The sequence below is a fragment of the Curvibacter cyanobacteriorum genome, from assembly GCF_028649475.1.
GTDB lineage: Bacteria > Pseudomonadota > Gammaproteobacteria > Burkholderiales > Burkholderiaceae_C > Curvibacter > Curvibacter cyanobacteriorum.
In genome coordinates this window covers 1-55,383 of the sequence record NZ_JAQSIP010000015.1, presented here as the reverse complement: position 1 = coordinate 55,383, position 55,383 = coordinate 1, and the positions used below count along the sequence as shown (strand labels likewise).

Genomic DNA, 55,383 nt, shown 5'->3' with positions numbered 1-55,383 from the left:
TCCCGGCGGACAGGTCCTGGTTGCGAGCGCGCTGGCTGTTGAGTTTGATCTGCAGGCGCAGGTCGTTGAGGGAGTCAGCGTTGCGCAGGGCGTCCTCGTAGGTGATGACGTTGCCTTCGTAGAGGTCGAACAGTGACTGGTCAAAGGTCTGCATGCCCAGGTTGCGACTCTTCTTCATGATCTCCTTGATTTCGGAGACTTCGCCCTTGAAGATCAGGTCCGAGATCAGGGGGGTGTTCAGCATCACTTCCACGGCCGCAGCCCGGCCCTTGCCGTCCTGCTTGGGGATCAGGCGCTGCGAGATCATGCCGCGCAGGTTCAGCGACAGGTCCATCAGCAACTGCGCGCGCCGCTCTTCTGGGAAGAAGTTCACGATGCGGTCCAGCGCCTGGTTGGCGCTGTTGGCGTGCAGGGTGGCCAGGCACAGGTGGCCGGTCTCGGCGAAGACCACCGCGTGTTCCATGGTTTCACGGTCGCGGATCTCGCCCATCAGGATCACATCCGGGGCTTGGCGCAGCGTGTTCTTCAGGGCCGCTTCCCAGCTGTCGGTGTCGAGGCCGACTTCGCGGTGGGTCACGACGCAATTCTTGTGTGCGTGCACAAACTCGACCGGGTCTTCGACGGTGATGATGTGGCCGTAGGAATTCTCGTTGCGCCAGTCCACCATCGAGGCCAGGGTGGTTGATTTGCCCGAGCCCGTGGCCCCCACCATGATGCACAGGCCGCGCTTGGTCATCGCCACTTCCTTGAGCACCTGAGGCAGGCCCAGGCCGTCAATCGTGGGCAGCGTCATCGGGATCACGCGCAGCACCATGCCCACCTTGCCTTGTTGCAGGAACGCATTGACGCGGAAGCGGCCAATGCCCGCGGGCGAGATGGCGAAGTTGCATTCCTTGGTGCGCTCAAACTCAGCCGCCTGCTTGTCGTTCATGATGGAACGGGCCAGGGCGATGGTGTGGGTGCCCGCCAGCGGTTGCGGGGAGACCTTGGTGATGCGGCCGTCCACCTTGATGGCGGGCGGAAAGTCGGCGGTGATGAAAAGGTCACTGCCGTTGCGGCTGACCATCAGCTTGAGCAGGTCGTTGATGAACTTGCTGGCCTGATCACGTTCCATGTGCAGATGTCCTGTTTACTTGCTGTGGTCGCTGAGGCGGGCGCTGACCACCCGCAATCGCAGCGACAGCTTGCGGGCCAGCAAGGCGACCAGGCTGGCCGCCAATTGCGGGTCTTGCGTCATCATGTCGTCCAGCGCCTCGGCGCTGAGCACGGCCACCTCGCAGTCGGTCAAGGTGGTGCAGGCCGAAAAGCGGATGCCGCTGTCCAGCAGCGACATCTCACCCAGGATGTCGCCCGGCCGGGTCTCGGCCAATCGCAGGTGTTCGCCCCACGGCTGCACCCGGTCCACGGCGATGGTGCCCGTGAGCAGCACCACCATGAAGTTGCCGTATTCGTCTTGTAGGATCAGGTCGCGGTTGGCGGGCACGCTGGCAAAGACAAAAAAGCGCTCCATGCGCTCCACGCCGTTGGCCTGCAACAGCGCCATGTACTTGTCCTTGGCCCACAGGTTCTGCAGCAGCTTGCTGCCACGCGAGGAGGCCAGGCGCTTGGCGCCCACCTCCACGGCCCGCGCCTCCCAGGGCACCAGCATGGACTGGTCCACCCCCTGGCCGGCAAAGGCGGTCGAGAACAAAATCGAGTCTTGCGACTCGTCCGGCCTTGGCGCTGCCTTTTGCTTGAGCAGGCCCAGAATGCCTTTCATGACGAACTCCCTTCTTGTTGTTGGATCCGGCCCGGCGCTTGCCTGGGCCTCAGCCCGGGAAGTTCTCCGGCACCTTGGCCTTGCCCCGCGCCTCGGCCGGGCTGATCACGTTGCGCCGCACCAGGTCTGTGAGGCACTGGTCCAGCGTCTGCATGCCGACGCTGTTGCCCGTCTGGATGGCCGAATACATTTGCGCCACCTTGGCCTCGCGGATCAGGTTACGAATGGCACTGGTGCCCACCATGATCTCGTGCGCCGCGACACGGCCCTGGCCGTCCTTGGTCTTGCACAGGGTCTGTGAGATCACCGCCTGCAGCGACTCGGACAACATCGCGCGGACCATGTCCTTTTCTTCGGCCGGGAACACGTCGATGATCCGGTCAATGGTCTTGGCCGCGCTCGAGGTGTGCAGGGTGCCGAACACCAAGTGGCCGGTTTCCGCCGCGGTCATGGCCAGGCGGATGGTTTCAAGGTCGCGCATTTCGCCCACCAGGATGGCGTCCGGGTCTTCGCGCAGCGCCGACTTCAGCGCCGCGTTGAAGCTCAGGGTGTGTGGCCCCACCTCGCGTTGGTTGATCAGGCACTTCTTGGATTCGTGCACGAACTCGATCGGGTCCTCGACCGTCAGGATGTGGCCGTACTCGTTTTCGTTGAGGTAGTTGACCATCGCGGCCAGCGTGGTCGACTTGCCCGAACCGGTGGGGCCCGTGACCAGCACCAGGCCGCGCGGCTTCATCGACAGTTCGGCAAAGATCTTGGGCGCGTTGAGTTGTTCCAGCGTCAGGATCTTGGACGGAATGGTCCGGAACACCGCGCCAGAGCCGCGCTGGTGGTTGAAGGCATTGACGCGGAAGCGGGCCAGGCCTTCAATCTCAAAAGAAAAGTCGACTTCCAGGAACTCTTCGTAAGCCTTGCGCTGCGAGTCGTTCATGATGTCGTACACCATGGCGTGCACGGTCTTGTGGTCGAGCGCGTCGACGTTGATGCGGCGCACATCGCCATGCACCCGGATCATGGGCGGGAGTCCAGCCGAGAGGTGGAGGTCAGACGCCTTGTTTTTGACGCTGAATGCCAGTAACTGGGTGATGTCCACGGATTCCCTCTCGGTTGTTTGCTACGCTCTTGGGTAATTATGACGATGATTGGTAACAAGCTCCAAGAGGTGCGGGAGCGCATCCGGCAAGCCTGCCTCGACGCGGGGCGTGATCCCGAGTCCGTGCGCCTGCTGGCCGTGTCCAAGACCTTTGGCCCCGAGGCCGTGCGCGACGCCGCCGCCGCGGGCCAGAGCGCATTTGGCGAGAACTACCTGCAAGAAGGCGTGGACAAGATCGCCGCGCTCAGCGCCCCGCCCGAGCCCCTGGTGCCGCGGCCTGAATGGCACTGCATCGGCCCGGTGCAGTCCAACAAGACCAAGCTGGTGGCGGCGCATTTCGACTGGTTGCACACGCTGGACCGGCTCAAGATCGCTCAGCGCCTGAGCGAGCAGCGTGGCGCTGACCAGGCGCCGCTGCAGGTCTGTCTGCAGGTCAACATCGACGGCGGTGCCAACAAATCCGGCTTGGCGCCCGAGGCGGTGTTGCCGCTGGCCCGCGCGGTGGGCGCGCTGCCGCACCTGCGTTTGCGCGGCCTGATGACCATTCCCGAGCCGCAGCCTGATTTCGAGTCGCAAAAGCGAGTCCACCTGCAAGCCCACGCCCTGTTCGAGCAGGTGCGCGCCGCCTTGCAGGCCGAGCAGCCGGCCTGTGCGGCGCATTTCGACACCTTGTCCATGGGCATGACGGGTGACCTCGAAGCCGCCATCCACGCGGGCAGCACGATGGTGCGGGTGGGCTCCGCCATCTTCGGCGGGCGCAGTGTCCCGCCCGCGGCTTGAGCACCCGCTCCGACTGACGGCGCCCCCGCCCGTTGCCCGTTTCAGGGCGCGCGCCGGGTGCCGCCGAAGCCGCTGATCCCGCTGATCCCAAGGCCCCCGCGTTGGCCGGCCGCCTGGCTTCGAGCGCACCGTCGCCCTGGCACGGGCCCCGCGTCCCGGGGCCGCCGGGCTCACAGCAGGCGCAGGTGGGTGGAGTTTTTCACCTCTTCCATCACCGCGTAGGTGCGGGTTTCGCGCACCCCCGGCAGCTGCCACAGCACCGTGCCCGCGAACGCGCGGTACGAGGCCATGTCCGCCATGCGGGTCTTGAGCAGGTAATCGAAGCCGCCCGCCACCATGTGGCATTCCATGATCTCGGGGCGCACCTGCACGGCGGCCTGGAACTCGTCAAACACATTGGGGGTGGTGCGGTCCAGCAGCACCTCGACAAACACCATCATCGCCGCGCCCAGCTTGAGCGGGTTCAGCCGCGCTTCGTAGCCGAGGATGTAGCCCTCGCGCGTCAGCCGCTGCACCCGGGCCAGCACCGCGGTGGGCGACAGGCTCACGCTCTCGGCCAGCTTGAGGTTGGACAGGCGGCCATCCTGTTGCAGGGCCTGCAGGATCTTCAGGTCGATGCGGTCGAGTTCGGGAAAAGCGGTGCTCATGGTGATGGATGATGGATTTGGGCTGAATTATGGTGAAAACAACCCTTGAAAAGGCCATGGCTGCGAGACATCTTCGGGGGGGGCGTTCTGTCGCCACCCTGCCACCCTGCCACCCCGCCGCCGGGCTTCGTGCGCCGCGCGAGTCGGGTCGCCGGGGACGCGTCCCTGGGCCCTGACCCGGCACCCTCGGACCGGTCCTGCGCGGGGCGCGGCCCCGCGGCGGGCGTTGGCTCCTCGGTGACTGTGTCGCCCGGGGCGCTGCGGCACACTGCGCCCGAGCGGGCCACGCGCCGGGCGCCAACACCTCAGCGCCTGCGGGCCCATGGATCCACCCGGGGAGATCGGTCAGCACGATGGCCTCCCCCATGCGGCCCCCGGCCGCCGGAAGCCGCCTGTGTCCAAGCCCTTGTTTGCCAAAGTCCTCGTCGCCAACCGCGGTGAAGTGGCGCTGCGCATCGTGCGCGCCCTGCACGACCTGGGCTTGCCCAGCCTCGCGGTGTACGCGCAGGACGATGCGCACGCCCCCCATGTCCGCGCGGCCACCGAGGCGGTGGCCTTGGCAGGCACCGGTCCGGCCGCCTACCTGGACGTCACCGCCCTGCTGGCCGTGGCCCGCGCCCGGGGGTGCGACGCGGTGCACCCCGGCTATGGCTTTCTGAGCGAGCGCGCCGACTTTGCCGACGCCTGCGCCCAGGCCGGCTTGCGCTTCATTGGCCCGACCGTGGAACAGCTCAGCGTGCTGGGCGACAAGGCCCGCGCGCGGGCCCTGGCGCAGCGCCTGGGGCTGCCACTGTTGCCGGGCAGCGCCGGGGCGGTCACGCTGGAGGCCGCTCAGGCCTTCATGGCGGCCCAGCAAGGCGCAGGCGTGATGGTCAAGGCCGTGGGGGGCGGCGGCGGGCGTGGCATGCGCGCGGTGCGCCAGCCCGAGGCGCTGCCCGAGGCCTGGGACCGTTGCCGCTCCGAGGCCCTGGCGGCCTTTGGCGTCGAGGGCGTGTACGTCGAGCGCCTGATGGACGGGGCGCGGCACATCGAGGTCCAGGTGATCGGCGACGGCGAGCAGGTGATGGGCCTGGGCGAGCGCGAATGCACGGTGCAGCGGCGCTTTCAAAAGCTGGTCGAGATCGCGCCCAGCCCCTCGCTGCCGCCGGCGCTGCGCCAGTCCCTGACCGAGGCGGCCCTGCGCCTGGCGCGCGAGCTGCGCTACCAGGGCCTGGGCACCTTCGAGTTCCTGGTCGACCTGGCCAGCGACACGCTGCCCTTTGTCTTCATCGAGGCCAATGCGCGGCTGCAGGTCGAGCACACCGTGACCGAAGAGGTCACCGGCCTGGACCTGGTGCAGCTGCAGATCGCGCTGGCCGCAGGGCGCCGCTTGGCCGAGCTGGGCCTGGATTCGCTGCGCCCGCCCCAGCCCCAGGGCTACGCGCTGCAGTGGCGCATCAATGCCGAGACGCTGGACGCCGAGGGCCAGGCCACGCCCGGCCACGGGCGCCTCAGTCGCTTTGACCTGCCCACCGGCCCGGGCATCCGCGTCGACACCCATGGCGTGGCCGGTGCCAGCCCCTCGCCGCATTACGACACCTTGCTGGCCAAGCTCATCGTCAGCAGCCGCAGCCCGGCCTTTGCCGACGCGCTGCGGCGCTCGCAGCGCGCGCTGGCCGAGTGCCGCATCGAGGGCCCGGCCACCAACCTGGGCCTGCTGCGCGCGCTGGCCGCGCGGCCCGAGATGCTGAGCCAGCAGCTCCACACCCGCTGGCTGGAGCAGCTGTTGCCCGAGCTGCTGGCGGCGCTGCCCCCCGAGCCCGCGCCGACCTCGCCGACCGCCCCAGGGCCGCATGCGGCCCCGGCCGACCCACCCGCCAGCCCCTGGCTCACCGGCACGGTCACCGCCCCGATGCCCGCGCGCCTGGTGCAGTACAGCGTCGCGGTGGGGGACGTGGTGCCCGCCGGGGCGGCGTTGGCGGTGCTCGAGGCCATGAAGATGGAGCATGTGCTGCAGGCGGCGCAGGCCGGCCGCGTGCTGGCACTGGCGGTGCTGCCGGGCGACTACCTGGTGGCGGGCCAGCCGCTGCTGCAGCTCGAGCCCCTGGCGGGCGCCGAGGTCAGCGCCCCGGTGCCGACGGTCATCGACCCGGCGCACCTCCGGCCCGATTTGCAGCGGGTCATCGATCGCCACGCCCACACGCTGGACGCGAACCGCCCCGCGGCGGTGGCCAAGCGGCATGCGCAGGGCGGCCGCACCGCACGCGAGAACATCGCCCAGCTTTGTGACGCGGACAGCTTCATCGAGTACGGTGCGCTGGCGATTGCCGCCCAGACGCGGCGTCGCAGCCTGGACGACCTGATCGCCAACACCCCGGCCGACGGCCTGGTCACGGGCCTGGGCACCATCAATGCCGCGGACTTTGGGCCGCAGCGCTCGCGCGCTGCGGTGCTGGCCTACGACTACACCGTGCTGGCCGGTACCCAGGGCCTGCGCAACCACCAGAAGACCGACCGCTTGCTGGCGCTGGCCCACCAGCTGCGCCTGCCCGTGGTCCTGTTCGCCGAAGGCGGGGGCGGCCGCCCCGGTGACACCGACATGCCCATCGTGGCCGGCTTGAACAACCACACCTTCAGCCAGTTCGCTGCCTTGTCGGGCCAGGTACCGGTGGTGGGCATCGTGCATGGGCGTTGCTTTGCGGGCAACGCGGCCCTGCTGGGCTGCGCCGACGTGATCATTGCCACCGAGGCCAGCAACATCGGCATGAGCGGGCCCGCCATGATCGAGGGCGGGGGCCTGGGGCGTTTCGCGCCCGAGCAGATCGGCCCCAGCCCGGTGCAGGCGGCCAACGGGGTCATCGACGTGTTGGTGCGCGACGAGGTCGAGGCGGTGGCCGTGGCCCAGCGCTACCTGGGCTATTTCCAGGGCCCTGTGGCGCGTTGGGAGGCGGCCGACCCGCGCCTGCTGCGCCACGCCATCCCCGAGAACCGGCTGCGGGTCTACGAGGTGCGCGAGGTGATGCGCGGCCTGGTCGATGTGGGGTCGCTGCTCGAGCTGCGGGCCGGCTTTGGCGTCGGCATCGTGACCGCGCTGGCGCGGCTCGAAGGCCGGCCCATCGGCCTGATCGCCAACAACCCCCAGCACCTGGGCGGGGCGATCGACGTCGAGGCGGCCGACAAGGCCGCGCGCTTCATGCAACTGTGCAATGCGCACGGCCTGCCCATCGTGTCGCTGACCGACACGCCGGGCTTCATGGTCGGCCCCGACATCGAGGCCCAGGCCCAGGTGCGCCATGTGTGCCGCCTGTTCGTGGTGGCGGCCCACCTCAGCGTGCCCTTCTTTGCCGTGGTGCTGCGCAAGGGCTATGGCCTGGGCGCGCAGGCCATGACCGCCGGCGGCTTCGATGCCCCAGTGTTCACCGTCGCCTGGCCCACCGGCGAGTTCGGCGCCATGGGGCTGGAGGGCGCGGTGCGGCTGGGCTTTCGCAAGGAGCTGGAGGCCGCCGCCGCCGGGCCCGAGCGCGAGGCCCTGTTCAAGCGCCTGGTCGACCAGCAGTACGCCAACGGCGAGGCCCTGAACATGGCCGCCACGCTGGAGATCGACGCCGTCATCGACCCGGCCGACACCCGCGCCTGGTTGTTGCGCGGGCTGGACTCGGCGGCGGCCCAGCCGCGCAGCGTGTCCCGCTTTGTCGACCCCTGGTAAGCCCGGGCAAAGGCCCGGAGGGCGCGTGCTAAAGTGTCCAGCCCCGGGCCCGCGCGGGTGCGGACGGCGTGCCCCAGGCACCGGGGTTTGACTGAGAGAGACAACATGCCCGGACTTTTGCCCCAGGTGGACCCCGACGGTCTGCTCGAATTCTCGGTGGTCTACACCGACCGCGCCCTCAACCACATGTCGGCGCGTTTTCGCGGTGTCATGCTGGACATCGGTGCCATGCTCAAGGAAGTCTATGGTGCGTACAGCGCCGTGCTGGTGCCGGGCAGCGGCACCTTCGGCATGGAGTCGGTGGCCCGCCAGTTTGCCAACGGCCAAAAGGTCCTGATCCTGCGCAACGGCTGGTTCAGCTACCGTTGGTCGCAGATCCTCGAGATGGGGCGCATCACCTCCGACATCAGCGTGCTGAAGGCGCGCCGCACCGGTCCGGGGCCGCAGGCGCCCTGGGCCCCGGCCCCGATCGAGGAGGTGCTGGCCACCATCCGCGCCGAACGGCCCGCGGTGGTCTTTGCCCCGCACGTTGAAACCGCCAGCGGCATGATCCTGCCCGACGACTACCTGCGTGCCGTGGCCGACGCGGTGCATGCGGTGGGCGGCCTCATGGTGCTGGACTGCATTGCCTCCGGGGCGGTGTGGGTCAACATGCAGGACACCGGTGTCGACCTGCTGATCTCGGCACCGCAAAAGGGCTGGAGCGGCTCGCCCGCCTGCGCCATGGTGATGTTGTCCGAGCGTGCCCGCGCGGCCATCGAGGGCACCACCAGCACCAGCTTTGCCTGCGACCTCAAGAAGTGGTTGCAGATCGCCGAGAGCTACGAAAACGGCAGCCACGCCTACCACACGACCATGCCCACCGATGCCCTGCTGCGCCTGCGCGACACCATGCAGGAGACCCGGGCCCTGGGCTTTGCCCGCATGCGCGAGGCCCAGTGGGCATTGGGCCGGGCGGTGCGCAGCCTGTTCGAGTCGCGTGGCATCCCCAGCGTGGCCGCGCCGGGCTTCCAGGCCCCGGGCGTGGTGGTCAGCTACACCCACGATCCGGACATCCAGTCGAGCCAGAAATTCCGCGCCGCCGGTTTGCAGACGGCTGCCGGGGTGCCGCTGCAATGCGACGAAGGTGCTGACTTCCGCACCTTCCGCATCGGCTTGTTCGGGCTGGACAAATGGCAGCACATCGACCGCACGGTGGCCCACCTCGCCGCCGCGCTGGACCAAGTGGGCTACACCGCCCGCGAGGCCGTCGAAGCCTGAGGCCTGGCACCAGGCCGGCCCGGTCCCCGCGTGCCCCCTGCCACCCCGGCGCCGCCAGGCGACCGGGGTTTTTTGTGCGCCCGGCCTGGGGGCGGACCTCGGGCGGCGCGGCTGGCGGGGGCGCAGGCCGGTCAAGCTGTGCCGCCCAGGGCCGGGTGTGGGCCTCCGGTCGCGGGTTTGGGCGCCTGGATTCATGCGGTAACGACTGCTTGTGAATTGCAGCAATTCAGCCCTGCCGTGACCCCGGTGGGCTGCGTAGGATGCCTGGTGCGACGGTGTCTGCATGAGCCGCTTGCCGAGGTGTTCATTCTTCTGCATGTCCCCAACAAAGGCGGCCTATGACTCATTTCTCACGGACGCCGGGCGGCGCTGGCCCAGCGGGGCCCGGCCTCGCTTGTCTCCCCCTCCTGGCGGGGGTGGTCAGCGGGCTGCTGGGCACCAGCCCGGCCCTGGCCGCTGAAGGCTTTCAGGTGCGCTACAACATCGCGGGTTCCCTGGGGGGCGAGATGTTCGCCCCCCCGGACCTGTCGGGCTGGGTGGTCGGGGCGGCCTTGACCCACATCCAGGTCAACAAGACCTCGGGCGGCGACGGCGGGGACTTCCGCACCCCCCTGCCCGGCGGCACCTTCCCCCTGTCGGCCAACGCCGGCCAGCCTGGCAAGAATCCCACGTTTGCCCCCAGCTCGGTGCAGGTGATCGGCACCGGGTCCATGAACATGTGGAACCTGGGCATGGCTTACGCCAGCACCCAGACCACGGGGGGCGGGCGCTGGGTCCTGGGCTTGAACGTGCCCTATGCCACGTTGAAGCAGAACGTCCGCAATGTGGGCACCGCGCCCCCGCTGAGCTGGCCGTCCCAAAGCGGCGCCAGTGCCGCGGTGCAAAGTGGGGTGGCGCAGCAGTTTGGCAGCGCCTACCAGCAGGAGCTGGCCTCGGCGGCCGAGGGGCAGACCGGCGAGCTGGGGGGCGTGGGTGATGTCGAGGTGCTGACAGGCTGGTCCCACCGCACCGAGCAGATCCGCACCACCGTGGGCATCAACTGGGTCCTGCCCACGGGCAACTACAACTCGCCCGCTGCTTTCTACATCGGCGGTGGCAACTTCTACACCCTGCGGCCGGGCGCCCAGGTGGTCTACCTGCCGGTGCCCCAGGTGGCCCTGGCGGGGCGCGTGTCCCTGGGGCTCAACAGCCGCAACCAAAGCACCCATGTGCGCAGTGGCAACTGGGCCGGGCTCGAGTTGGCCGGCGGCTACATGACCCCCATCGGCCCGGTCGGGCTGCACTGGGTTCGGGTGCAGCAGTACCACGACGACGTCGACAACCCGCTGGGCCCCAACCGGCTGCGCCTGAACAACGCCGGCGCCTTCGTCACCACCGTGATCCCCGGCATCCAGGTCGCCCTGACGCTGCAGTACATGCGCACCACCAGTTCTCAGTACGCCAAGTCGGGCAACTTCACGCAGATTCGGATCAGCAAGGAACTCTGACCGCCGCGGCCCCGGCACCGCCTGTGGTGCGGGGCGCTTTCTGCCCGGTGTGGTGCCCGCCGGCCTCCGGGGCACTGTGTTTTCATCGAAAGGACCTCCCATGGGGCTCAACCATGTCAGTGCCGGTGCCCAGGTGCCGCACGCCTTCAACGTCATCATTGAAATCCCGATGGACGCCGACCCCATCAAGTACGAGGTGGACAAGGTGTCGGGCGCCATCTTTGTCGACCGCTTCATGGGCACGGCCATGCATTACCCCGCCAACTACGGCTATGTGCCCCGCACGCTGGGGGGCGACGGGGACCCGGTCGATGTCCTGGTGATCACCCCCTTCCCCCTGATACCCGGGGTGGTGGTGACCTGCCGCGCGCTGGGCATCCTGAAGATGGAGGACGAAGGGGGGGAGGACGGCAAGGTGCTCGCGGTGCCCATCGACAAGGTGTTGCCGATCTACTCACACTGGCAACAGCACGACGACCTGAACCCGCTGCGGCTCAAACAGATCAGCCACTTTTTTGAGCACTACAAAGACCTCGAGCCCGGCAAGTGGGTCAAGGTGCTGGGCTGGGAAGGGGTGGAGGCGGCGCACCAGGAAATCGTGACGGGCGTGGCCAATTACCAGCAGAGTGTTCAAACCGACTGAGCAGCCGCCACGCGGGCGCCGGGGGCGCTGGCGCGTGGGGTGAGCGCCTGCGCGGCGACCGGCCTCAGAAGCGGGGCAGGTCGGGGTGCTTGAGCTTGCCGCCGCGCACCAGTTCTTTGCCGTACTCGGCGCAGCGGTGCTTGCTGGGGATGACCTTGCCCGGGTTGAGCAGGCCCTGCGGATCGAAGGCGCGCTTGATGCCCAGCATCTGCTCGCGCTCTTCGAGGCTGAACTGCACGCACATGCTGTTGAGCTTCTCGATGCCCACGCCGTGTTCGCCGGTCACCGTGCCACCCATGGCCACACTGGTTTCAAGGATGTCGGCGCCAAACAGCTCGCAACGGTGCAGCTGGTCGGGGTCGTTGGCATCGAACATGATCAGCGGGTGCAGGTTGCCGTCGCCCGCATGGAACACGTTGGCGCAGCGCAGCTGGTACTTCTTCTCCATCTCGGCGATCGCCAGCAGGATGTCGGCCAGGCGTTTGCGCGGGATGGTGGAGTCCATGCACATGTAGTCGGGGCTGATGCGGCCGCTGGCCGGGAAGGCGTTCTTGCGGCCGCTCCAGAAGCGCAGGCGTTCCGCTTCGTCGCGGCTGACCGCGATGGCCGTGGCCCCGCAGCGGCGCAGCACATCGCTCATGCGACCGATTTCTTCTTCGACCTCTTCGGGGGTGCCGTCGCTTTCGCACAGCAGGATGGCCTCGGCCGCGAGGTCGTAGCCTGCGTGCACAAAGTCCTCCACCGCGGCGGTCATGGGCTTGTCCATCATCTCGAGGCCGGCCGGGATGATGCCGGCGGCAATCACCTCGGCAACCGCGTCACCGGCTTTGCGCATGTCGTCAAAGCTGGCCATGATGCAGCGCGCCAACTGCGGCTTGGGCACCAGTTTGACGGTGACCTCGGTGGTCACGGCCAGCATGCCTTCGCTGCCCACCACCACCGACAGCAGGTCCAGGCCCGGGCAGTCGAGGGCCTCGCCGCCGAATTCGACCGGCTCGCCAGCCATGGTGAAGCCCCGCACCTTGAGCACGTTGTGCAGCGTCAGGCCGTACTTGAGGCAGTGCACGCCGCCCGAGTTCTCGGCCACGTTGCCGCCGATGGTGCAGGCGATCTGGCTGCTGGGGTCGGGCGCGTAGTACAGGCCATGGCTGGCCGCGGCTTCGCTGATGGCCAGGTTGCGCACCCCGCCTTGCACCACCGCGCTGCGGCTGGCGGGGTCGATGCGGATGATCTGGTTGAACTTGGCCAGCGACAGCGTGACGCCCATCTTGTGCGGCATCGCTCCGCCGGACAAACCGGTGCCGGCGCCGCGTGCCACCACCGGCACCTTCAGCGCGTGGCAGGTGCTGAGCACTGCCTGCACCTCGTCCTCGGTTTCGGGCAGGGCCACCACCAGCGGGCGCTCGCGGTAGGCGGTGAGGCCATCGCACTCGTAGGGCACGGTGTCCTCGGTGTGCCACAGCAAGGCGTGCGCCGGCAGCACGGCCTGCAAGGCCCGCACCACCTCTGCCTGCCGTTCGGCGCGTTGGTGGTGGTCTTGGGTGGTGGCGGACAGGGGGGCGTTCATGGCACAGCACTCCGGGGGCTAGGGACGGTCGGGCGGCGCGTGGGGTCTGCGACCTGGCGCCTGGCGCTGTAATTTAAGTCAAAAGCCCGCTCGGGGGCGTGAAGATTCTTTCAGCCCCCTGTGAAAAACAAAGTGCAGCCTGGGGCGCTGGTCGGTGGCTGGCCAGGCCGGGTGCTGGGGGCTCCTGGGGGCCCCCGCGCGGCCCTCCATCCCGGCTTGCGGGCGGGGGCCGGTCCGCTGAGGGTCCGCTGAGGGTCCATTGTGGCGCCCCGACAGGGGGGCGCCCAGAGGGGGCGTTCAGGCCCGGCCTCGCCCCTCCTCGGGGGGCGTGGCTCGGGCCCGGGGGGCTGAGGGGTGCGCCCGCCGGTGCCTCCAGGACCTCGGGGCGCTTCAGGGTGCCTCAGGGAGGGCTCAGGCGTCCGGGCTCGCGGGGGCGGCGGGAGCGCCGTCGCTCCCTGTGGCTGAGGGGGCCGCTGCCGGCGTGGCCGCCGGTGTGGCCGCGCGGGGGCGCGACCGGCTGGGTGGGGCGGGGCGTGGGGCCGGCGCTGAGCGCGCGGGGCGGGCCCTGGCCGTTGGCGTTGACGTGGCTTTGGCGGCGCGGCGTAGCGCGGCGGATGGGGGCGGTGCCGCCGCCTCCGCGGCCGAGGTTCGCGCGCTGGCGGGGCGCTGGCGCGGCCGCCGCGCGACCTCTGGTGGGCCGGATGCCGTGCTGGACGCCGTGTCGGGGGCCGGGGTGGGCGCAGCCGGGGTCGCCGAGGCGCGCGGGGTTCCGGGGGGCGTCGGTGGGGCGGTCGCCGGCGCCACCGCCACCTGGGCAGGCGCGTGCTTGGCGGCCGCCAGCAGGGCCTCTGCCTGTTCCTTGAGCAGCTGGTGCTCGTGCAGCAGCATGTCGGCCAACTCGTGGATCTGCGGCAAAGTGCGGCGGCAGGCGATCAGGCCATAGTCCATGCGGCCGTTGTAGCTGGTCACGGTGACGTTGAGCGCCATGCCGTGGAAGGCGATCGACACCGGGTAGTTGCAGACCACCTCGGCGCCCGCGCAGTACAGCTGTTGTTGCAGGCCCGGCACGTTCGAGATCGCCACGTTGGCAAAAGGCGGCAAGCGGTCGTACAGCCCTGCTCGGGTCACCATGGCGCTGAGCCCGGTGATGACCCAGGGGGCCGCCAGCACCGGGAAATCGGTGGGCACCACCGCTTTGATGCGGCCCATGAAACCCTTGCTGAGGATGGACGCTTCGCGGATCTTGTGCAGGCGTTGCACTGGGTCGGCTTCGTCGGTGGACAGCGGAATCACGACGGCACTGACCTGGTTGTTGGCGCTGCCATCGCCCGCCTCGCGCAGGCTGACGGGCACCCCGGCGGTGAGCGACTTGGCGGGCAGGGCATTCATCTCCTGCAGGTAGCGCCGCAGCGCGCCGGCGGTGGCCGCCATCACCACGTCGTTGACCGTGACCCCAAAGGCCTTGGCCACGGTTTTCATCTCGGCCAGGGGCACGGTGCGGGCCGCGAACGAGCGCTGGTTGGTGATGGTGGTGTTGAGCGGGGTGCGCGGCGACAACCACTGGATGTTCTTGGGCAGCGACCAGTCCCGCTTGCCATCGGCCCCCACCGGGGGCACCAGCAGGGACTTGGCGGTGCGCAGCATCTCCGGGGCCATGCGGGCCAGCTTGACGTACTGCAGGGCCGTGTGTTTGAGGCCCGACACGGCCAGCTCGGCCATGCCGACCCGTTCGCTCTGGCCCGGCGGGCGGGGCAGGGCCTTGGGGATCTTGCGCCCTTGGGCTTCGAGGTCGAACAGCGCCGCGCCCAGCGCCACCCCGGCCTGGCCGTCCATGCCTGAGTGGTGCACCTTGATGTAGATCGCCACCTGACCGCTGCGCAGGCCATCGATCACGGCCACCTCCCACAGCGGGCGGCTGCGGTCGAGCAGGGACGAATGCAGCCGCGCCACCAGTTCTTGCAACTGGGTGTTGCTGCCCGGTGGGGGCAGGCTGATCGGGCGAACGTGGTAGTCCCAGTCGATGTGCTCGTCGGGGACCCAGGCGGGGTCGGAGAGGTCGAACGGCATCTTGATCAGCTTGCGCGTCAGCAAGGGGGCGAGGTGTTGGCGCGCCTGGATGTGGTCGCGCACCACCTCGGAGAAGTCGCCCTCGTGTCCGGGCGGTGGGTTGAGCACCATCAGGGAGCCCACATGCATGGGCACCTCCGGGGCTTCGAGGTGAAGAAATATGGCGTCCAGGCCGCTGAGGTGGTCCATGGGGCTTCCTTGTGTGTGGGTGGGGCGGGTCGGTGGTGGCGGACGAGGGCAGGTCAGGGCTCGGTCTGCGGCGGCAAGGGCTGGGCCGGGGACTTGCCGCGGAACAGAAAGCGGCGCAGCCCCGCGGGCTTGAAGTGCGCCCACTGGCCTTCGGCCTGGGCCAGGCGGTCGCCGATCACGTACCAGACCAGCGGGTTGATGCCCAGGCCCAGGTGGCTGGCGCTGTTGACCTCGACGTTGTCGGTCAGCGGGCTGCTGTACTCCACCGAGGCGCCCCAACCCACCACGCTGTCGGTGCGGGTGTAGATCGAGGTGCAGGGCACGGGCGGTGGGCGGTGGCCCCGCACCTCGTCGGCCTGGGCTTCCGACAGCTCAGGGTTCAGGGCCTTGAACAGGTGCCAGACCCACGGGTTGGCCGCCTGTCCCGGTGTGCCATACAGGGGGCTGCCCAGGCTGATCACCTGGCGGCTCAGCTCGGGCTGGTCGCGGGCCAGCTCCCGGGCGAACACGCCGCCCAGGCTCCAGCCGATCAGGCTGACCCGGCGGCCGGACTCCGCATGCAGTTGCTGCAGGCGCTCATTCAAGCGCGGCCTGACGTGGGCGCGGGGGCCGGTGTTGATGCCCAGGCCCCAGCCACGCGCGTCGTAGCCCAGTTGCTGGAGAAACTGCCGCAAGGGCCAGGTGGAGGCGTCTCCCGCCATCAGGCCGGGCAGCACCATCACCGGGTGCCCGTCGCCGGGCGGCAGGCTGGCGCGCAGGCAGGGCCAGGCCAGGGGCAGGCTCAGGCCTTCGAGCAGGGCCCGTCCCTCCAGCAGGGCCAGGGCCATGGGGGGGCGGGTGCCGGGCGGGCGGGTGAACATCCAGGGGGTGAGGCTCATCAGGGGGCTGTTCATGGGGTGGGTCGTTGGGCGGTGGCCGCTGCCAGTTCGTCGAGCAGCATCCGTTTGGACAACTTGCCCACGGCGGTCTTGGGCAGGTCGATGCGCAGCTCCATGGCGTGCACCATCTCGTGCTTGCCCAGCCGGTCTTTGAGGAAGTCCTGCAGCTCCTGGAGGCTGAGTTCGGCCACCGCGTTGAGCAGCTTGATGAAGGCCTTGGGCGACTGGCCCCGGTAGGGGTCGTCGATGCCGATCACGATCACCTCCTGCACCAGGGGGTGGGCGTAGATGGCTTCTTCGATCAGGCGGGGGTAGACGTTGAAGCCGCCGCACAGCAGCATGTCCTTGGTGCGGTCGACGATGTAGAGGAAGCCGTCCTCGTCCATGGTGCCGACGTCGCCGGTGCGCAGAAAGCCGTCTTCAGTGAAGAACTCGGCGTGCTCGGCTTCTTTTTGCCAGTAGTCGGGCATGACGTTGGGGCCGGTGATGACGATCTCGCCGGCCTGCCCGGGTGGGCTGGGCCGGTTGGGGTCGTCGAGGTCGCGGAACTCGATCACCACGCCGGGCGCCGGGATGCCGCAGGAGCCGGGTTTGCGCGGACCGCTGGTGGGGGTGAAGGTGCCCAGCGCGCTGGTCTCCGACATGCCCCAGCCCTCGGACAGCGTGCAGCCCGTGAGGCTTTCAAAGCGCCGCAGCAGCTCGATGGGCAGGGGCGCGCCGCCTGAGCCACAGGTCTTGAGGCTGCGCAGATCAAAGTCCGCGACATTGGGCTGGCTCACCAGGGCGGTGAACATGGTGGGCACGCCCGGGAAGCAGGTGATGTGCTTTTCGGCGATGTCGCGCAGGATCTGCTGCGGGTCGAACTTCATGACCAGCACCAGTTCGGCCCCGATCCGCGCGCCCATCAGCACCGTGACCACCATGGCGTAGACATGGAACATGGGCAGGGCCACCAGGATGCGCTCGCAGCCTTCTTGCAGCAGGGTGCCGCCCATGGCGGTGAAGTGCGTGGCCTGCGAGGTGGCCGCGCTGAGGTTGGCGTGGGTCAGGATGGCGCCCTTCGGGAAACCCGTGGTGCCGCCGGTGTACTGCAGCACCGCGATGTGCTGGTGGGCTTCGCTGTCGGGGAAGCTGGGCACCGTGCCGCTGTGCGCCAGCAGGTGCTGAAACGACACCTGGCCGGCCCTGGGCGGGCTGGCGCTGAGCTGCCCCGCGGTCGCGAGCTGCGCCTGCACCTGGTCCGGGTGGGCCGAGAACTCCCCGACCTGCCCCACCACCAGGTGGCGCAAGGGGTGCACGCCGGTCAGGTTGGGCACCTTGTCGTACAGGCTGGCGAGGTCCAGCGTGATCATGACCTGGGTCTGGCTGTCCTCGATCTTGTGGGCGATGGTGTTGGCCGCGTCCAGCGGCGAGTAGTTCACCACCGTGCCGCCGGCTTTGAGGATGGCGAAAAAGCTGATCACGTACTGGGGCGTGTTGGGCAGCAGCAGGCCCACATGCACGCCAGGCCCCACGCCCAGGGCGCGCAGCCCCACGGTCATGCGGTCCACCAGCTCTCCCAGCTCGGCGAAGTGGATCGTTCGGCCCATGAAGCTGAGGGCGCTTTTCTCAGGCCAGTTGGTGCGGGCCCGGTCCAGCAGGCGCTCCACGCGTTCGATGGTGAGGGGCGTGTCCCACCGTGTGCCGGGGGGGTAGGACTTGACCCAGGGGAAAGTGCTCATGGTGGTCTCCTGCGTTGTTGGCATGGCGCCCCACGAACAGGGGAGAAGATTGGCGCCACATCAGAGCGCTAATTTCAGCTGCTGAGCGCGGCGTTCTTGTCGCCAAAGACACAGAAAACGGTAAGTGTTTGAGGGGACTTGTAGTGAGCTGTCACGCCCCTCAGTGGGCGGTCGGCCGTGCGCGCCGAATGGTGTGTGCCGCACCGCGGCGCGGTGCCCCAGGGCCTCGGTTTCATCGGCGTGTCACGCCGACGGTCATGCGGCCTGTCAGCGCGGGCGCCGTGACCGGCAAGCCCACCCCAGTCCCCGATCCCGTGCGGGGCGGGGCCACCCGGTGTCCCCGCCGTGCGCTGTCACAGCAAGGACTTGCGCAGCCACTCGGCAAAGGCCGCGCACTCCCAGCGGTCCATGGTGCCGGTGCGCCAGCACAGGTAGTGGGCGTGGGGGCTGGGCACGTTGCGCTCGCTGAGGCGCACCAGCGAGCCCGCCTCGAGCCAGGGGCGGCCCAGCTTGAGCCGCACCAGGGCCACGCCCATGCCCACCGAGGCGGCGTCGCACATCAGGCCGACATCGTTGAACTGCGAGCCTTCGGCGGGCTCGGGCCAGTCCAGGTGGTGGGCGGCGAACCAGGTGCGCCAGGGCTCCAGCGGGCTGCGCAGCAGGGGCAGGCCTTCCAGGTCCTCGGGCCGCTCAAAGGGACCGTGCTCGCGCAGGAAGGCGGGCGACACCAGCGGTGTCACATCGTCGCCCGCGAGCTTGATGTGCTCGAGGTCGGCGTAGCGCCCCGGGCCGAAGCGCACGATCAGGTCGGCGTCCTCGGCGATCACGTCGAGCAGCGGGATCGACACATGCAGGGCCAGGTCGATCTCGGGGTAGGCTTCGGTGAACTGGCGCAGGCGCGGGATCAGGATCGAGCGCGCAAAGGTCGGCGTCACCGCCAGCTTGAGCTTGCGCTTGCCGGTCGGGCCCTGGGTGCCCGGGAACTTTTGCAGCGCCTCCAGCCCTTCGCGCACATGGGCCAGGTACTCGCTGCCCTCGGTGGTCAGCGAGAAATCAGCGCGCCCGAACAGCTTGGTGCCAATGATCTGCTCGAGCTGGCGCACCCGGTGGCTGACCGCGCTGGGGGTCACGCACAGCTCTTCGGCCGCCTGGGTCACGCTGCGCAGCCGGGCCAGGGCCTCGAAGGTCAGCAGGCACTGGATCGGCGGAATCCGCTGTGCGCTGACGGGGCTGTTGCGCTCGTCCATGGCGGTCGGGGGGATCGGCTTACTTGAAGATCACGGTCTTGTGGCCGTTCAGCAGCACGCGGTGCTCGCTGTGCCATTTGACGGCGCGGGCCAGCACCTGGCTTTCGGTGTCGCGGCCCAGGGCGGTCAGGTCTTCCACCGTGCGGCTGTGGTCCACGCGGGCCACGTCCTGCTCGATGATCGGGCCCTCGTCGAGGTCGGCGGTCACGTAGTGCGCGGTGGCACCGATCAGCTTCACGCCACGGTCGTGCGCCTGGTAATAGGGCTTGGCGCCCTTGAAGCTGGGCAGGAAGCTGTGGTGGATGTTGATCGCGCGGCCGGCCAGCTTGCGGCACAGGTCGTCGCTGAGGATCTGCATGTAGCGCGCCAGCACCACCAGTTCGGCGCCTTCGGCTTCGATGATCTCGTACTGGCGGGCTTCGGCCTGGGCCTTGGTCGCGGCCGTCACCGGGATGTGGTGGAAGGGCACGTTGTAGCTGGCGGCCAGCTGGTAGAACTCGCGGTGGTTGCTGATGATGGCGCGGATGTCCAGCGGCAGCAGGCCCGACTTCCAGCGGAACAGCAGGTCGTTCAGGCAGTGGCCTTCCTTGCTGACCATCAGCACGGTCTTGACGGGCTCAGCGGTCGCATGCAGGCTCCACTTCATGCCGAAATCGGTGGCCAGGCCACCGAGCTTGGCCTTGAGTTCGTCGAAACTCAGGCCGTCGCAGGCGAACTGCACCCGCATGAAAAACAGACCGGTGTCGTGGTCGTTGTACTGGGCCGCTTCCTCGATGTTGCCGCCTTGCTCCAGCAGGAAGCCGGAGACAGCATGCACGATCCCCGTGCGGTCGGGGCAGGACAGGGTGAGAATGTAGGCTTTGGTCATAACCCCCGGATTGTCGCAGCACTCGGTCCCCACCGCGGCTGACGGCTTTTTCGTCCGGCTTACCCGATGGTGTCGCCCCTCGTTCTGCACGCCCCACCCGCGGTGGGATTTGAGGCTCCGTTCGAGATGCTCGGGGCCTGCCATGAGCGCGTCGAGCGCACGCTGCGCCTGCTCGAGCGGCTGGCCCGGCACCTGCATGCACGGGGCGACGTGGGCCCCGCCCAGTCGGCGGCGCGCGACATCCTGCGCTACTTTGACCTGGCCGCACCGCTGCACCACGAGGACGAAGAAAAGCATGTGTTCCCGCCGCTGATCGCAGGCCCCGACCCCGAGGTGGCGGCGCTGGCGCTGGCCCTGCAGCAAGAGCACCAGCAGCTGGCGCAGGCCTGGCAGGCGCTGCGGTTGGACCTGCAGCAGGTGCTGCAGGCCACCCAGCCCTGGCCCGCGTCCGAGGCGCCCACCCGGTCTTGGCAGGGCTTTGCCGACCAGTACCGCGCGCATTTGCAACGCGAGGATCAGCTGGTGTACCCGGTGGCCCAGGCCCTGCTCGATGCCCCGACCTGTGCGCTGATGGGGCAGGAGATGGCCGCGCGGCGTGGCCAGCGGCCGGCCTGAGGCGCGCGCGGCAGCGCTTTGGCCGGCCTGGTCCGGCGGCGGTGCGGCGGGCCCGTGACCGGGCAGGCCCATCAGCCCAGGTGGCGGGCCAGGTGCTTGGCCGTGAAATCCGCGCCGTAGGCAAAGCGCAGCAGCGGGCCAAAGCTGTTGGCGGCCAGGGCGCCGACAAAGTACAGCCCCGGCACCGAACTTTGGAAGTGCCGGTCCAGCACCGGGGTGTGGTGGACCTGACGCACCGCGTCGCGCAGCTCCGGGTCCAGGTAGGCCAGGCGCGCCAGGTTGGCGCGGTAGCCGGTGGCGGCGATCACATGGTCGACCACCAGGTCGTGGGTCTGCCCCTGCGTGTGGCGGAAATGCAGGCGCAGCCGGTCACCTTCGGGCTCGGCGCTTTGCAGCGTGAAGCCTGGTTTGAGCGTCACCTTGCCCACCACCTTGTCGCGCACGAACCAGCCGGGGGCCGGGCCCAGGTGGCGGGCCACGGCGCGCAGCCGCAGCGACTGGGGCATGGCATGGAACACGCGCGGTGCGTAGGCGCAGAGGTAAGACTTCCAGCCCGGCCCCAGCCCCGAGTCCGGCTGGCGCAGGCGCTGCCACAGGCTGCGCGGGCCGTTCGGCGGGTTGTGAAAGCGCACCGGGCGGCGCGAGATCAGGTGGGTGCGGGCCCCGCCGTCCTGCAGCAGGGCGGCGGTGTCACCGGCCGAGGCCCCGCTGCCCAGCACCGCCACCTCCTGCCCGGCAAAGCGGCTCAGGTCGGTGTGCTGGCCGCTGTGGCTGACCAGGTGGGTCGGCAGGCCCTGCAGCGGCTCGGGCAGGTAGGCGAAGGGCGCGATGCCGGTGGCCACCACGACCCGCCGGGCCAGCGCGATGTCGCCACTGCTCAGGCTGAGGGCGAAACCCTGCGGATGGCGGCTCAGGTGCTGCACTTCGGTGGGCTCGAGAAAAGGCACGCAGCGGCGTTGGAACGCCTGCCCGTAGGCGCAGAACTGCTCCAGCGTCACCGGCAGGCCCATGTCGGCGTAGGGCTCGCCGTTTTCGGCGCACCAAGTCTTGAGCGTGTAGTGGCCGGTGGGCTCGGACAGGCTGGACGCGAAGCCATCGGACTTGAGCAACATGCCGCGCGGCATGTGCTCGCGCCAGAACCGCATCGGACGCCCGAAGATGCGCACCTTCACGCCGCGTCCCGCCAGGTGCGCGGCCAAGGACAAGCCATAGGGCCCTGCGCCCACGATGGCCACGTCGACAACTGTTGGATGCATGCGTTCTCCCACTGATTTGGATCCGAGCTGCTGTGGGCCATGCTGGTGAACAGCCCGTCACCGAGGCGCCCCCGGACGCCGGTTCCGGGGAGCATCGGTCTCTATAATTTTGGGATCGCATTTTTACATGCCTGTTGTGCGCCCTGGTGGGGCGCACGCCACAGACGGGCGTGCCACCGGAGAACGTTTTTTGAGCTTGCGGAAACCGGCCGTTCTGCTGGTCACCAGCAAATGGTGGCCCTCCTCAGCCCGCATGGCTCTGGCGCTGTTGCAGCACGGCTGTCGGGTCGACGTGCTCTCGCCGCCCGGTCACCCGGTGTTGCGTGTGCCCGGTCTGGGGCGCTGCTGGCGTTACAGCCCACTGGATTCATTGGGCAGCCTGCGCTCGGTGCTGGGCCAGGGGCGTGACCACGAGCTCATCGTGCCCTGCGACGACGGCGTGGTGGCCCAGTTGCTGACCCTGTGCGCCCAGGTGCCCGCCTTGCGCGGCCTGATCGAGAAATCCATCGCCCCCCTGGCCAGCCACGAGCTGCTGCTGAGCCGCCACCGCCTGCTCAACCTGGCCCGCGAGCTGGGCTTGCGCGTGCCCGAGACCCGTGCGCTGCGGGGCCCGCTCGATGTGCAGGCCTGGTTCGATGAGGGGCATGAGCACGCGGTGCTCAAGCGCGACCTCAGCTGCGGCGGCTCCGGGGTGCGCATGCTGCACTCGCAAGGCGAGGGGCCGGCCGCCTGGCGTTCGCTGAGCCGGCAAGGCCAGACCGGGCCGCTGCTGCGCCAGTGGCTGGTCGAGCGCGACCCGCTGGCCTGGTGGAGCCGGCGCCAGCCGGGCGCTCAGGCGATCAGCCTGCAGCAGTACATCGAGGGCCAGCCCGCCAACACCATGATGCTGTGCTGGCGCGGTGAGCTGCAGGCCCTGGTCTCGGTGGCGGTGGTCGAAACCCGCGGCGCCACCGGCCACGCCACGGTGGTGCGCCGGGTGCACCACGAGGCCATGGCCGAGGCCGCGCGGCGCCTGTGCCAGCGCCTGCGCCTCTCTGGCTTCCATGGCCTGGACTTCATCCTGCAAGCCGGCACCGGCGAGCCCTGGCTGATCGAGTTCAACCCGCGCTGCACCCAGCTCGGCCACATGGCCTGGCCCGGCCAGCCCAGCCTGGCGGCGGTGCTGGCCGCGCAGCTGCGCGGGGTGGCGGTGCCGAGCCCGCGGCAGGTCTTGCCCGAAGACCTGGTGTCGCTGTTCCCGCAGCGCCCACTGGGCGCGGCCCTGGGGCACCACGACGTGCCCAGCGACCAGCCCGCCCTGGTGCAGGCTTTGTCCGACGTCAGCTGGCCGCAGCGCCAGTGGACTTACCGCTGCTACAACGCCCTGCGCCCGGCCCGGCCCAGCGAGCTGGTGATGCATGAGGCCCTGAGCCCTGCGGCCCCGGCGCCCCTGAGTCCGTGACCCCCTGATCGGGGGCCTTCGCGCCGGAGGCGGCTCCACGAGCTGGCCGGGGCTTGGGGCGTGTGGGGCGTGTGGGGCGCCCTCAGGACGGTGGCAGCATGGTCTGGCGCAGCTCCGCGCAGTGGTCGCGCTCAGGGCCAGGGGGGCTGACCCAGATCTGGTCGGCCTCGGCCGGGCGTTCGCCGGAACTCAGTTCTTGCAACAAGGCGCTGCCGTTGGTGGTGGCGATCAGCACCTTTACGCGCAAGGTCGACGGCGGCGATTCGGGCAGGTGCACCGGGATGCCCATCGACCGCAGCACATGGCCGGCACCGGCCAGCAGCACCACGGTGCGGTCCTGGGGGCGGTCAATCTTGAGCAGGGCCTGCGCCATGGCCAGGTCGCGCGCGATCTGGATGCGCGTCATGGGCGCCACCTGGGCCTCGGCCAGCAGGTCGCAGTGGCCGCTGCGGATGGCTTGGCGCTGGCGCTCCAGCGCGGCCGGGGTCAGGCGCAGGTCCAGGCTGATGTCCTTCATGGCGGCGCGCTGGCGGTCGCGCGGCAGGTTGACCCCGATCACTGGCACGCCAAACTCCACCGCCGCCATGATCGGGCCCTCGTAGTCGGCCCAGGGCCAGGCGGCGTCGTTCCAGCCCAGCTTGGCCTTCACCTGCGAGGCGTTGGCCTGGCGCGGCAGGCCTTCGGTGCTGCGGCCTTGCTCGACCATTTCAAGGGCCAGCGCGGCCAGCCGCCCCTGCACCCCCAGGATCTCGACCACCTGGCGTTCCAGTTGGTGGTGGGCCGGCACGTCGTGTTGTTCACCGATCAGCAACAGGTCGGCAGGCAGCACCGCCGACAACTGCCCCGCCGGCAGCCGGGGGGGGCCGGCGCAGGCCGACAGGGTGGCCGTGATGAACAGGCAGGCCAGCCATGCCGCGACACGAGGGCGGAGGCGTGGAAACAAAGCAGGCATGCGCGGATACTAGCGCGACTGTCCGGCGCCGGTGGCGTGCCGGTCCGATCCCATTCCCATGCGTCTGTCTTTTCTTCCCCAACGCCCGTGGCATGTGCTGGGCACCCTGGTGCTGGCGGGTTTGAGCGCGCTGCTGTTTGCGCACTGGCACATCCCGCTGCCCTGGATGCTGGGGCCGCTGTTGTCGGTGGCGGTGGCCTGCATGGCCGGGGCCCCGGCGGTCAGCCATGCGCCCCTGCGCAACCTGGGCCAATGGACGATCGCGGCCGCGCTGGGTTTGTATTTCACGCCCGAGGTCACCGCCCTGGTGCTCAGCCTGTGGTGGGCGATTGCGCTGTGCGTGCTGTGGGCGCTGCTGCTGGGCTGGGGCTTTGGCCAGTGGCTGACGTACCGGCACCGGCCGGAGCTCAGCGCGCTTGGCGAAGGGCGGCTGCGCGCCACCACCTACTTTGCGGCCGCGATTGGCGGCGCCTCCGAGATGACCTTGCTGGCCGAGCGGGCCCACGCGCGCACCGACCTGGTGGCGCTGGCGCACAGCCTGCGCCTGGTGATCGTCACCGTGCTGATTCCGTTCGCGCTGACCTTCAGCGGCCTGCATGGGCTGGACAGCCTGCCGCAGAGCCAACGCCAGGTCGACTGGGTCGGCTTGGGCTGGCTGGCGCTGGCCACCGGGGCCGGGGCCTGGGTGATGCGGGCGCTGGGCCGCGCCAACCCCTGGTTTCTGGGCTCGCTGGTGGTGTCCAGCGGGCTGACCATGGCCGGCATCGGCTGGTCTGCCTTGCCGGTCTGGATGTCCAACACCGCCCAGTTGCTGATCGGGGTCAGCCTGGGCGTGCGCTTCATGCCGGGGTTCTGGCGCAGCGCGCCACGCTGGATGGCGTCAGTCGTCCTGGGCACCCTGGTGATGGTGGCTTTGTGCGCGGCTTGGGCCGCCGGGCTGGCCTGGTGCACTGGCCTGCACCCGGCCACGCTGGTGCTGGGCACCTCACCGGGCGGCATCGCCGAGATGGCCATCACCGCCAAGGTGCTGAAGCTGGGGGTGCCGGTGGTGACGGCGTTCCAGGTCTGTCGGCTGGTGGCCGTGCTGCTGCTGGCCGAGCCGGTGTTCCGCTGGCTGTACGGGCGGGCCCCCGCACCGTGAGCCGCTGGCGGGGCGCGGCGCCGCGGGTGACGTGACCCTGACGTGGCCTGACGTCACCTGGGCTGAACCGCCGCCGGCTCAGTGCACCAGCACCGGGTTTTGGGCCAGGCCGGCGTAGCGCTCCAGGGTGTCCTCGACCTCTTCCTCGGTCGGCGCGTTGAGCTGCCAACGCAGCACGATCTGCTGGAACATCTCGGCCCAGGAGCCATCGAGGTAAACCTCTTTGCCTGAGCGCTTGTCGACGATCTCAAAGCCGTGCCGGCGCAGCTGTGGCCCTGGCTCGCTGCTGCCGTCGGTGGGCGGCACCGCATCGGCCAGCATGTGCACCACCACGAAGGCGTCAGAGTCATAAAGCATTTGCATGGCGTGGGTTCCTTTGAGTTGCCATGTTAATTGGCAACGGATGGCTCAGTTTCAAGAGGCCCCATGGGCCGGGGGGCCGCCCAGGTGGGCCGCAGCGCGGGCCGGGCGCTGGCGCCATGATGGGGGGCTGGGCGGGGTGGCTTCAGGGCGCGCTGACGCCGCTGAGTTGCTGGTCCACGTAGTCGCCATTGGCCTGCGTGATGCGGATGCGCGCAGGCAGGTAGTGGATGCCCGGCGCCAGCCACAGCTCGACACGGGTGTCGAACTCGGCGCGCGGGGCGCGCGTCAGCTTGAGCGTGTCCATCGGCCCCTGGCTCAGGCGCAGGGATTCGGGGCCATCGACGTTGAAGACCCAGGTCTCGGCGTCGCGCGGGCCCACGGTGGGCAGGCTGATGCGCGTGCCGGGTGGGTACTGCGCCGGGTCGGCCGCCACCAGCGAAGCCAGTTGCATGAACACGCTGAGCCGGTCCTGCATGCCGGGCAGCAGCACCGCGTCGGGCGTGTTGGCGCTGAAGGTCACCTTGCCCTGCTCGGCATTGAAGTGGGCCGCCTGCTCGTTGCGCACCTTGTCGCCAAAGCGGCGCGGCGCCAGGCCGCTCGGGGTCAGGCTGCCTTGGCTGGTCTGGCTGCGGCCCCCGATCAAGAACAACCGGATCGAGGCCTGCGCCTCGTACTGCTGGCCGTCGTGGCTCCAGCGCATCTCGCCGTTGGCCTGGTAGGGCAGGCGTTTGACTTCAGCGCTGACCTCGTAGCTGAGGCGGATCGGGGGCGGCACCTTGATGGCCGCCGGCCGGGCCTCGGTGGGCGGGCTGGTGTCGGTGACCTGGGGCGGGGCGCTGCCCATCGGGCCGGTGACAAAGGGCGCTGCGGCGTCCTGGCTGGGCCCTTCCGGTGCCTGGGCCGGCGCCTCGCTGTCGGTGCCTGCCGTCAGCGCCGGGGCGGCCAAGGCGGCCTCTTGCAAGGCGGGGGGACCGCCATCGGGGCCCGGGGTGTCCACCGGGCGTGGTCGGCTGGCGGCTTGGGCGCGGGGCCGGGGGGGCCGCTGAGGGGGGGCGTTGCTGGCCGCGCGCGGGGCTTGGGCCTGGGGGGCTGGTGCGTCGATGCGGCGGGTGTTGAACACCGCACCGGTGGCCGGGTTCAGCGGGGGGCGGTGGGCGTCGGTGATCCCGAACAGCGCATCGCCGCCCCACAGCAGCAGCGTGTGCACCCCGAGCACGGCCGCGACCAGGCCCAGCATCACCGGGCGGGACGGGCCGACGCGCGCGGGCGGCGGGGGGGCGAGGGCGGCGGGCACGGCGTGGGGCGTTGGGCGTCGGTCTGGGCTGGGGCTCAGCCGGGGTGGCCCAGGTCGGCGGACAGCTGCCGGGCCGCCTCGCGCAGGGGTTGTTCCACGGCGCCGTCCCAGGCCGGGTCGAAGCTGGCCACCGAGCCCAAGGTGGTGATGCCCAGCACCAGGTGCCCGTCGGCGTCGAACACCGGCGCACAGAAGGCCACGATGCCCGGCAACACGGTGTCCACCACGCGGGCCATGCCGCGCGTGCGCACCTCTTGCAGCACGGCCTCCACCTCGGCGGCGGTGCGGGGCAGGTCGGTGCGCTTGAGCTTCTGGGCCCGGGCCAGTTCGTCCTGCAGCAGCGGTGCGATGGCCTCGGGCGCCAGGTGGGCCGCAAAGCAGCGCCCGGTGGCCGACGACAGCAGCGGCATCACATCGCCCAGGCGCAGGTTGGCGGTCACCGATTGGGGGGATTCCTCCCAGTGCACCAGGGTCGGGCCGCGGTTGCCCCAGACGGCCAGCGCCAGGGTGTGGCCGATGCGGTCCATCAGCGCGGGCATGCGTTCGCGTGCCAGGCGCACCGCGTCCAGCCGCGACAGCGCGGCCAGGCCCAGCTTCAGGGCCGCCGGCCCGAGGTCGTAACGCGTGCTGCGCGGGTCTTGCACCACCAGGCCCAGGCGCTGAAAACTCACCAGGTAGCGGTGCGCTTTGGCGGCACTCATGCCCGCATCGGCGGCCAGGTCGCGCAGCATCAGCGGGCCTGCCGATCGGGTCAGGGCCTCCAGCAGGGCGAAGCCCACTTCCACCGATTGAATGCCTGCACGCGTCTTGTCCATCTGCACTAGAATCCGCTGGTTTTTCGTTTAGTTAAACCAATTTAACTATTCGTAATTGCGCTGGTTCAGCCCCACGCTGGCCCACGCCACTGCCCACCTTTTGCTGGAGCTTTGCTTCCCATGAAACTCGCCACCTACAAAGACGGTTCACGCGACGGCCAACTCGTTGTGGTCTCGCGCGATCTGAGCACCGCGCATTATGCGACCGGCATTGCCAGCCGCCTGCAGCAGGTGCTGGACGACTGGAACTTCCTGTCGCCCCAGCTGCAAGACCTGTCCGACCAGCTCAACCAGGGCAAGGCGCGCCATGCGTTTGCCTTTGATCCGCAGCAGTGCATGGCGCCGCTGCCCCGCGCCTACCAGTGGGCCGATGGCTCGGCCTACCTCAACCACGTCGAGCTGGTGCGCAAGGCGCGCAACGCCGAGGTGCCCGCCACGTTCTACAGCGACCCGCTGATGTACCAGGGCGGCAGCGACGACTTCATCGGTCCGCGCGACGACGTGGTGGTGCCCAGCGAGGCCTTTGGCATCGACTTCGAGGCCGAGATCGCCGTCATCACCGGTGACGTGCCGATGGGCACGCCGCCCGACCGCGCGCTGGACGGCATCCGCTTGGTCATGCTGGCCAACGATGTGTCCTTGCGCCACCTGATCCCGGCCGAGCTGGCCAAGGGCTTTGGCTTCTTCCAGAGCAAGCCGGCCACCGCCTTCAGCCCGGTGGCGGTGACGCTCGACGAACTGGGCAGCGCCTGGGACCAGGGCCGCCTGCACCTGCCGCTGCAGTCGGTCTGGAACGGCCGCCAGGTCGGCCTGTGCGACGCCGGCCCGGAGATGACCTTCCACTTCGGCCAGCTGATCGCCCACATCTGCAAGACCCGCAATGTGCGCGCTGGCTCCATCGTGGGCAGCGGCACGGTCAGCAACCAGGGCGAGACCGACGCCCAGGGCCGCACCCATTGGCCCAAGGGCTACAGCTGCATCGCCGAGCAGCGCTGCATTGAAACCATCCAGAGCGGCCAGCCGGTGACCGAGTTCATGAAGTTCGGTGACACCATCCGCATCGAGATGAAGGGCCCGGACGGCCGCAGCGTGTTTGGCGCCATCGAGCAGAAGATCGTCGAATCGGCGGCCTGATCTCCCCGGCTTCGGGCTGCGGGGTTCCCGCGCCACCCGGCGCGCTGCCAGGGCGGGGCTCACGCGCCTTCCCCCTGGCCCCCAGCCTCGGGGGCCCTTACCGACACCGCCCCGCGCAGGCGCAGTCACTTCACCGCCGCCGTGCCGCGTTTCGCGCTGGCCTGGCGCGGTTTGGTCGCAAAGCCCCAGACGCGCGGGGGCGAACTTCCTAAATTCAGTGCCAAGGCCCCCGCCCGGGGGGCCGTTCCAACACTTCAGGAGGTTCCCATGTCGATTCAACGTTCTCTCTCGGGCCTGGCCCGTCCGGCCCTTCGCGCTCTGGGTGCGCTGGCGCTGCTGGCGGCGGTGGGCTCGGCACAGGCTTTCCAGGCCGGCTTTCGCACCCTGACCGTGGCCGGGCCGGACGCCATCCCCGTCGCGCTGTTCTACCCGACCGAGGCCCCTGCCCGCACCGTGCCCATGGGCCCGTGGTCGCCCCAGGTGGCGCCGGGCGCCCCGGCGGTGGCACGCTTCAAGGGCTTGATCCTGCTGTCGCACGGCACCGGCGGCAGCGAGATCGGCCACCACAACCTGACCAGCCGCCTGGCCCAGGAAGGCTACCTGGTGGCCGCCCCGCGCCACCCGCACGACGACTGGCAAGACCGCAGCCTGGTGCGCTCGGGTCAGTACTTTGGTGAACGCGCACGCCAGGCCAGCCGGGTGTTGGACGCGGTGCTGGCCGACCCGGCCTGGGCCGAGCGCATTCCCGCCGGCCGCATTGGCGCGCTGGGCCATTCGGCGGGCGGTTACACCGTGCTGGCGCTGGCCGTCGGGGCGGCCGAGCCGGCCCGTGCCGGGGCCCATTGCCGCACCGTGCGCGACGACCCCGGGTTTTGCCAGCTGGGTCAGTTGAGCGCACCGGGCGCTGCCGCCGCCGCGGCCGCCGAGCCCCCGCGCGAGGGCCCGGTGCAGGTCGGCGACCCCCGTGTGCGCGCGGTGCTCGCGATGGCCCCGGTGGGCGTGGTGTTTGCGCCCGAGGCGCTGGGCCAGGTGCGCCGCCCTGTGAAGGTCTACACCGCTGAACACGACGCCGTGCTGAACAACCGCTACCACGGTCAGTACGTCGCCGGGGCGGTGCCGGGGGCGCAGTCGGAGACTGTGCCGGGGGCCGGCCACTTTGCCTTCATGGCGGCACCGCAGATGTCGCTGCGCTCGGACGCCGGCGACCCGGGTGAAGACCCGGCGGGCTTTGACCGCGCCGCCTTCCAGGCCCGCCTGGCCAACGAGGTGGTCGAGTTCTTCAACCGCAGCCTGCCCTGAGGCCCCGGGCCCCCGGCCTGGGGGCCTCGAGCCGCGACGGGATGCGGCTGGGCGCGACCGGGGGACCCGGCTGGTGCCGGGTGGTGCCGATTGGTGTCGGGTGGTACCGGGCCCGGCCGGGCGGGGTCAGCCGTGCAGCAGTTGCGGCACCAGCACCTTGAGTCCGCGCAGCGCCATCTCGACCGAGATGGCCACCAGCACCAGGCCCATCAGGCGCTCAAACGCCAGCACCACGCGTTCCCCGATCAGGCGCTGGATGCGTTCGGCCAGCAGCAGCACCACGGCGCAGACAACCATCGTCACGCACAGGGCGCCGACCCACTCCAGCCGCCGCTCGGGCGCTTGCGACACCAGCAGCAGCACGGTGGCCAGTGCCGACGGCCCGGCCAGCGCCGGGATGGCCAGGGGCACGATCAGGGGCTCGCCCGCGGGCAGGGCGCCGTTGTCATGGTGGCTCGGAAACACCATGCGCAAGGCGATCAGGAACAGCACCACCGCGCCCGCCAGTTGCAGAGCCAGGTCACTGAGGTTCATCTGGCGCAGAAAGCCTTCACCAAAGAACATGAAGGCCAGCAGCAGGCCAAACGCGATCAGCACTTCGCGCACGATCACCACCGGGCGCCGCGCCGGGGGCACATCGCGCAGGGCGTTGGCAAACAGGGGGATGTTGCCCAGCGGATCGGTGATCAGCAGCAGCAAGATGGTGGCGGAGGTGAAGGTGTAGCCGGTCACGGGGTGCTCACGCCTGGTAGACGGTGTCCAACGACTCGAAGCCCTTGACCTCGATCGGGTTGCCAAAGGGGTCGCAGAAGAACATGGTCCACTGCTCGCCGGGCTGGCCTGCAAAGCGCAGTTGCGGCGGCAGCACGAACTCGGTGCCCGCCGCCTGCAGGCGGTCGGCCAGCGCTTGCCAGTCGGGGCGCTCCAGGATCACGCCCAGATGCGGCATCGGCACCAGGTGGTCGCCCACGTGGCCGGTGCGCTCGGTCTTGAAGGGCGTGCCCAGGTGCAGCGAGATCTGGTGGTTGAAGAAGTCGAAGTCGACCCAGGTGTCGGTGCTGCGGCCTTCGCGGCAGCCCATCACGCCGCCGTAGAAGCGGCGCGCAGCGTCCAGGTCGGTGACGTTGAAGGCAAGGTGAAACAGGCTTTTCATGCGCCAAAGCATAGCAGCGCAGGCCGTCTGTCGGGGGGCGCCGCCGCCCTGCCGGGCCGCGCGCGCTCAGGTCTTGCGCGCGCGCCCGGGCAGGCGCCTGGCCAGTTCGGCCAGGCTGGCCCGTCCCGCCTCGTAACCGGCCTGGATCAGCTCTTTGCGGGCGTTGAAGTCGGTGCTGCTGAAGCGCGCGGTGTCGGGCCGGATCAGCAGGTCGGCCTGCTGGGCCTCGAGCTGGGTGATGGCGCGGCCCATGATCTCAAACGATTGCAAGATCACCTCGTACAACCCGGCCCCGGTCGCGTTGCGCGGTTGGGCCCCCACGTCCAGCGCGATGACGAACTGGGCTCCCAGGGCGCGCGCCTGCCGCACCGGCAGCGGGCTGACCAGGCCGCCGTCCACCAGCTCCACGCCCTGCACCACGGCGGGCACAAACACCCCCGGGATCGCGCAGGAGGCGCGCACCGCCAGCCCCGTGTCGCCGCTGCGCAGGGCCGCCACCTCGCCACTGGCGAGCTGCGTGGCCACCGCACAAAAGGGCAGGCGCAGGCGCTCGATGGGCTGCTGGCGCAGGTACTCGTTGACCAGGCGTTGCAAGGCCTCGCCCGCGAACATGCCGCGCTTGTTGGCCGAGTTCAGGTCGGCCACATCGAGGTCGCGCACCTTGAGCGCCACCTCTTCAATCTGCCACGGGCTGAAGCCCGCCGCGTAAAACGCCCCGACCAGGGCGCCGGCGCTGGTGCCGGCCACCACATCGGCGCGGTACCCGGCCTCGTCCAGCGCCTTGAGCACCCCGATGTGCGAGAAGCCCCGGGCCGAGCCGCCGCCCAGCGCCAGGCCCAGGCGCAGCGGGGCGCCGCCCGGGGGGGCCGACTGCACCCGGCCGCTGGCGGTGTGCGACTTGTTGGGGGCGGGCCCGCCGGAGACCGGGGCCGCGGGCGTGGTCGTGGTTTGCGCCTGCGCGCTGGGGGACAGCCACTGGCTGCCCGCGGCCAGCGCGGCTCCCAGGGCCAGCCGGCGGCCAGGGGTGGGCGGCAGTGGTCGCGTCATGGCGTCGGGGCGGGCCGCACCAGGCCGCGCTCGATCAGGGACTTGAGTTGGTCCCAGGCCGACTCGAAGGCATTGGGGGCCTCGCCGCGGGTGATCTGCTCCACCTTTTCGTCGAGGATCAGCACCTCCACACGCCGGTTCAGGCGGCGCCCGTCCTCGGTGGCGTTGGAGGCCACCGGGCGCTTGAAGGAATAGCCCACGGTGCTGAGCCGTGCGGCCGGCACGCCAAGGTCCTGCAAGGCGCGGCGCACGGTTTGCGCGCGGGCTTCGGACAGGGCCTGGTTGGTGGCGGGCGAGCCGGTGTTGTCGGTGTGCCCTTCCAGCACCACGGGGCGGTCGGTCTTGGTCAGCAGCAGCGTGCTGATGCGCTGCAGGTAGGGGCCGGACTCGGCCGGGTTCAGCGTCGACTGGCCCAGCTCGAACAGGGCCGCGCTGGGCAGGAAGATCTGCACGCCTCGCTCGGACTGCGCGATCGGCAGGGTCGGGCCGCTGTAGCGCGCAACGACGGGGGCCGCGGGCGGAGGATCGGCCGGCGGCGGGCTTTGGCAGGCCAGCAAGGTGGCGCAGAGCAGGGGCACAGCGAGCCGCAGGGCGGCCCGTTGGCGGGGGAATGGGGTGGGCATGGCGTGGGCGCAGGGCGGGTCAGAAAGCGGCGGATTATGAAAAACAAAGGCCGCCAGCGACCACCGGTCACGGAATCGAGATGAACGGAAGCGTGATTTTTGGCGCACAAAGCCGGGCGGCGACCCTCGCCCGCGGCGCAAAAAAAGGCCCGGCCCCGCGGGGCGCGGGCCGGGCCGAGGCCCCGGATCAGGCCTCGAATCAGGTGCCGGGGCCCCCCGCACCGGGGGTGACCCCGGGCAGGCCGGGGGTGTTCAAGCCGCGGTGGTGGCCGGGTCGGCGGCGCGCTGGTCGAACTTCTTGAAGTACTGGCGTGCCAGGGCCACCAGTTGGGGGTCGCTTGGGTGGTCGGCGCTCAGCGAGTCGACGATCAGCGCGGCCACCGCCTTTTGGTGCAGCTGGCACCAGTCGCGGAAGGCATTGCGGGTCAGGCCCGGGCCGGTCAGCAGCACCTCGTGGGTGCCCCCCAGCGCGGTGGCGATGGCCGCGAAATACGCGACATCGTCGCTGCTCTTGCCTTGGTGCTTGTGGTGGCTGCGCGACTTGATGCGCTGGGCTTCAACGTGCTCGCGGTCGAACATCAGCACATGGGCTTCGGAGTGGTCGAGCCAGACAACGGCGTGGTAGGTGCTCATGGGTTTCCTTTGACAAAAAAAGCGGGACTGAAGATCGGACCGCAGCGGCCGGGGCCGTCGGTCCAGCGTGGGGGCCGCTGGCCCTCAGGCGGGGTGCGCGTGTTCCAGCGCCTCCTGGCAGGCGATGCAGCGTTCGGCCTCGGGGGCCGCGTGCAGGCGCGCCGCCGGGATGTCGACGCCGCAGGCCGTGCACTCGCCGTAACGGCCGTCCTGGATGCGTTGCAGGGCGGCGTCGATGGCTGCGATTTCGGAGATCTCGCGCTCATCGAGCGCGTAGGCCAGTTCGCGCTCGGTGGCCGACTGGGCGCGCGATTCCTCAGGCTGCGGTGCGCGGCCCAAGGCGTTGGCCCGGTCCACCAGGCCGCCCCGTTGCTGGGCCAGTTGGTCCAGCAGCGAGGCGCGTTGGGCTTGCAGTTGCTCGCGGTAGGGGGTGGTCAGGTGGGGGTGCATGGCGAAGGCCCTTTCGGTGGTGGGTGGGGCGCGCGGGGCCCGGTGGGGCGCCACGCGGCAGGGATGGCACGGCTTCATGATCTGCCTCGGCTGCGGGCCCGTGTTTGATCCCGCGCAAGGTCGGTGCGGGGTCCCGACCTAGGGACTGTTCCGCTGTTCCTGGGGGCGGTGGCGCACCACAATTTGAGGCTGTACGCCCCTTTCAACCCAGGAGACACCGCATGACCTCACCCTCGCGTTTTGACGACGCCTACGCACGCTACACGACGCTGCGCATCCAGCGCCGGGGGGCCGGCGGCTCGGTGCTGGACGTGCAAATGCGGGCGCTGAACGGCAAGCTGCCGACCGCTGACACCGACGGCCACCGCGAGCTGGCCGAGATCTGGCGTGACGCCGCGGCCGATGAGCAGGTGCGGGTGGTGGTGTTGCGTGGCGAAGCCGGCGGCTTCTCGGGCGGTGGCGACCTCGCCATGGTCGAGCAAATGAGCCAGGACGATGCGACCCGGGTGCGGGTCTGGAAAGAGGCCCGCGACCTGGTCTACAACTTGGTCAATTGCGACAAGCCCATCGTCAGCGCCCTGCACGGGCCCGCCGTGGGGGCGGGCCTGGTGGCGGGTTTGCTGGCCGATGTGTCGATCGCGGCCCGCACCGCGCGCATCGTGGACGGCCACACCAAGCTCGGCGTGGCCGCCGGGGACCACGCGGCCATGGTCTGGCCGCTGTTGTGTGGGCTGGCCAAGGCCAAATACCACCTGCTGCTGTGCGAGCCGCTGTCGGGCGAGGAGGCCGAGCGCATCGGCCTGGTGTCGCTGGCGGTCGATGAGGCCGACCTGCTGCCGCGCGCCTACGAGGTCGCCGATCGCCTGGCCAGCGGCAGCCAGAATGCGATTCGCTGGACCAAGTACGCGCTCAACAACTGGCTGCGCCAGGCCGGGCCCACCTTCGACGCCTCGCTGGCGCTGGAGTTCATGGGCTTTGCGGGCCCCGATGTGCGCGAGGGCATCGCCGCCCTGCGCGAGCGCCGACCGGCCCGCTTCTGACCCGGGGCCGGGGCTGGCGCCGCCCCCTGGCGGGGGCTGGGTTCACTTCTTGTTGCGCGCCATCATCAGGGCGGTGTTGGCCTTGCGGTCGGCGTTGATCCTTTGCACATGGGGGCGTTCGCCCAGGCGCTTGAGGTAGTCGCGCACCGGCAGGTGCTCCAGGAAGTCGCGCCCAAAAACGACCTTGGTCGCGCCGCTGATCAGGGGCAGGTGCACCACCGCCGCGCAGTCGGCCAGGGTGAACTGATCGCCGGCAATGAAGGGCTGGTCAAACTGCGTCAGGCGGGCCAGGCCGGCGATGTTTTTCTCGAGCTGGGCGGCGGTCTTGGCGCGCGTGCCCTCGCTGACCTGACCGCCGAAGAAGGCCTGCGGGTAGACCTGGCGTGCCACCAGTTCCAGGTGCAGTTCCAGGAAGGTGGTGAGTTCATGCACCTTGGCGGCGGCATAGGGGTCGGCGGGCAGCAGCGGGTGCTCGGGGTGGCAGCGCTCCAGGTAATTCTGGATCACCTCGGACTCGCACAGCGGGCCCTGCGGGGTGCGCAGGTAGGGCACCTTGCCCAGCGGGCTGGCGCTCAGGTCCACCTCGCCAACCCAGGCCAACTCTTCTTCGAAAGGGATGCCTTTCTCGAGCAGCGCTAGCTTGACCTTGTTGTAGTAGTTACTGGCTGAAAATCCGCCAAGTTGAAGCATCGGGGGTCTCCTGTAGTGGGGGTCTGACAAAGGCCCTTGCATCCTAAGCCGGTGGGGGCATGGCGACCAGTCTCTGGTTTGACTGCGGCCAGTTTCGGCATAATCACGCTCCGTGAAAACCCTAGGTTCCCGCCCCCGCATGGCCCGCTTTGTGCTGGCCTGGTTCGTGCTTTTTGTGAGCGCGTCGGTGGCTTCGCCCCTGATCAAGCCGGTGGACCTGCAATGGGTGTGTTCGGCCCTCGGGGCCAGCCGCCTGGTGGACCGCGAGGCCGCGGGCACCGAAGACGGGGTGTCCCAGGGCCTGACCCTGGATTGCCCGGCCTGCTTGCCCGGCCTGGTGCCCGGGCCGACCCCGGGCCTGGGGCCGTGGCTCACGGCAGTGGGCCCCGCTTTGGCGCCGGCGGTACCGCCGGTGGGGGTGCATGGCGCCCGACCGACGCCGTTTGCGGCCCGGGCCCCGCCTGTGTTGTCCTGACCTGGATTGTTGGGCGGCCCCGCGAGTGCGAGCCGCCCCCCCGTCAGCCCCTGGTTTGGGCCGCCGCATGGATGCCGCGCCGGCCCGCCCCCCAGACAACACAAGGAGGTCGAGATGACCGAACAAGTTTTGCCAGACCCACAAGCCGCCCGCGCCGCTGACGCCGAAGCGCGGGCCCTGACCATGGGCGAGCGTTTGCTCGACGCCGGTCAAGCGGGCCCGGTGTGGCGGGTCACGCGTGGCGTGTTCCGCCTGGAGCGACTGAGCGACGAAGGCTGGTCGTTTGTGCAACTGGCCCTGCCCGGTGACCTGATCGGCGTCGAGGCCCTGTGCACCCAGGCCTATGCCTTTGGCGCCACCGCGGTGGTCGACAGCGAGGCCGTGCCCCTGACGCTGGAAAGCGACGCCCTGCGCCACCAGGTGCTGGCCGACGCCTTTTTGCAGCAGCAGCGCCGCAGCGCCGAGGCGGTGCGCCTGCGCAGCGGCACGGTGGCCAGCCGGGTGGACCATTTCCTGGCCACGCTGGCGCACGCCACCGGCGTCATCACCCAGCGGGTGCGCGACTGCGATCTGCCCTACCTGCGTGACATCGCCCTGATCGTGGACTCGGCCCCCGAGAGCGTGTGCCGTGCCATGGGCAGCCTGGTGGCGCCGCGCACCCGCGCCCGGCCCGCCCGCCGCAAGCTCAGCCCCTCGCTGGCCTGAGCCCCCCCCCGCGCCCGGGGAGGGCGACCTTTGCGTTGCATAATGCAAAGTAATGCAAACCTTGCGATCACTCCGAAACACCGTCCGGCTGATGCTGGCGTGTTTCCTGTTGTCGCTGGGCGTGGCCGTGGCGTCCCCGCTGGTGGCGCCCCAGGCGATGGAGCTCGTGTGCTCGTCCTCGGGGGCCATGAAGCTGTTGCAGAAGTCCGATGACGGCACCGAAGAAGTGCGCGGCCACACCCTCGACTGCCCCTTGTGCGCCGCTTTGGGCGCCCCGGTCGAGCTGCCGCGCAGCGTGGTGCCCATGGTGCAGCCGCTGGGCCATGTGCTGCAAAGCATCCCGGCCGCCCGCATTGCGGCGCTCACGGCCGCCCCCTTACCGCCCCGTGGTCCCCCGCTGAACGCCTGAAAACAAACCCCTCGCCCCGGCGGGCCGGCTTGACGCTGTCCGCTTGGGGTTGGTCCCGTTTTTTTCTGGAGTTCCCATGCGCCCGAACCGCATGGCCGTGGCCCTGGCCACCGCCTTTCCCCTGGCCTCGCCTGCCGCGGCCCCGTCCCTGATCGCCTCGCGCCGCCGGCGCCGCGCCGCACCGTCGTTCCACCTCGCCTGCCTGGCCCCGCTGCTGCTCGCCGGCCTGACCCCCGCGGCCTGGGCGCAAGACGCCGCACCCAGCAAATCGCTGGGGGTGGTGACCATCCAGGGCGGTCAACCCAGTTCGCTGCCCACGCAGATCCCGACCACCATGGAGAGCGCCACGCGCGAGCAGATCCAGGAGACCATCAACGCCACCGACAGCGAAGACGCGCTCAAGTACTTCCCCAGCCTGCTGGTGCGCAAGCGCTACATCGGCGACTACAACCACGCCATCTTGTCCACCCGGGCCTCCGGCACCGGCAACAGCGCTCGCTCGATGGTCTACGCGGACGGCATCCTGCTGTCCAACCTGCTGGGCAACGGCGTGGGGGGGCTGAGCTTCCCGCCGCGCTGGGGCCTGGTCACGCCCGAGGAGATCGAGCGGGTCGACGTCATGTACGGCCCCTTCTCGGCCGCCTATGCGGGCAACTCGGTGGGCGCGGTGGTGGACTATGTGACACGCATGCCGACCCAGTTTGAAAGCCACGTTTCGGCGGGCTTTGTGGTGCAGCCCTTCAGCCTCTACAACACCCACGACACCTACCGCGCCTGGCAGACCAGCGCGTCGGTGGGCAACCGCAGTGGTGACTGGTCGTGGTGGTTCAACGTCAACCACACCGACAGCGACGGCCAGCCGCTGACCTTCGCCACCCGGTTGCTCAGTGCCGGTACCAGCGGCAGTGCGGGCACCGCGGTCAGCGGCGCCGTCCCCGGCCTCAACAACGCCAATGCGCGCTGGCTGATCCTGGGCGCGGGCACCCAGTACCACACGCGCCAGGACCACGCCAAGGCCAAGGTCGCCTATGACTTCTCGCCCACGGTGCGCGCCACCTACACGCTGGCCACCTGGCAGAACACCTCGGTCGGCACCCCGGTGTCCTACCTGCGCAATGCGGCTGGCCAGAGCGTCTACAGCGGCGCCATCCAAGTGGCCGGCACCGCCTTCTCGGGCAGCCAGGCGCTGACCGGTGGCGACTTCGTGCAAAGCCAGCAGGAAAGCCTGCATGTGATGCATGGCCTGTCCGTCAAGCGCCACACCCAGGGGGTCTGGGACTGGGAGCTCAGCGCCAGCCTCTACAACTACCAGCGCGACCAGTTGCGCCAGAACGCCGCCAGCAACCCCTTGCCGGCGGCGTCGGTGGGCGGGGCGGGCACCGTGGCCGACGGTCGCGGCACGGGCTGGAACACCCTGGCCGCGCGGGGCACTTGGCGCCCCGAGGGCGTCAAGGGCACCCACGTGTTTGACTTTGGCGTGCAGCAGGACAGCTACGAACTCAGCTACGTCACCTCCAGCATCACCGGCAACTGGCTCAGCGACCCGGGCGGCAGCCTGGCCGCCAATGTGCAGGGCAAGACCCAGTTGCGCAGCCTGTGGGGTCAGGACGTGTGGACCCTGGCCCGCGACTGGAAGGCCGTGTTGGGCCTGCGCCTGGAGCATTGGAGCGCCTACGACGGCCTGACGGCCTTCTCGGCCAGCAGCTCGCAGCGCTACGCCAAGCGCAGCGAACAGTTCGCCTCACCCAAGCTGGCGCTGTCCTACCAGTGGCGCCCCGACACCGTGCTCAAGGCCTCGCTGGGCCGCGCGGTGCGCTTCCCCACCGTGGCCGAGCTGTATGGCGCCACCTCGACCACCAACTCCCAATACATCAACGACCCCAACCTCCGGCCTGAGAAGTCATGGACCGGCGAGCTGAGCGCCGAGAAGGACCTGGGCAGCGCCCTGGCCCGCCTGACCTACTTTGCCGAGAACACCCGCGACGCGCTGTACTCGCAGTCGATCTACGACACCAACGCCAACCGCACCATCAGCCGCGTGCAGAACGTGGGCCGCATCGCCACCCAGGGTCTGGAGGCCGCCTACAGCGGGCAAGGCGTGGGCTGGCGTGAGCTGGACCTGAACGGCAGCGTGACCTACGCCCACTCGGTCATCAAGGAGAACGCGGGCTACGTCAGCACCCCGGGCGACACCCTGGGCAAGCAGCAGCCCAACATCCCCAAGTGGCGCGCCACAGCGCTGGCCACCTGGCGTTTCAACCCGCAGTGGAGCGCCAGCCTGGGCGCGCGCTACAGCGGCCCGCAGTACCGCACGCTGAACAATGCCGACGTCAACGGCTACGCCTACATGGGGGTCAGCAAGTACTTCACCACCGACCTGCGGGTGCAGTGGCGCATCAACAAGACGCTGACCGCGGCGTTCGGGATCGACAACCTGAACAACTACAAGTACTGGAACTTCCATCCCTATCCGCAGCGCAGCTACCACGCCAACCTGAGGGCCGACTTCTGATGCGGTCGACAGCGTGTTTTGGTTTCACAGAGGGGTTCACAGGGCCCAGGAGGTTTTCCATGCATTTGATTCGCACCCTGGCCGCCAGCACCGCCTTGCTGTCGGCCCTGGCTTCGGCCCACGTCACGCTGGATCAGCCCCAGGCGGTGGCGGGCAGCGCGTACAAGGCGGTGTTCAAGGTCGGGCACGCGTGCGCAGGCGCCAGCTTCACCACGGGCATCACGGTGCGCCTGCCGGCCGGGTTTCGGGGCGCGCAGCCCATGCCCAAGGCCGGCTGGACTGCGGTGGTGCAGCGCGCTGCGCTGGCCGAGCCTTATGAGAGCCATGGGCGGCGCATCAGCGAGGACGTGGTCGAGGTGAGCTGGCGTGCCAACAGCGCCGACAGTGCCTTGCCGACCGCCTTCTACGACGAATTCACCGTGCGTGGCACACTGCCCGCGCAAGCGGGAACCCTGTGGTTCAAGGTGCGTCAAAGCTGCGATGTGGGTGAGGTCGACTGGGCCGAGGTGCCCGCCAGTGGGGTGTCGACCGAGGGCCTGAAAGCCCCGGCCGCTCGCCTGCAGGTCGGTCCTGCCGCAGCGCCGGCCCACGTTCACTGAGGTGCGGGGCGCCGCGGGGCGGGTGCCCGGCGGCCGGTTCGTGTCGGGTTTGGGTTCGGGGCATCGCGCGCGGCTGGCCGCCGGCCAGGGCGCTGGGCGGGCCCCCTTTTTTGAGGAGTATGGATTTCATGCGTCAGTTCTCTGCTGTGTTGGGCGCCGCTTTGTGCGCGCTGTCGTTTGCGGTGTCGGCCCAGGGGGTCGATGTGAAGGGCGCCTGGGCGCGCGCCAGCGTGCCGGGCCAGAAGGCCACTGGGGCCTTCATGACCCTGACCGCGCCCGCGGGGGCCACCTTGGTCGGTGTGCGTTCGCCCGCCGCCGGCGTCACCGAATTGCACGAGATGAAGATGGATGGCGATGTCATGAAGATGCGCGCGGTCCCCTCGCTGCCGCTGCCGGCCGGTCAGGCGGTCGAGCTCAAGCCCGGGGGGTACCACGTCATGCTGCTGGACCTGAAGGCCCCGCTGGCCAAGGACAGCACCGTGCCCATCACCTTGCTGCTGCGCGACGCCAAGGGGGTGGACAGCCAACTGGAGCTCAAGGTGCCCGTCAAGGCGGTGGCCCCAAGCGGCGCCACGGGCGGCCACGCGCACTGACACCACCAGCCTCCAGACGGTCGCCGTTGGCCGCTCAATCGGGCCGCTGTGGCCCGTGCGCTGACGCCCTTCAGTTAAGCTGATCGGCCTCAGAACACACAATGACGGAGCATGCCATGAGCGATTCCACCCCTTTTGGTTTTGGTAAGTTGGTCCCGGGTTTCGAGTTTCTGCAGAACCTGGCTCAGTCAGCGGTCAAAGGGGCTTCGCAAGGCCTGCCGCACCTGCCCAATCTGTCGCATTGGGTGGCCCCCACCCTGAACGTCGAAGAGCTGGACAAACGCATCGAAGAGCTCAAGGCGGTGCAGTTCTGGCTCGACCAGAACTCGCGCGCCCTGGCCGCCACGGTGCAGGCGCTCGAGGTGCAGAAGATGACCCTGGCCACGCTGAAGGGCATGAACTTCAGCATGGGCGACCTGGCCGAGTCCTTCAAGGTCAAGACCGCCGACGTCATGGCCCAGGTGCAAAAGGCCAGCGACACCTTCAACAGCGCAGCCCGTGCGGCCGCGCCAACGCCGGCCCCCACCCCGGCCGCCGCGCCGTCACCGGCCCCCGCGCCCGCACCGGCGCCAGAGCCTGCCGCCGCCGACCCGGCGGCCGCCAGCGCCGAGGCCTCGGGCGACGCCCCGCGGGCCGGTGTCATTGACCCGCTGCAGTGGTGGGGCGCGCTGACCCAGCAGTTCCAGCACATTGCCAGCACGGCCCTCAAGGACGCGGCCGCGGCCAACCCGCTCGAGGGCAGCCAGAACCTGGCCCGCGAAGCCTTCAAGACGGCGGCTGAATCGGTCGCCAAGACGGTGGGGGCGGGCCTGGAGGCCACGGCCCAGGTGCGCCGGGCTGCGCGCGGCTCGGCCAAGGCCGCTTCGGCCGCGGCCCCCAAGCCGGCGGCCAAATCGGCTGCCAAGCCTGCGGCCAAGGCCCCGCGCCGGGCGCCCGCCAAGAAACCCGCCGCCAAGGCCCCGGCCCGCCGCCGCGCAAGTTGAGCCGCCGACCCGGTCTGCGCCGGACCGGGTCATTTTTGCGGTTGAATAGGGGCCTGACTTAGCGGAGCCCCCATGTCTTTATTTCCTTCGGGTCACGCCACCCACCCCCAATGGCGGATGGCCGCCAGCCTGGTGCTGGCGCAGTTGCGCGCGCAGATGGCCTTGCCCGAGTACGCGCACAGCCCCTCGCTGGGCCTGCTCTACATCACGGACCACTACGCCCCCGAGGCCCAGGACCTGCTGGACTTCCTGTCGGCCGAGCTGCCCGAGGTCACCGACTGGGCGGGCACGGTCGGTGTGGGCGTGGCGGCCAACAACGCCGAGTACTTTGACGAGCCGGCGCTCAGCGTGCTGCTGTGCGAGCTGCCAGCCCACCATTACCGTGTGTTTTCCGGGGTGGCGCCGCTGGGCCTGGGCTTTGAGCCCCACACCGCCCTGGTCCATGCCGACGCCAGCACGCCCGACGTGGCCGAGTTGATTGCCGAGATGGCCGAGCGCACCGCCACCGGCTACCTGTTTGGCGGGCTGGCCGCCAGCCGCCAGGGCACGGTGCAGTTCGCCGTCGGCGGCGACGGCAACATGCGCGGCCAGGGCGCGGCGCGGGGGGTGTTCAGTGGCGGGCTCAGCGGGGTGGCGTTCTCTGAAGACGTGAGCCTGATCTCGCGCGTCACCCAGGGCTGCCTGCCGGTGTCCAAGGTGCACGAGATCACTGCGGTGGACGGCCATGTGCTGCTCGAACTCGACGGCGAACCCGCGCTGACCGTGCTGCTGCGCGACCTGCGCGTCAGCCTGGACCTGAACGGCCCGCAGCGCAGCCCCGCGCTGCAACAGGCGCTGGAGGTGGTGCGTTCCACCCTGGTCGGCCTGAGCGCGCCCGGCGACGACAGCATCAACCGCAGCGGCCACTTTGGCGCCGACGTGCTGGTGCGCCACATCATCGGTCTGGACCCGGCACGCCAGGGCGTGGCGGTGGCCCACCCGCTGAGCGTGGGGATGCAGATGGCCTTCTGCCAGCGCCATGTGCAGGCCGCGCGGGCCGACCTGATGCGCATCTGTGCCGAGATCCGCGAGGAACTCGAACCCGAAATGTGGCCGGCCGACCTGGCCACCACCGTCGCCGGGGACGCGCTGGGCGCGGCGCCCCACCCGGCGCGGCGCATCGCCGGCGCGGTCTATGTCAGCTGCTCGGGCCGCGGCGGGCCCCACTTTGGCGGCCCCAGCGCCGAGCTGCAGATCGTGCGCCACGCGCTGGGCGACGTGCCCCTGGTGGGCTTTTTCGCGGGTGGCGAGATCGCCCGCCACCACCTCTACGGTTACACCGGCGTGCTGACGGTGTTCACCACCCCGGCCTGAGGCGCGGCGACCCCGGCTGGGCCCGGCGCCCGGCACGGCGCGCGCCCGCGGGGCAAAATCCCGCATCGATCCCTGGCGGCGGCCCTGGTGCGCCCGGTCCCCGCCTGACCTGTCTCAAGGACCTTTGCCCATGGCGCCTACCCAGCCCAACGACCACGACACCGCGCACCCGAACCAGTTCGCCCTGCTGGGCCAGCGCCGCTTCGCGCCGTTCTTCTGGACCCAGTTCCTCGGCGCGGCCAACGACAACCTGTTCAAGTTCGCCTTCACGGTGATGGTCACCTACCAGCTGCAGGTGGCCTGGTTGCCGGCCAGCCTGGCGGGGCTGGTGATTGGGGCCTTGTTCATCCTGCCGTACGTGCTGTTCTCGGCCACCTCGGGCCAGCTGGCTGACCAATGGGAAAAGACCCGCCTCATGCGCCTGGTCAAGAACCTGGAGATCGCCATCATGCTGCTCGCGGCCTGGGGCTTCGTCCAGAGCCAGGTGGCGGTGCTGCTGGCTTGCACGTTCCTGATGGGCCTGCACAGCACCTTGTTCGGTCCGGTCAAGTACGCCTACCTGCCCCAGGTGCTGGGGGAGCGCGAGCTGACCGGGGGCAACGGCCTGGTCGAGATGGGCACGTTCGTGGCCATCTTGCTCGGCCAGGTGGCCGGGGGCCTGTTGGTGGCGGTGCCCGGCGTGGGGCCGCACTGGGTGGCGCTGGGCTGTGTGCTGGTGGCGCTGCTGGGGCGGCTGGTGGTGCAGGCGGTGCCGCTGGCGCCGGCCACCGACCCGGCGCTGACCCTCAACTGGAACCCGTTCACTGAAACCTGGCGCAACCTGCGCCTGGCGCGGCAGAACCCGGTGGTGTTCCGCTCCCTGCTGGGCATCAGCTGGATGTGGTTTTTTGGCGCCGTGTTCCTGAGTCAGTTCCCGAGCTTTGCCAAGGACGTGCTGCACGGCGACGAGCAGGTGGCGTCCCTGCTGCTGGTGGTGTTCTCGATCGGGGTGGGCGTCGGTTCGCTGCTGTGCGAACTGCTGTCGCGTCGCCATGTCGAGATCGGGTTGGTGCCCCTGGGCGCCATCGGCATGAGCGTGTTCGCCATCGACCTGTATTTCGCCTCGCGCGGCCTGCCGAACGGGCCCACCTGGGGGCTGCAGGCGTTCCTGGCCCAGCCGGCGCACTGGCGTGTGCTGGCCGATCTGGCCCTGCTGAGCCTGTTTGCAGGCCTCTACAGCGTGCCCATGTACGCCTTGATCCAGCTGCGCAGCCAGCCCACACACCGGGCGCGCATCATCGCCGCCAACAACATCCTGAACGCCTTGTTCATGATCGCCAGCGCGGTGCTGGCGGGGGCCTTGCTGGCGCTGGGTTGCAGCATTGCCCAGGTGTTCCTGTTCGTGGGCCTGGCCAATGCGCTGGTGGCGGGCTACATCTTCCTGTTGGTGCCCGAGTACCTGCTGCGTTTCGTGTCCTGGGGCCTGTCGCGCTTTGTGTACCGCTTCCGCGTGCAGGGTGAGCAGCACCTGCCCAGCACCGGCGCAGCGGTGCTGGCTTGCAACCATGTGAGCTTCATCGACGCGGTGTTGCTGATGGCCGCGAGCCCGCGACCGATTTACTTCCTGATGGACCACCGCATCTTTCGCCTGCCGGTGCTGGGCGCGTTGTTCCGGCTGGCGCGGGCGATCCCCATTGCCCCTCAGAAGGAAGACCCCGTGGCCTACGAGGCGGCCTTCGAGCGCGCGGCCCAGGTGCTGCGCGAGGGCGATCTGCTGGCCATCTTTCCCGAGGGCAGCATCACCCGCGACGGCCAGTTGCAACCCTTCAAGGGCGGCATCGCCAAGATCCTGCAGCGGGCCCGCGACGAGGGCCTGTCGCCCCCGGTGATCCCAATGGCCCTGACCGATTTGTGGGGCTCGTTCTTCAGCCGCATCGAGCTGCGCGGTGGCGAGCCGGTGGCCATGGTGCGGCCCTTCCGCCGCGGTGTGTTCAACCGCGTGGGGCTGAACGTCGGCCCCGCGCTGGCCCCGCAAGGCCTGAGCCCTGAGTTGCTGCACGCGCAGGTGGCGCAGCTGCTGGCACGCGGCACGCCCCGGCACTGAGGGGCAGGGGCGCGCTGCGGGGTGGCCGTGTTGGCCGTGCTCCGGGCGCCCCGGGCGCGCAGGGGGCTGGTTGCCCCCGCGTGGGTTCAGTCGGCTTCGACTTCGAAGCTCAGGCCCGCGTGCGCGCGCAGGCGCTGGATCAGGGCCTGGCCCAGGGCCGAGGCCGAGGTCCAGAGGCCCCCCGCGGTGTCCTGGCGGTCCTGCAGCAGGCAGACCGCCGACTCGGCGATCATCTTGGACGTGGAACCGTAGCCCGGGTCGCGGTCGCCCTTGACGCCCACACGCAACTGGTGGCCCGCGCTGTCCTGGCCCAGGAACAGCAGGTCATAAAAGCCCGCCTCGCGCTCCTCGCGCGACGGGCCCTCGCCGGGCTGGGGGCCGCCTTCGGCGCCCAGCGATTTGTCGGCGGCCACGGCCTGTGCGATGGCCTGGCCCTTGTCGCCGGCGCCGGTGATCAGCATCTCGTCGTAAACAAAGTCGGCCCCATACGCCTGGCCCAGCAGGAAGTTGCTGCGGTGGATGTTGCGCGTGTTGATGGCGGCCATCACGAACGGGGCCACCCACAGGCCCAGCGCCTCGTCGATCATCGGCTTGTGGCCCGGCGGTTGGGCCGGGCCTTCAAAGCCGGGCGTCAGCGAGAAGGGGTTGCGCAGCAGGGCCATCACGGCCGGGTCTTGCGCGGCGGCGGCCAGCGTGGCCTTGAGGCTGGCGGCGGTGCCGCCCGAAAAGGTGCCCTTCATCTTGCGCACCCGGCCCCGCACGCGGTTCGCGGGCTGGCCGAAGCGGGCCTTCATCTCGTCTTGCAGCAGCAGCACGCCGAGGTCGAACGGCACCGAATCAAAGCCGCAGGAGAACACGATGCGCGCGCCGCTGGCCTGCGCCGTGGCCTGGTGCGCATCGATCATCTGGCGCATCCAGGCCGGCTCGCCGCACAGGTCGACGTAGTCCACACCGGCCTGCGCGCAGGCGGCCACCAGCGGGCTGCCGTACAGCTGGTACGGGCCCACGGTGCTGAGCACCAGGCGGGTCTGCGCCATCAGGGCCTGCAGGCTGTCGGGGCTGGCGCTGTCGGTCACGATCAGGGGGGTGTCGGCCGGGGCGCCGACCTCGTCGCGCACGGCCGCCAGCTTGGCGGCGCTGCGCCCGCCCATGGCCCAGCGCAGGCCACTGCCGGCCGGGTAGCGTTGCAGCAGGTACTCCACCACCAGGCGGCCGGTGAAGCCGGTGGCGCCGTGCACCACCAGGTCAAAAGGTTTGTTGCTCATGGCTTGTGTCTCCAGGGTCGGCACCGCCAGCGGCCCCGGGCTGGGCGCGGTGTGCGGCGGCATGGGCCGCGATTGTGGCGCCCGGGCGGGCGCCAGTCTGTCGCCCAGGTGCCGCACGGTCCGCCGGGCCGGCCCGTGGGGCGCTCAGCGGGTCATGCTGGAGAAGGCGATGGCGCCCAGCGCGCGGCCCTGCCGGTCGCTCACGCTGCTCAGCGCCTTGAAGGCCTGGGCCTGCAGGGCGTCGGGCAGGCGCACCAGGCTCAGGCCTTCGACCACCGTGTCGCCTTTGAGCAGGGTCCACATCAGAAAGCGCAACGCGCGCTCGGTGGCTTCGCTCTGGCTGCTGACGCGGGGCAGCAGCACGAAGCTGCCCATCGCGATGGGCCAGCTGGCGGCGCCGGTCCGCTGCGTCAGTGGGGCGTGAAAGTCGCCTTTGCTGACCCAGTCGCTGGCCCGCAGCGCAGCCCGAAAGCCCGCCACGCTGGGGGCCACGAACTGCCCCGCTGCGTTGCGCAATTGCACCGGGTTGAGGTCTTGTTCGACCACGTAGTTGTAGTCCACATAGCCGATGGTGCCCGGGGTGTCCTGCACCGCCTGCACCACCCCCTGGCTGCCCTTGGCGCGGCTCACGGTGTCGGCCCAGGCGATCTGGGTCTGGCGCCCGTGCTGGCGCAGCCAGGCCGGACTGACCTGCGACAGGTAGTCGCTGACGTAGTAGGTGGTGCCTGAGCCGTCGCTGCGGCCGACCGGGCGGATCGGCAGGTCCGGCAGGTTGAGGCCGGGGTTCAGGGCCTGCAGTTCGGGGGCGTTCCAGCGCGTCACGCGCCCCAGGTAGATGTCGGCCAGCAGTTCGCCGCTGAGCCGCAGCCGGCCCCGCGGCACCCGGGGCAGGTTGACCACCGGCACCGCGCCACTGACGAAGGTGGGCACCAGCACCAGTTGGTCGCGCTGCAACTCGGCCTCGCTGGGGGCCACGTCGGAGGCGCCAAACGCGACCTCGCCCGCGCGGATCTTCTTCAGCCCGGCCGACGACCCGATGGCCTCGTACTGCAGCTCGACCGGGTGCTGGCGCGCATAGGCCTGGCCCCAGGCTCGGTACAGCAGCGCGGCGGCCGAGGAGCCCGCGCCGGTCAGCGTGTCGGCCGCCTGAGCCGGGGCGCAGGCCAGCAGCAGCCCCGTCCACAGCGTGGCCCGCATCAGGCCGCCCCGGGGGGGCCGGGGCTGTGGGACAGGCGGGCGCCCGCCGCGCGCGCCGGTGCCGCGGCGGCAGAGCAAGACAGACAACAGGTTCAGGGCAAACAGCAAGGGCATGGCGGGCAGACGGGTGGCAGCCCCGCCCCTCGTGGGGGGCCCAGGGCCTGCGCAGCGCAAAGGCGCCGATGCTAAGCCCGTTTTGTGACAGCGCCATGAGCCCGCCGTGCCCCGCGCGACAGGCCCCGGCCGGAAGTGGACGGTGGCGCCGGGGCCACGCGCCGATGGGCGTTGGGGCGCCAAGGTGCACCTGGGTGCGCCTTGGCGTGTGGGGGCCTCAGCCCTGGCTGGCGTGGATGCTGTCGCGCACCCGGGGGTAGATCTGCTGGTTCCACTTGCGCCCGCTGAACACCCCGTAGTGGCCGACACCGGTTTGCACATGGTGGTTCTTCAGGTAGGGGCGCACGTTGCGGCACAGGTCCTGCGCCGCCACGGTCTGGCCCACCGAGCAGATGTCGTCGCGCTCGCCTTCGATCGTCAGCAGCGCGGTGCGGCGGATCGCGGCGGGGTCGACGGTGCGGCCCTGGAAGGTCAATTTGCCCAGCGGCAGGTCGTAGGTCTGGAAGACCTTCTCCACCGTCTCGAGGTAGAACTCGGCAGGCAGGTCGTTGACGGCCAGGTACTCGTCGTAAAAGGTCTTCAGCGTCTCGGCCTGTTCGAACTCACCGTCGACCAGGTGCTGGTACATGTTCTTGAAGGACTGCTGGTGGCGGTCCGGGTTCATGCTGATGAAGGCGCTCAGTTGCACAAAGCCCGGGTAGACGCGGCGCATGAAGCCCCGGTGCGGCCAGGGCACATGGCTGATCAGGTTCTTCTCGAACCACTCGATCGGCTGGCTGATGGCCAGGCGGTTCACCTCGGTGGGGTTGACGCGGCAGTCCACCGGGCCGGCCATCAGGGTCAGGCTGCGCGGCTGGGCCGGGTCTTTGTCTTCGGCCAGCAAGGCGGTGGCGGCCAGCGCGGCCACGCAGGGCTGGCACACCGCGACCAGGTGGCTGCCTTCGCCCAGGTGGCGCAAAAAGCGCATCAGGTAGTCGATGTAATCGTCCAGCCCAAAAGCGCCCTCGTGCAGGGCCACATCGCGCGCGTTGTGCCAGTCGGTGATGTAGACGTCGTGGTCCTGCAGCAGGGTGCGCGTGGTTTCGCGCAGCAGGGTGGCAAAGTGGCCCGACAGCGGTGCCGCGAGCAGCACCACCGGCAGGGCGGCCTGGCCGGGCAGGCGTGGCTTGGCAAAGTGCAACAGGGTGCCGAAGGGCAGGGTGAGGGCGACTTCCTCGGTCACCGGCACCGCTTCGCCATCGATCAGCACCTCGGTGATGCCGTAGGCGGGGCGGCTGTGCGTCAGGCGCAGGCGGGAGAACACCTCGCTGGCGGCGGCCAGTTGGCGCAGCGCCGTGCGTTCGGTCCCGGGCAGCAGCAGGGCCGAGCCCAGGTGCTGGGCCAGCAAGCGCAGCGGGGACGTCAGATCAGACTGGAGTTGGTAGGCCTGATACAGCATGGCAGTCTTTCGGTGTGGTGCGGCAGTGAGGCAAGTTGCGGGCCAAGCTGAGGCGCCGAAGCGGTGCACCCCGGGGGCGCTGGGCATGGCACGGGCCTTGCAGGTCGCTGACACGACACAGGAGCAAGCCATGGCCAAAGCGGTTTTGACGATCAGCAGCAAAAACTACGGAGCCTGGGCCTTGCGCGGCTGGCTGATGGCCCGACTGGCCGGGCTGCCCTTCACCGAGAAGGTGATCTCCCCCGACGACCCCGAGATGAAGGCCGAGATGCTGCTGCTGTCGGCCTCGATGCGGGTGCCGGCGCTGGACCACGACGGCGTGCATGTGTGGGACACGCTGGCGATTGGCGAGTACCTCAACGAGGTGTGCCCCGACGCCGGCCTGTTGCCCGCCGACCGCGCGGCGCGGGCCCACTGCCGCGCCATCTGTGGCGAGATGCACTCGGGCTTCAGCGCCCTGCGCTCGTCGCTGCCGATGAACATCAAGGCGCATTTCCCGAACTTCAAGCTGTGGTCGCGCGCCCAGAGCGATGTGGACCGCATCCTGGTGATCTGGAACGAATGCCTGAGCCGCTACGGCGGCCCCTACCTGTTTGGCGGGCAGCCGTGCATCGCGGACGCCATGTTCGCGCCGGTGGTGACGCGCTTCGTCACCTACGACGTGGCGCTGGACCTGCCCAGTGCCGACTACTGCCGCACCATCCTGACGCTGCCCGCCATGCAGGAATGGGTGGCCGCGGCCCAGCAGGAGCCCGACGAGATCGACGAACTCGACGCCGAGTTCTGAGGCCGCCGGGCCAGTCGGCGGGCCAGCACCCGGTGAGCGATCTGCGTGCAAGCGATCTCCGACCGGCCTCCAACCGGCCTCCAACCGACGTGAGCGCGCCAACGCGCCTGTAGGCCTCGTCTGCGAAGGTGAGCGGTGTGCGGTGACCGGTTCGCCGGACGTTGGCCCCGGGCCGTGGCTGAGCCCACGCCAGGCGGCGGCCCGGTGCGGCCTTCGCCCCAGGGCAGGGCGGTGGGTCCCCTGGCCTCAGGCCTTGAGCCTCAGGCCCAGGGCGTGGGCGGCGGGATGTCGCACACGGGGTCGACGTCGACGGTCTTGAAGTCGGCGGGCGAGACGATCTCCAGGTACTCCATGTCGGGCGAGTAGTCGAACAGGTAGTGCCGGATGCCCGGGCGCTGGTGCACGCAGTCGCCGGCCTGCACCAGGGTCTCCTGGTCCTCGTACATGAAGCGCGCCCAGCCCTTGAGCATGATGACGATCTGGAAGTCCGCCTCATGTCGGTGCCATCCCGTGCCCGCTTCCGGGGCCATGTTGGCTTTGACCAGGTGCGCGATCACCTTGCCGTGCGTGGCCTCGGCCACACCCAGGTCACGGTAGAGGAAGAAATCGCGCAGACCGCCGCTGACGTACTCGTTGTCTGTGGGCTTGACGTGCGAAAACAGGGTGGAAGTTCGGTCGAGCATGGAAGACTCCTTTCGGGGGATGGGTGCCGCAAACGCTTTGCTGCGCTGCAGCATCAAGCACAAAGCATTCCCGCCGCCGTGCCCTGTTTTGGCGCGCCCGAGGGTCACCACCCGGACAGGGGCGGGCGCGCCCCTTCGGCACGATGGGCCGGAATTGGCTAGAGTGCGAAGTGGCGCAAGCCCTCCGTGTCCCCCAGCGAATTCCCCGACGAGAAACGAGACAAGACCGTGAGCACTGCTTCCTCCCTCCCCACCCGTTTCGGCAGCGGCCAAGCCGTGCGCCGCCTTGAAGACGACGCCCTGCTGCGAGGCGCGGGCCGTTACACCGACGACTTGAGCCTGCCCGGGCAAAGCCACCTGGTGTTCCTGCGTTCACCCTACCCGCACGCGCGCATCGTGTCGGTGGACACCGGCACCGCGCTGGGCCTGCCGGGGGTGCTGGCGGTCTACACCGGCGCCGACCTTGTGGCCGCAGGCGTCAAGCCGCTGCCCGGCAACGCCGGCTTCAAGCGGGCCGACGGCGTGGCCGCCTCGCCGCCGCGCTGGCCCCTGGCCCACGAGCGGGTGCGCTTTGTCGGCGAAGCGGTGGCCGCGGTGGTCGCCGAGACACCACAGCAGGCGCGCGATGCGGCCGAGTCGGTGTGGGTCGAGTTTGAAGAGCTGCCCATGGTGGTGCACCTCGACGACGCCACCCAGGCCGGTGCGCCCACCCTGTGCGAGGCCGCCCCCGACAACATTGCCGCCGAAATGCGGCACGGCAACGCCGCCGCCACCGAGGCCGCGTTCGCGCAGGCCGCGCATGTGGTGGCGCTGGACGTGGTGCACCAGCGCCTGGCGGCGCTGACGCTCGAACCCCGCAGCGTGCTGGCCTACCCCGACCCGAGCGACGGCCGCCTGACGCTGCGCATGAGCACCCAGATGCCTTCGGGCGTGCGCAACACCATCGTCGACACCCTGGGCCTGCCGCGCGATCGCCTGCGGGTGCAGGTGGGCGACGTCGGCGGGGGCTTTGGCATGAAGACCGGCGCCTACCCTGAGGACATGGTGCTGGCCTGGGCCGCGCACCAGCTGCAGCGGCCGGTCAAATGGGTGGCCGAGCGCAGCGAGGAGTTTCTGTCCTCCAGCCATGGCCGCGACGTGCAGTCGCGCGCCGAGATGGCGCTGGCCGCCGACGGCCGCATCCTGGCGCTGCGCCTGCGCTCGCTGGCCAATGTGGGGGCCTACGCCACGGGCACCGGGGTGGCGATCCAGCTGCTCATCGGGCCCTGGGTGCAGACCAGCGTTTACGACATCCAGACCATCGACTTCCATTTCAAGGCGGTGCTGACCAACACCGCGCCCACGGGGGCCTACCGTGGCGCCGGTCGGCCCGAGGCCATCTTCACGATGGAGCGCCTGATGGACGAGGCCGCACGCCAGATCGGCATGGACCGCCTCGCGCTGCGCCGGCGCAACTTCATCCGCCCCGAGCAGATGCCCTACAAGAACCCGATGGGCCAGACCTACGACACCGGCTGTTTCGAAAAGGTCATGGACCAGGCGCTGGCGCTGGCCGACTGGGACGGCTTTGCCCAGCGCGCCGAGGCCTCGCGCCAGCGTGGCCGCCTGCGCGGCCAGGGCATTGCGACCTTCCTCGAATGGACTGGCGGCAATGTGTTCGAGGAGCGCGTCACCGTCACCGTGCTGCCCGATGACACCATCGAGGTGTTTTCGGCCGTCAATGCGATGGGGCAGGGCATTGCCACCACGCTGGCGCAGCTGGTGGTCGATGTGTTTGGCGTGCCCATCGAGCGGGTGCGCGTGGTGCTGGGCGACACCGACCGCGGCGATGGCTTTGGCAGTGCGGGCTCCCGCTCGCTGTTCACGGGCGGCTCCGCGGTGCGCGTGGGGGCCGAGCGCACCATCGAACACGCCAAGGCCCTGGCGGCGGCCGAGCTGGAGGTGGCGGTCGAGGACATCGCTTACGCGGCAGGGCGCTTCACGGTGGCGGGCACCGACCTGGGCATCGACCTGTTCGCGCTGGCCCGCGCGCAGCGCGAGCAACGCATCCACATCGACTCCACCAGCACCGTCTCGGGGCCGACCTGGCCCAACGGCTGCCACATCTGCGAGGTCGAGCTCGACCCCGAGACCGGCGACCTGCAGGTGCAGGCCTACGCCTCGGTCAATGACGTGGGGCGGGTGGTCAACCCGATGATCGTGCGCGGCCAGCTCGACGGCGGCGCTGTGCAGGGCCTGGGGCAGGCGCTGTGCGAACAGGTGCTCTACGAGCGTGAAACCGGCCAGCTGGTCACCGGCAGCTTGATGGACTACGCGGCGCCGCGCGCGGACCAGTCGCCTGACTTCCGCACCGAGATGGACGAATCCACGCCCTGCAAGAACAACCCGCTGGGCGTCAAGGGCGTGGGCGAGTTGGGCACCATCGGGGCCACCCCGACCCTGGTCAATGCGGTGGCCGATGCGCTGGCGCGTGCCGGCCTGGGCGCACAGGCGACGCAGCTTCAAATGCCGCTGAGCGCGGGCAAGCTGTGGGGCCTGATGCACGGTGGCGCAGGCCGCTGAAGCGGCGGCGGCCGGTACCGCCCGGCAGGACCAAAAAAAAGCCCCTTGCTCGCGACAAGGGGCTTTGAAAAAAACCTTGAAGAATCTCAGGGCAGGCTTGAACCGCGCGGGCAGCGCGGGGTTCAGGCCTGCGCGCCGTGCTTAGAAAGCGTGGCGGATACCGACCATGTAGTTGGAACGGGTGTTCAGCGTCGAAGCGGCGCCGAAGATGTCCGAACCAGCCGGGATGGCGGTCACAGCGTAGCCAGCGTTTTCCTTCGAACGGTCGTAGTAGCCGTACACCATGGTGCGCTTGCTCAGCGAGTAGGTCAGGCCCAGGGCGGTGGTGTTGCGGCTGCCCTTCACGTTGGTGGCCGACTTGGTCTTGTCGTTGTAGTACGCACCGACCAGGTTCACCAGGGGAGCCACTTCGTAGCTCACGCCCAGGGTGGCCACGTCGCTCTTCGAGCCGGAGGCCAGCTTGGTGTCCATGTAGTTGAAGTACACGCGGGCCGGACCGAAGCCGTAGTTGGCGGCGATCATGGCGTTCTTGGTGCTGCCCAGGTTGGTGCTGGAGGTGGTGTTGACGTCAAACTTTTGGTAAGCGGCACCCAGGTTCAGGCTGCCCACAGCGTAGGTGGCTTGCAGGCCGTTCAGCTGACCGGCCGAAGCGGAGTTGGCCACGTTGCCGAAGCCGTGCATGGCGGCGAAGTTCACGCCAGCGATGTTCTTGGCGTAACGCACAGCGTTGTTTTGACGGAAGGTACCGTAGGCCAGGTAGAAGCCCGATTCGTTCACGTTGGAGATGCCCCACAGCGGGTCAAAGTTGCCATAGTGTTCGAACAGGGGGGTGTATTGGCGACCCAGGGTCACTTGGCCGAAATCACCAGCCAGGCCCACGAAGGCTTGACGGCCGAAAGCCAGGCCACCTTGACCGCGGCTGCCGTCATTGGGGTTGAAGCCAGCTTCCAGGGTGAACAAGGCCTTCATGCCACCGCCCAGGTCTTCTTGGCCACGGAAACCGTAACGGCTGCCGCTGATGGCGCCCGAGGTCACAGCCGACAGGCTGCCGCCGGTCGGGGTGGCGTTGGTTTGGCGTTGCACGGCGGTGTCGATCACGCCGTACAGCGTGACGCTGGATTGGGCGAAGGCGGCCGAGCCCAGGCTCAGGGCCAGGGCGGTCATGATGAATTTCTTGTTCATTGCGAGTCCTGTTGTCAGTTTGTTTTCAAAGGGGGGAGGAACGGGCCGCAGACTGCCTTTCTTTGGTGCATGGGCCCCGAAGGGGCACCAAAAAGAGGCGGGTTTGGGGTTTCGGCCAGAGTTGTTTGTCGATAACGACAGAACGCGGATTTTAGTGATCCGTATACGTTTAGTAACGTCCTGTTCACCCGATTCTGTTGCGTCCTGATGACCATTAGTGGACTTCGTTGTCAATAACTCTGGCTAATGGCGGGGTCAGTTTGGCCGTGCGCTGGGGCTGTGGGGCCTGGCGCGGCGGGCTTCTCGAGGGGCCGGGCCTCACCGGCGTGACGGTTGGTTCATTAATTTGACTGTTGGGTCATGAATCGAATTGATGCAAGCCGCTCCTAGGGGCTTGCCCCGAGGGAGTTGGCCCGGAAATTGAAATACCGTTCACCGCCGCCGTAGTCCGGCGTTATTTTTTATTGATCTCGGAGTCCATCCATGCAATTGAAGTTGAAACTCACCGCTGTCGCCGCTCTGGCTGTTTTGGCAGGTGCTGCCTCTGCGCAAGACGTGCAAGTTGTGAAGATCGGTCACGTCGCCCCGATGTCGGGCGCCCAGGCC

The 55,383-nt window shown here is 69.6% G+C and carries 49 protein-coding genes and 1 pseudogene (1 of these 50 only partly in view); 23 read left to right on the top strand and 27 right to left on the bottom strand.

Annotated features, from left to right (window positions below; all coding sequences use genetic code 11):
* The 3 genes in view from PSQ40_RS21065 to PSQ40_RS21055 are tightly spaced (at most 49 nt apart) and all read right to left on the bottom strand, a layout consistent with a single transcriptional unit that may run on beyond the window.
* Window positions 1–1,114, bottom strand: the 5' portion of a protein-coding gene (locus PSQ40_RS21065; RefSeq protein ID WP_273953868.1) for a PilT/PilU family type 4a pilus ATPase. 23 nt of this gene lie to the left of the window's left edge; the window shows 1,114 of its 1,137 coding nt (coding positions 1–1,114); its start codon is at window positions 1,112–1,114; the stop codon falls past the left edge of the window.
* Window positions 1,115–1,129: 15 nt separating this feature from the next.
* Entirely contained in the window at window positions 1,130–1,759 is a 630-nt protein-coding gene (locus PSQ40_RS21060) for a cyclic nucleotide-binding domain-containing protein (RefSeq protein ID WP_273953867.1), read from the bottom strand.
* A 49-nt stretch (window positions 1,760–1,808) separates the two neighbouring features.
* Entirely contained in the window at window positions 1,809–2,852 is a 1,044-nt protein-coding gene (locus PSQ40_RS21055) for a type IV pilus twitching motility protein PilT (RefSeq protein WP_273953866.1), read from the bottom strand.
* Window positions 2,853–2,891: 39 nt separating this feature from the next.
* Here PSQ40_RS21055 and PSQ40_RS21050 point away from each other — a divergent pair, with 39 nt between their 5' ends.
* A complete protein-coding gene (locus PSQ40_RS21050; protein ID WP_273953865.1) occupies window positions 2,892–3,632 on the top strand; it encodes a YggS family pyridoxal phosphate-dependent enzyme in 741 nt (246 codons plus the stop codon).
* A 170-nt stretch (window positions 3,633–3,802) separates the two neighbouring features.
* Here PSQ40_RS21050 and PSQ40_RS21045 read toward each other — a convergent pair whose 3' ends face one another.
* Window positions 3,803–4,279, bottom strand: coding sequence for an Lrp/AsnC ligand binding domain-containing protein (locus PSQ40_RS21045; protein WP_273953864.1), 477 nt, complete (start codon window positions 4,277–4,279; stop codon window positions 3,803–3,805).
* Between the two features lie 406 nt (window positions 4,280–4,685).
* On the opposite strand from PSQ40_RS21045, the gene PSQ40_RS21040 reads away from it, so the two are divergent.
* The 4 genes from PSQ40_RS21040 (at window position 4,686) to ppa (ending at window position 11,354) form a co-directional block, all read left to right on the top strand.
* Window positions 4,686–7,964: an acetyl-CoA carboxylase family protein gene (locus PSQ40_RS21040; RefSeq protein WP_273953869.1), complete on the top strand. Its 3,279-nt coding sequence runs from the start codon at window positions 4,686–4,688 to the stop codon at window positions 7,962–7,964.
* Window positions 7,965–8,069: 105 nt separating this feature from the next.
* Window positions 8,070–9,224 (top strand): aminotransferase class V-fold PLP-dependent enzyme, encoded by a 1,155-nt coding sequence (locus tag PSQ40_RS21035; protein WP_273953863.1) that lies wholly within the window; start codon window positions 8,070–8,072, stop codon window positions 9,222–9,224.
* A 416-nt stretch (window positions 9,225–9,640) separates the two neighbouring features.
* Window positions 9,641–10,711: a transporter gene (locus PSQ40_RS21030; protein ID WP_273953862.1), complete on the top strand. Its 1,071-nt coding sequence runs from the start codon at window positions 9,641–9,643 to the stop codon at window positions 10,709–10,711.
* Between the two features lie 100 nt (window positions 10,712–10,811).
* The gene (gene ppa, locus PSQ40_RS21025) at window positions 10,812–11,354 is read left to right on the top strand and encodes an inorganic diphosphatase (RefSeq protein WP_273953861.1); all 543 of its coding nucleotides are present in this window, start codon (window positions 10,812–10,814) and stop codon (window positions 11,352–11,354) included.
* Window positions 11,355–11,418: 64 nt separating this feature from the next.
* Here ppa and PSQ40_RS21020 read toward each other — a convergent pair whose 3' ends face one another.
* The 6 genes from PSQ40_RS21020 to purU all read right to left on the bottom strand — a co-directional run bounded on the left by PSQ40_RS21020 (window position 11,419) and on the right by purU (window position 19,891).
* Window positions 11,419–12,921, bottom strand: coding sequence for an FAD-linked oxidase C-terminal domain-containing protein (locus PSQ40_RS21020; RefSeq protein ID WP_273953859.1), 1,503 nt, complete (start codon window positions 12,919–12,921; stop codon window positions 11,419–11,421).
* A 411-nt stretch (window positions 12,922–13,332) separates the two neighbouring features.
* Window positions 13,333–15,177 carry a WS/DGAT/MGAT family O-acyltransferase gene (locus PSQ40_RS21015; RefSeq protein WP_273953858.1) on the bottom strand — a complete coding sequence of 615 codons (1,845 nt, stop codon included), beginning with the start codon at window positions 15,175–15,177 and terminating at the stop codon, window positions 13,333–13,335.
* 53 nt (window positions 15,178–15,230) lie between these two features.
* Window positions 15,231–16,070, bottom strand: coding sequence for an esterase/lipase family protein (locus PSQ40_RS21010; protein ID WP_273953857.1), 840 nt, complete (start codon window positions 16,068–16,070; stop codon window positions 15,231–15,233).
* Window positions 16,067–17,776 carry an AMP-binding protein gene (locus PSQ40_RS21005; protein WP_273953856.1) on the bottom strand — a complete coding sequence of 570 codons (1,710 nt, stop codon included), beginning with the start codon at window positions 17,774–17,776 and terminating at the stop codon, window positions 16,067–16,069. Before PSQ40_RS21005 ends, PSQ40_RS21010 begins: the two co-directional genes overlap by 4 nt.
* Before the next feature lie 353 nt (window positions 17,777–18,129).
* Window positions 18,130–19,023, bottom strand: coding sequence for a LysR substrate-binding domain-containing protein (locus PSQ40_RS21000; protein ID WP_273953855.1), 894 nt, complete (start codon window positions 19,021–19,023; stop codon window positions 18,130–18,132).
* Window positions 19,024–19,042: 19 nt separating this feature from the next.
* Window positions 19,043–19,891 carry a formyltetrahydrofolate deformylase gene (purU, locus tag PSQ40_RS20995; protein ID WP_273953854.1) on the bottom strand — a complete coding sequence of 283 codons (849 nt, stop codon included), beginning with the start codon at window positions 19,889–19,891 and terminating at the stop codon, window positions 19,043–19,045.
* A gap of 66 nt (window positions 19,892–19,957) precedes the next feature.
* Between purU and PSQ40_RS20990 the strand changes: the two genes are divergently transcribed.
* Entirely contained in the window at window positions 19,958–20,506 is a 549-nt protein-coding gene (locus tag PSQ40_RS20990; protein ID WP_273953853.1) for a hemerythrin domain-containing protein, read from the top strand.
* Between the two features lie 71 nt (window positions 20,507–20,577).
* Here PSQ40_RS20990 and PSQ40_RS20985 read toward each other — a convergent pair whose 3' ends face one another.
* Window positions 20,578–21,762 carry an NAD(P)-binding domain-containing protein gene (locus PSQ40_RS20985; protein WP_273953851.1) on the bottom strand — a complete coding sequence of 395 codons (1,185 nt, stop codon included), beginning with the start codon at window positions 21,760–21,762 and terminating at the stop codon, window positions 20,578–20,580.
* A gap of 190 nt (window positions 21,763–21,952) precedes the next feature.
* Here PSQ40_RS20985 and PSQ40_RS20980 point away from each other — a divergent pair, with 190 nt between their 5' ends.
* On the top strand, window positions 21,953–23,203 hold the full coding sequence (locus PSQ40_RS20980) for an ATP-grasp domain-containing protein (RefSeq protein ID WP_273953850.1): 1,251 nt from the start codon (window positions 21,953–21,955) through the stop codon (window positions 23,201–23,203).
* Window positions 23,204–23,285: 82 nt separating this feature from the next.
* Here PSQ40_RS20980 and PSQ40_RS20975 read toward each other — a convergent pair whose 3' ends face one another.
* Window positions 23,286–24,155, bottom strand: coding sequence for a ChaN family lipoprotein (locus PSQ40_RS20975; RefSeq protein ID WP_273953849.1), 870 nt, complete (start codon window positions 24,153–24,155; stop codon window positions 23,286–23,288).
* Window positions 24,156–24,213: 58 nt separating this feature from the next.
* On the opposite strand from PSQ40_RS20975, the gene PSQ40_RS20970 reads away from it, so the two are divergent.
* The gene (locus tag PSQ40_RS20970; protein WP_273953848.1) at window positions 24,214–25,296 is read left to right on the top strand and encodes an AbrB family transcriptional regulator; all 1,083 of its coding nucleotides are present in this window, start codon (window positions 24,214–24,216) and stop codon (window positions 25,294–25,296) included.
* A gap of 78 nt (window positions 25,297–25,374) precedes the next feature.
* On the opposite strand, the gene PSQ40_RS20965 is transcribed toward PSQ40_RS20970, so the two are convergent.
* The 3 genes from PSQ40_RS20965 to PSQ40_RS20955 form a co-directional block, all read right to left on the bottom strand.
* On the bottom strand, window positions 25,375–25,659 hold the full coding sequence (locus tag PSQ40_RS20965) for a BTH_I0359 family protein (protein WP_273953847.1): 285 nt from the start codon (window positions 25,657–25,659) through the stop codon (window positions 25,375–25,377).
* A 142-nt stretch (window positions 25,660–25,801) separates the two neighbouring features.
* Window positions 25,802–26,953, bottom strand: a complete 1,152-nt coding sequence (locus tag PSQ40_RS20960) for a DUF3108 domain-containing protein (RefSeq protein WP_273953846.1) — start codon at window positions 26,951–26,953, stop codon at window positions 25,802–25,804.
* A 35-nt stretch (window positions 26,954–26,988) separates the two neighbouring features.
* Entirely contained in the window at window positions 26,989–27,768 is a 780-nt protein-coding gene (locus PSQ40_RS20955) for an IclR family transcriptional regulator (protein WP_273953845.1), read from the bottom strand.
* A gap of 120 nt (window positions 27,769–27,888) precedes the next feature.
* Here PSQ40_RS20955 and PSQ40_RS20950 point away from each other — a divergent pair, with 120 nt between their 5' ends.
* Window positions 27,889–28,902, top strand: a complete 1,014-nt coding sequence (locus PSQ40_RS20950; protein WP_273953844.1) for a fumarylacetoacetate hydrolase family protein — start codon at window positions 27,889–27,891, stop codon at window positions 28,900–28,902.
* 267 nt (window positions 28,903–29,169) lie between these two features.
* Window positions 29,170–30,201 carry an alpha/beta hydrolase family protein gene (locus PSQ40_RS20945; protein WP_273953842.1) on the top strand — a complete coding sequence of 344 codons (1,032 nt, stop codon included), beginning with the start codon at window positions 29,170–29,172 and terminating at the stop codon, window positions 30,199–30,201.
* Window positions 30,202–30,327: 126 nt separating this feature from the next.
* Here the strand turns inward: PSQ40_RS20945 and PSQ40_RS20940 are convergent, their stop codons facing one another.
* From PSQ40_RS20940 to PSQ40_RS20915, 6 genes are all read right to left on the bottom strand, one after another.
* Entirely contained in the window at window positions 30,328–30,933 is a 606-nt protein-coding gene (locus PSQ40_RS20940; protein ID WP_273953841.1) for a MarC family protein, read from the bottom strand.
* A gap of 7 nt (window positions 30,934–30,940) precedes the next feature.
* On the bottom strand, window positions 30,941–31,354 hold the full coding sequence (locus tag PSQ40_RS20935) for a VOC family protein (RefSeq protein ID WP_273953840.1): 414 nt from the start codon (window positions 31,352–31,354) through the stop codon (window positions 30,941–30,943).
* Between the two features lie 66 nt (window positions 31,355–31,420).
* Window positions 31,421–32,401: a patatin-like phospholipase family protein gene (locus PSQ40_RS20930; RefSeq protein WP_273953839.1), complete on the bottom strand. Its 981-nt coding sequence runs from the start codon at window positions 32,399–32,401 to the stop codon at window positions 31,421–31,423.
* Window positions 32,398–33,024 (bottom strand): OmpA family protein, encoded by a 627-nt coding sequence (locus PSQ40_RS20925; protein ID WP_273953838.1) that lies wholly within the window; start codon window positions 33,022–33,024, stop codon window positions 32,398–32,400. The genes PSQ40_RS20930 and PSQ40_RS20925 overlap by 4 nt, the downstream gene beginning before the upstream one ends.
* 252 nt (window positions 33,025–33,276) lie before the next feature.
* A complete protein-coding gene (locus PSQ40_RS20920) occupies window positions 33,277–33,657 on the bottom strand; it encodes a hypothetical protein (RefSeq protein ID WP_273953837.1) in 381 nt (126 codons plus the stop codon).
* 84 nt (window positions 33,658–33,741) lie between these two features.
* Window positions 33,742–34,107, bottom strand: a complete 366-nt coding sequence (locus tag PSQ40_RS20915; protein ID WP_273953836.1) for a TraR/DksA family transcriptional regulator — start codon at window positions 34,105–34,107, stop codon at window positions 33,742–33,744.
* A 221-nt stretch (window positions 34,108–34,328) separates the two neighbouring features.
* Here PSQ40_RS20915 and PSQ40_RS20910 point away from each other — a divergent pair, with 221 nt between their 5' ends.
* Complete coding sequence (locus PSQ40_RS20910; protein WP_273953835.1) at window positions 34,329–35,147, top strand: enoyl-CoA hydratase/isomerase family protein; 819 nt, start codon at window positions 34,329–34,331, stop codon at window positions 35,145–35,147.
* 42 nt (window positions 35,148–35,189) lie between these two features.
* On the opposite strand, the gene PSQ40_RS20905 is transcribed toward PSQ40_RS20910, so the two are convergent.
* The gene (locus tag PSQ40_RS20905; RefSeq protein WP_273953834.1) at window positions 35,190–35,837 is read right to left on the bottom strand and encodes a glutathione S-transferase; all 648 of its coding nucleotides are present in this window, start codon (window positions 35,835–35,837) and stop codon (window positions 35,190–35,192) included.
* A gap of 112 nt (window positions 35,838–35,949) precedes the next feature.
* On the opposite strand from PSQ40_RS20905, the gene PSQ40_RS20900 reads away from it, so the two are divergent.
* The 9 genes from PSQ40_RS20900 to PSQ40_RS20860 all read left to right on the top strand — a co-directional run bounded on the left by PSQ40_RS20900 (window position 35,950) and on the right by PSQ40_RS20860 (window position 45,549).
* On the top strand, window positions 35,950–36,312 hold the full coding sequence (locus tag PSQ40_RS20900; protein WP_273953833.1) for a DUF2946 domain-containing protein: 363 nt from the start codon (window positions 35,950–35,952) through the stop codon (window positions 36,310–36,312).
* A gap of 114 nt (window positions 36,313–36,426) precedes the next feature.
* Window positions 36,427–37,017 (top strand): cyclic nucleotide-binding domain-containing protein, encoded by a 591-nt coding sequence (locus PSQ40_RS20895; protein ID WP_273953832.1) that lies wholly within the window; start codon window positions 36,427–36,429, stop codon window positions 37,015–37,017.
* Between the two features lie 52 nt (window positions 37,018–37,069).
* Window positions 37,070–37,426, top strand: coding sequence for a DUF2946 family protein (locus PSQ40_RS20890; RefSeq protein WP_273953831.1), 357 nt, complete (start codon window positions 37,070–37,072; stop codon window positions 37,424–37,426).
* Window positions 37,427–37,502: 76 nt separating this feature from the next.
* The gene (locus PSQ40_RS20885; RefSeq protein ID WP_273953830.1) at window positions 37,503–39,938 is read left to right on the top strand and encodes a TonB-dependent receptor; all 2,436 of its coding nucleotides are present in this window, start codon (window positions 37,503–37,505) and stop codon (window positions 39,936–39,938) included.
* 59 nt (window positions 39,939–39,997) lie between these two features.
* Window positions 39,998–40,537, top strand: a complete 540-nt coding sequence (locus tag PSQ40_RS20880; RefSeq protein WP_273953829.1) for a YcnI family copper-binding membrane protein — start codon at window positions 39,998–40,000, stop codon at window positions 40,535–40,537.
* A gap of 128 nt (window positions 40,538–40,665) precedes the next feature.
* Window positions 40,666–41,130 (top strand): copper chaperone PCu(A)C, encoded by a 465-nt coding sequence (locus tag PSQ40_RS20875; RefSeq protein ID WP_273953828.1) that lies wholly within the window; start codon window positions 40,666–40,668, stop codon window positions 41,128–41,130.
* Between the two features lie 116 nt (window positions 41,131–41,246).
* Window positions 41,247–42,113 carry a PhaM family polyhydroxyalkanoate granule multifunctional regulatory protein gene (locus PSQ40_RS20870; protein ID WP_273953827.1) on the top strand — a complete coding sequence of 289 codons (867 nt, stop codon included), beginning with the start codon at window positions 41,247–41,249 and terminating at the stop codon, window positions 42,111–42,113.
* Window positions 42,114–42,185: 72 nt separating this feature from the next.
* A complete protein-coding gene (locus tag PSQ40_RS20865; RefSeq protein WP_273953826.1) occupies window positions 42,186–43,466 on the top strand; it encodes an FIST signal transduction protein in 1,281 nt (426 codons plus the stop codon).
* A gap of 130 nt (window positions 43,467–43,596) precedes the next feature.
* Window positions 43,597–45,549, top strand: a complete 1,953-nt coding sequence (locus tag PSQ40_RS20860; RefSeq protein WP_273953825.1) for an MFS transporter — start codon at window positions 43,597–43,599, stop codon at window positions 45,547–45,549.
* Between the two features lie 86 nt (window positions 45,550–45,635).
* Here the strand turns inward: PSQ40_RS20860 and PSQ40_RS20855 are convergent, their stop codons facing one another.
* From PSQ40_RS20855 to PSQ40_RS20845, 3 genes are all read right to left on the bottom strand, one after another.
* Entirely contained in the window at window positions 45,636–46,814 is a 1,179-nt protein-coding gene (locus tag PSQ40_RS20855) for a saccharopine dehydrogenase family protein (RefSeq protein ID WP_273953824.1), read from the bottom strand.
* A gap of 144 nt (window positions 46,815–46,958) precedes the next feature.
* Window positions 46,959–48,011: a phosphate ABC transporter substrate-binding protein PstS gene (pstS, locus tag PSQ40_RS20850; protein WP_409338637.1), complete on the bottom strand. Its 1,053-nt coding sequence runs from the start codon at window positions 48,009–48,011 to the stop codon at window positions 46,959–46,961.
* Between the two features lie 331 nt (window positions 48,012–48,342).
* Window positions 48,343–49,563, bottom strand: coding sequence for a polyhydroxyalkanoate depolymerase (locus tag PSQ40_RS20845; protein ID WP_273953822.1), 1,221 nt, complete (start codon window positions 49,561–49,563; stop codon window positions 48,343–48,345).
* Between the two features lie 130 nt (window positions 49,564–49,693).
* Here PSQ40_RS20845 and PSQ40_RS20840 point away from each other — a divergent pair, with 130 nt between their 5' ends.
* Complete coding sequence (locus PSQ40_RS20840) at window positions 49,694–50,350, top strand: glutathione S-transferase (RefSeq protein ID WP_273953821.1); 657 nt, start codon at window positions 49,694–49,696, stop codon at window positions 50,348–50,350.
* Between the two features lie 260 nt (window positions 50,351–50,610).
* Here the strand turns inward: PSQ40_RS20840 and PSQ40_RS20835 are convergent, their stop codons facing one another.
* The gene (locus tag PSQ40_RS20835) at window positions 50,611–51,033 is read right to left on the bottom strand and encodes a cupin domain-containing protein (protein WP_273953820.1); all 423 of its coding nucleotides are present in this window, start codon (window positions 51,031–51,033) and stop codon (window positions 50,611–50,613) included.
* Window positions 51,034–51,261: 228 nt separating this feature from the next.
* Between PSQ40_RS20835 and PSQ40_RS20830 the strand changes: the two genes are divergently transcribed.
* On the top strand, window positions 51,262–53,595 hold the full coding sequence (locus PSQ40_RS20830; protein ID WP_273953819.1) for a xanthine dehydrogenase family protein molybdopterin-binding subunit: 2,334 nt from the start codon (window positions 51,262–51,264) through the stop codon (window positions 53,593–53,595).
* Window positions 53,596–53,736: 141 nt separating this feature from the next.
* On the opposite strand, the gene PSQ40_RS20825 is transcribed toward PSQ40_RS20830, so the two are convergent.
* Window positions 53,737–54,777, bottom strand: coding sequence for a porin (locus PSQ40_RS20825; RefSeq protein ID WP_273953818.1), 1,041 nt, complete (start codon window positions 54,775–54,777; stop codon window positions 53,737–53,739).
* A gap of 483 nt (window positions 54,778–55,260) precedes the next feature.
* On the opposite strand from PSQ40_RS20825, the pseudogene PSQ40_RS20820 reads away from it, so the two are divergent.
* Window positions 55,261–55,383, top strand: a pseudogene (locus PSQ40_RS20820) (branched-chain amino acid ABC transporter substrate-binding protein); the annotation flags it as partial.

Bases quoted from the DNA above. Each gene is read 5' to 3' on its own strand.
- PSQ40_RS21060 (WP_273953867.1), bottom strand. From the start codon at position 1,759: ATGAAAGGCATTCTGGGCCTGCTCAAGCAAAAGGCAGCGCCAAGGCCG.
- PSQ40_RS21050 (WP_273953865.1), top strand. From the start codon at position 2,892: ATGACGATGATTGGTAACAAGCTCCAAGAGGTGCGGGAGCGCATCCGG.
- PSQ40_RS21045 (WP_273953864.1), bottom strand. From the start codon at position 4,279: ATGAGCACCGCTTTTCCCGAACTCGACCGCATCGACCTGAAGATCCTG.
- PSQ40_RS21035 (WP_273953863.1), top strand. From the start codon at position 8,070: ATGCCCGGACTTTTGCCCCAGGTGGACCCCGACGGTCTGCTCGAATTC.
- ppa (WP_273953861.1), top strand. From the start codon at position 10,812: ATGGGGCTCAACCATGTCAGTGCCGGTGCCCAGGTGCCGCACGCCTTC.
- PSQ40_RS21020 (WP_273953859.1), bottom strand. From the start codon at position 12,921: ATGAACGCCCCCCTGTCCGCCACCACCCAAGACCACCACCAACGCGCC.
- PSQ40_RS21015 (WP_273953858.1), bottom strand. From the start codon at position 15,177: ATGGACCACCTCAGCGGCCTGGACGCCATATTTCTTCACCTCGAAGCC.
- PSQ40_RS21010 (WP_273953857.1), bottom strand. From the start codon at position 16,070: ATGAACAGCCCCCTGATGAGCCTCACCCCCTGGATGTTCACCCGCCCG.
- PSQ40_RS21005 (WP_273953856.1), bottom strand. From the start codon at position 17,776: ATGAGCACTTTCCCCTGGGTCAAGTCCTACCCCCCCGGCACACGGTGG.
- PSQ40_RS21000 (WP_273953855.1), bottom strand. From the start codon at position 19,023: ATGGACGAGCGCAACAGCCCCGTCAGCGCACAGCGGATTCCGCCGATC.
- purU (WP_273953854.1), bottom strand. From the start codon at position 19,891: ATGACCAAAGCCTACATTCTCACCCTGTCCTGCCCCGACCGCACGGGG.
- PSQ40_RS20990 (WP_273953853.1), top strand. From the start codon at position 19,958: ATGGTGTCGCCCCTCGTTCTGCACGCCCCACCCGCGGTGGGATTTGAG.
- PSQ40_RS20985 (WP_273953851.1), bottom strand. From the start codon at position 21,762: ATGCATCCAACAGTTGTCGACGTGGCCATCGTGGGCGCAGGGCCCTAT.
- PSQ40_RS20975 (WP_273953849.1), bottom strand. From the start codon at position 24,155: ATGCCTGCTTTGTTTCCACGCCTCCGCCCTCGTGTCGCGGCATGGCTG.
- PSQ40_RS20970 (WP_273953848.1), top strand. From the start codon at position 24,214: ATGCGTCTGTCTTTTCTTCCCCAACGCCCGTGGCATGTGCTGGGCACC.
- PSQ40_RS20965 (WP_273953847.1), bottom strand. From the start codon at position 25,659: ATGCAAATGCTTTATGACTCTGACGCCTTCGTGGTGGTGCACATGCTG.
- PSQ40_RS20955 (WP_273953845.1), bottom strand. From the start codon at position 27,768: ATGGACAAGACGCGTGCAGGCATTCAATCGGTGGAAGTGGGCTTCGCC.
- PSQ40_RS20950 (WP_273953844.1), top strand. From the start codon at position 27,889: ATGAAACTCGCCACCTACAAAGACGGTTCACGCGACGGCCAACTCGTT.
- PSQ40_RS20945 (WP_273953842.1), top strand. From the start codon at position 29,170: ATGTCGATTCAACGTTCTCTCTCGGGCCTGGCCCGTCCGGCCCTTCGC.
- PSQ40_RS20935 (WP_273953840.1), bottom strand. From the start codon at position 31,354: ATGAAAAGCCTGTTTCACCTTGCCTTCAACGTCACCGACCTGGACGCT.
- PSQ40_RS20930 (WP_273953839.1), bottom strand. From the start codon at position 32,401: ATGACGCGACCACTGCCGCCCACCCCTGGCCGCCGGCTGGCCCTGGGA.
- PSQ40_RS20925 (WP_273953838.1), bottom strand. From the start codon at position 33,024: ATGCCCACCCCATTCCCCCGCCAACGGGCCGCCCTGCGGCTCGCTGTG.
- PSQ40_RS20920 (WP_273953837.1), bottom strand. From the start codon at position 33,657: ATGAGCACCTACCACGCCGTTGTCTGGCTCGACCACTCCGAAGCCCAT.
- PSQ40_RS20915 (WP_273953836.1), bottom strand. From the start codon at position 34,107: ATGCACCCCCACCTGACCACCCCCTACCGCGAGCAACTGCAAGCCCAA.
- PSQ40_RS20910 (WP_273953835.1), top strand. From the start codon at position 34,329: ATGACCTCACCCTCGCGTTTTGACGACGCCTACGCACGCTACACGACG.
- PSQ40_RS20905 (WP_273953834.1), bottom strand. From the start codon at position 35,837: ATGCTTCAACTTGGCGGATTTTCAGCCAGTAACTACTACAACAAGGTC.
- PSQ40_RS20895 (WP_273953832.1), top strand. From the start codon at position 36,427: ATGACCGAACAAGTTTTGCCAGACCCACAAGCCGCCCGCGCCGCTGAC.
- PSQ40_RS20890 (WP_273953831.1), top strand. From the start codon at position 37,070: ATGCAAACCTTGCGATCACTCCGAAACACCGTCCGGCTGATGCTGGCG.
- PSQ40_RS20885 (WP_273953830.1), top strand. From the start codon at position 37,503: ATGCGCCCGAACCGCATGGCCGTGGCCCTGGCCACCGCCTTTCCCCTG.
- PSQ40_RS20880 (WP_273953829.1), top strand. From the start codon at position 39,998: ATGCATTTGATTCGCACCCTGGCCGCCAGCACCGCCTTGCTGTCGGCC.
- PSQ40_RS20875 (WP_273953828.1), top strand. From the start codon at position 40,666: ATGCGTCAGTTCTCTGCTGTGTTGGGCGCCGCTTTGTGCGCGCTGTCG.
- PSQ40_RS20870 (WP_273953827.1), top strand. From the start codon at position 41,247: ATGAGCGATTCCACCCCTTTTGGTTTTGGTAAGTTGGTCCCGGGTTTC.
- PSQ40_RS20865 (WP_273953826.1), top strand. From the start codon at position 42,186: ATGTCTTTATTTCCTTCGGGTCACGCCACCCACCCCCAATGGCGGATG.
- PSQ40_RS20860 (WP_273953825.1), top strand. From the start codon at position 43,597: ATGGCGCCTACCCAGCCCAACGACCACGACACCGCGCACCCGAACCAG.
- PSQ40_RS20855 (WP_273953824.1), bottom strand. From the start codon at position 46,814: ATGAGCAACAAACCTTTTGACCTGGTGGTGCACGGCGCCACCGGCTTC.
- pstS (WP_409338637.1), bottom strand. From the start codon at position 48,011: ATGCGGGCCACGCTGTGGACGGGGCTGCTGCTGGCCTGCGCCCCGGCT.
- PSQ40_RS20845 (WP_273953822.1), bottom strand. From the start codon at position 49,563: ATGCTGTATCAGGCCTACCAACTCCAGTCTGATCTGACGTCCCCGCTG.
- PSQ40_RS20840 (WP_273953821.1), top strand. From the start codon at position 49,694: ATGGCCAAAGCGGTTTTGACGATCAGCAGCAAAAACTACGGAGCCTGG.
- PSQ40_RS20835 (WP_273953820.1), bottom strand. From the start codon at position 51,033: ATGCTCGACCGAACTTCCACCCTGTTTTCGCACGTCAAGCCCACAGAC.
- PSQ40_RS20825 (WP_273953818.1), bottom strand. From the start codon at position 54,777: ATGAACAAGAAATTCATCATGACCGCCCTGGCCCTGAGCCTGGGCTCG.